We start from the raw sequence: 57671 nt of genomic DNA, 5'->3' as shown, positions 1-57671 counted from the left end.
CCAGCGATGTTCAACATCGGAAGCCAACGCGAGGATTGCGCGGTTTGCGGTGGCCCCGGATCATCCCGCCTGCCGCGAAGGGCGCCGTAGGGTCATGGGAGGTTGGTGACTAGGAGGATCGCCGTGGCGGGTTTTGCGGCCGTCGTGCTGGCGGGCGGCTCGGCCCGGCGGATGGGCGGCTCCGACAAGCCGTCGCTGGTGGTGGCCGGGCGGTCGCTGCGCGACCGGGTCCTGGACGCGGTGGCCGCCGCCGACCCCACGGTGGTGGTCGGCGGACGCACCGACGTGCCGCCCGGCGTGCGTTACACCCGCGAGGACCCACCCGGCGGCGGCCCGGTCGCCGCGGTTGCCGCCGGCTTGGCGGCGGTGGGCCCAGAGCCCCAGGTGGTAGCTCTCGTCGCCGGCGACCTGCCGATGCTCACGACGGCCGCCGTGACCGGTCTGGGTCACGCGCTGTCCACTGCGGACGGTGCTCTGTTCGTCGATGCTGACGGCCGGCGCCAACTGCTCTGCGGAGTGTGGCGGCCGGACAGCCTGCGCCGCCGTCTGACCGCGTTGGCGTCGGCAGGGCACGGCGCCTCGATGCGTGCGTTGATCGAGCCGCTGCGGGTGGTCGAGGTGTCATGGGCCGGGGACGGCCCACCGCCGTGGTTCGACTGTGACACGGAAGAAGACCTCCGTATGGTGCGGGAATGGCTGACAGCGAAAAGAGCGGGATAAAGCTCGACGAGTGGGTGCAGGCCGCGTGCGCCGAGCTGAACATCGCGCCGTCTGACGCCCCGGTGTCGCTGGTACTCAACCTGGCAAGAGACGTCGCCCACAACACGGTGCGCCCGGCGGCACCGGTCACCGCATACCTGCTCGGCCTTGCGGTAGGTCGCGGCGCGAACCCTCGCGATGCCGCCGCGGCCCTGACCGCCCTCGCGACCCAGCAACCCCACCCCGACACCGACGACCGCTGACCATCTGCGTGCTCGCCACTCCGGCCGCGATCTGCCCCGACCGGGCCGACCGCGCGGTGCCGTCACCAGCCGGCCATGCCCGTCGCGACCTGCCCCGCCGGACGACCGACCACCGTGCCGCAGCCGCCCGCCGTGCCGCCACGACCTGCCCCGCCCGACCACCGCGGCGCCACCACGTCGCAGCCGGCGTTATTCCGTCCCGACGTGCCCGACCAGGACGACCACCGCGCCGCCGCCCAACCGCGGCGGGGCCACCGCGCCGTGACAGTGTGCCTGGCCGCGACGAGCACGGCGCGCCGGACTCCGGCCGCCTGCCGTGCCCGTCGCGACGTGCCTGGCCGGGACGACCACCGCGTCGCCTCGTGACCGCGGCCCCGTCGCGACGTGCTCGGCCGGGATCTTGCGGCGCTGGCCGCGCCGTCGGCGGTACCGAGAGCCACCCGTTATTGGTCCCTCCTTTCGCCGCAGCGGACGGCGGTCGCGATCCAGCGGCCCGCTTGGCCGTTGATGCGCTCGGGGCGCATCGCGGAGGGTGGTGCTAGGCCGAGACGCGCCGCGCTGCGTGGGCCGCGAGCGGTCGAAGGAGCTCGTTTGGCGTGCATCCCTACGCGAGCGGTGGCGAGCGAGGGCAGGATGGGGGCGTGGGACGCGTTACCGATCGCCGTGAGGTTGTTCGCATCGATCTCTCGACCGGGAGCACCGCGCGCCGGATGGACTCCCTCTCCGGTGAGGAGCCGCTCGAGATCCGGGTGGGCACCCGCGCCGAGGGGAGGCGGCCGCTCGCGGTCACTATGCGTACCCCCGGTGATGACATCGATCTCGCCATCGGGTTTCTGTTGACCGAAGGGGTCATCCGGGACGCCGACGACGTCGTCACCGCTCAGCTGTGTGCTGGGACGGACACGCCCAACACCTACAACGTGGTCGACGTCGTGTTGGCCGATGGGGTGCCCGCGCCCGATACCGATCCCGCTCGGGCGTTCTACACGACCAGTTCCTGCGGCGTGTGCGGGAAGGCGAGCATCGACGCCATTCGTACCCGCTCGCCTTGGGAGCTTGGCGACTGCTCGCTGACGGTTTCCGCGGCGTCGTTGGCCGGTCTGCCCGATCGGCTCCGGGCAGCTCAGCGGACCTTCGACCGTACCGGTGGGCTGCATGCCGCCGGTCTGTTCACCGCCGACGGTGAGGCGGTGTTGGTGCGCGAGGACGTCGGGCGGCACAACGCCGTCGACAAGGTCATCGGTCGGGCGGTCGCCGAGCGTCTGCTGCCGCTGAGCGAGCACGTGCTGCTCGTCTCCGGGCGGGCCAGTTTCGAGCTCACCCAGAAAGCTTGGATGGCGGGCATTCCGGTGCTCGCGGCCGTGTCGGCGCCGAGCTCGCTTGCCGTCGATCTCGCCCAGGAGGCGGGGATGACGCTGGTCGGCTTCCTGCGTGGCGCCACGATGAACGTCTACTGCGGTGCCCACCGGATCATCCAGCCCGAGCGGGACCAAGCCGTGACGCCGGCGGCAGGCTGACCGTCGCCTGGCGATGTCGGCCGCCGCCAGCAGCAGCGTGACCGCGATCCACGCGCATGCGGCCCAGGGAAACGGCATCCCGCACCGCCCTCAGCTCGCCTGGTCGTGGCCGGGGCCGACGTGCGGACCGATCCAGCGTCGCCGCCGGCGTTGGTCACGTCGGGGCGGCGCCAGGTGGGGCTGCTCCGCGGCGTCGACCATGATCGAGGGTGGCAGGCACTGCTCGAGGATCTCGTCGATCATGCGGGCCAGGGCGTAGTCGGGGTCGACCGCCAACGCCCGCTCGACGGCGATGGTCGCCAATGCTCCGTATCCGGCCCGCCACGCCGCGAAGGCGAGCAGGCTGGCCGGTGCCGCGGCCAGCGGCGGGTCGACCCGGCGCACGACGTCGCTCCACAGGTCGACGTGCCACTCGTCGTCGGTGGTGTGCTCCCATGCGTGATCGCGTGCCGGCAGGTGGACCAGCAGCACGCTCAGCCAGGCCACCTCGTCGTCGGAGAGCGTGCGGCCGACGCGATAGCGCGCCACTGCCTCGTCGACGGCCTCGTCGCCCGCGGCGCGCAACGCCTTCGCCACCCGGGTGTTCGCGTGGACGGCAGCGGCGACCATTCGCGGCGCCATCGACCGGAGCCGGGTCGAACCGATCTCGCCGGCGGCCCGGGCCGCGTCGACCAGTGCTGTCAGGCGCGTGTCGGCCCTGGCCGTCGCCTCGGTCATCGCCGCGCGCGCGGCTCCGGCGACCGGGGCGATCGACGTGGCGACGGATTCCCGGTCGGGCAGCGCGACGCGACCCGCGTAGACGGCTGCGGCGCCCACGCACGTCGTCGTCAGGTCGAACAGCTTGCCCTCCGGCGGGCAGCAGCTCGGGTTGGCGCACACGTAGGACCAGTAGCGACCTTCGTCCACCCGGAGAACGTCGACCACCGTGACGTCGGTGGGGCGCAGCGCGTCGCACACCGCCTCGGCGATCGGAGTGACCGCCGTCGACGGGCCGTACCCGATGATCGCGATCGCGTCGACCGGGTCGCGGAACAGCAGCGACGCCAGGCGGCGGGCGATCTGGCTCGGCGGGACCGCCGCCGGTAGGTCGCCGCGCGCCACGAAACGCACGCGATCGCCCACGATCGCGATGACCACGATGCTCTCGGTCGGATGGAACCCGAGCAGGTAGGGCACCGACGCGATGAGGTCGGCGCAGGAACGCACGGTGATGGGTGGCGCCTCGGTAGCGGTCATGGCGCGAAAGAGTGGTCGATGCCGGTGGGTGATCGCCAGGGTACGAACGGCAACCTGTGGATAACTTCGTGGTGGCACAAGTTATCCACAGGCGCTGGCGAAGATCCCCCGGCGCATGCCTCCGCCCGGGAGACTCAGCCCCGGAAGCGCAGCCCGTGCAGTTGGATCTCGATGTCGTCCACGGTGGACGGCGCCGGGTGCAGGTCAAGGCTGAGCTCGACAGCGGAGAGGAGGTCGAAACCAGCAGCATGAAGCGACTTCATAGCTTCGACGTTGCGCGACTCGGGTCGGATGGTGAGCCGCGCCAGAGAGCGTTTCTTCGCCTCGCCCGTCACGTGCTTCAGCAGTGCCGCGCCTATGCCCGACCCGCGGCGCCGCGCGGCGACGACGATGGGCTCCACCTCGCCGCTGGTGCCCTGCATGAGCAACCCCACGAGCCCGATGACGCCCTCGTTCGGGTCGTCGGCCACCCAGATTCCCGACAGGTCGAGCCTGGTCAGATAGTCCTCGAAGCCGGCGCCAGGGTCCGCGCCCGCCGACCGCCCGTAAAGACCGCTCCGTCGCTCCGCGAGCTCGACCCACAGTGCCCGGGCTGCCGCGTGGTCTCCGGGACGATAGGGGCGGACCACCACATCCGTCATGTCCTCATGCTTACTCTCCGAAGCGACCCGGCGAAACCCGACGCACGACAGGGGTCCAGACTTGGGCGTCATGGACTTGGCCTACCTCCGGTCACATCCGCAACAACTGCCGACGTTCCTCAAGCACCAGCGCATCCGCGAGACGCCGGTGGCGGGTGGCAGCATCTCCGCCGCCGCCCGGTTGACGCTCGACGATGGCGCGTCGCTGTTCGTCAAGACCTGGCCCGAGCAGGCGTCGGCGCCGACGCCCGAAGGGTTTTTCACGTCGGAGGCGGCAGGCATCGATTGGCTGCGGACCCCGGGTGGCCCGCCGCTGCCCGAGGTGCTGGTGGCGCTGCCCGAGATGCTGGCGCTGGAATGGCTCGACGCGGGGTCGCCGACGAAGGCGGCCGCCGAGCGCTTCGGCCGCGAGTTGGCGATCATGCATCGCGTGGGTGCGCCGGCGTTCGGCGCGGGCTGGCCTGGCTACATCGGCGCATTGCCCCAGGACAACACGCTCTCGGCGCAGGCTTGGCCGCAGTGGTTCGCCGCTTCGCGGCTGTTGCCCTATCTGCGGCTCTCAGCGGATGGTGGGGCGCTCTCCGCGGAAGACGTGGCGGCGACGGAGCGGCTGATCGACCAGATCGACGGGTACGGCGGTGCCGAGCCGCCGTCGCGTATCCACGGCGACCTGTGGCCGGGCAACCTCTACTGGGCCGCGGACGGCCGCGCCTGGCTGATCGACCCGGCGGCGCACGGTGGCCACCGGGAGACCGACCTGGCGCAGCTCGCCCTCTGGGGTGGGGCGCCCGAGCTGGCCCGGATCCTCGACGCCTACCAGGAGGAGTGGCCACTCGCCGACGGTTGGCAGCGACGGGTGCCGTTGCATCAACTGCACCTGCTGCTGGTGCACACCGCGCTGTTCGGTTCGGCCTATCGCTCCGCGGTCCGCCAGGCGGTCGACACGTTGCTGCGCTCCTAGGCCAACCCGTGCCGGCCGGCCCAGGCGCCGGCCTTCGCCGATGAGGCCGGCCACCGGCCACCGCGGGTGAGGCCCGGCCACCGGCCACCGCGGGTGAAGCCCGGCCACCGGCCACCGCGCGTGAAGCCCGGCCACCGGCCACCGCAGGTGAAGCCCGGCCGGCGGCCTTCGCGGGCCGGCCGCGCCACGCGGGCACCCGGTCACAAGGTGGGGCCGAGCAGTTAGGCATGGGCCGGCGTCCTCGCACGTGCGCCGAGCCGCAGGCGATCGCAGGAGGGGCCTGCACACTCGTCTCACAGGTCCACCGCACCTGCGATCATGGCTGGTAGGAACGCCTCCCGTCCTCGCAGATCGCCCAGCCGCAGGTCCTCGCCCGGCAGCCGATCCGCCGGTCTCCGCGGTTGGGCCTGGTCACCGGCCTTCGCGAGTGCGTTGGGCGGGGGTTGTGCGGTAATCAAATCCGCGTCTCGCTGCGGCGCAGCGGTCATGTTCGGAGTGATCGCGGCCGCGGCGCCGTCGGATTGGGCGGGTATCTGATCGGCCAGCAGCGACCGTTTTCGATCGTGGGCCTGGGTTGGGTGGGCCGAGCGGGTGGTGGGGCTGGCCATTGCGGGAATCCACGAGATCGACGATTACGCGATACGGTCGAACGGTGACGATATCCGAGGTCCGGGCCACGGAAGGGGTGCTGGCCGACCGCTTCGGGCGGGTAGCTACCGATCTGCGGGTCTCGCTTACGGATCGGTGCAACCTCCGCTGCAGCTACTGCATGCCCGCTGAGGGGCTGGCGTGGCTGCCGCGGGAAGAGTTGTTGAGCGACGCCGAGATTGTGCGGTTGGTGCGGGTCGCGGTGGAGCGGCTCGGTGTGACTGATGTCCGGTTCACCGGTGGCGAGCCGTTGATTCGGCCCGGGCTTGTCGACATCGTCGGGGCCTGTGCGGAGCTGCGGCCCCGGCCGAAGATGTCTGTCACCACCAACGGGATCGGGCTCGATCGGCTGGCGGGCGCCCTCAAGAGTGCCGGGCTTGATCGGGTCAACGTTTCGTTGGACACGCTGGATCCGGCGCGGTTCAAAACGCTGACCCGGCGTGATCGGCATGCCGCGGTGATTTCCGGGCTCAAGGCGGCGGCCGCCGCTGGGCTCGTGCCCGTGAAAATCAACTCCGTGCTGATGCGTGGGATCAATGACGACGAGGCGCCGGAGTTGGTGCGGTTCGCGTTGGCGCACGGCTACGAGCTGCGGTTCATCGAGCAGATGCCGCTCGACGCGCAGCACAGCTGGGATCGCGCGACGATGGTGACGGCCGACGAGATTCTCGAGTCGTTGAAGGCGAGTTACACGCTGTTGCCCGACCCGGTCGAGCGTGGCGGGGCGCCGGCCGAGACGTGGGTGGTCGACGGCTACACCGCCAGTGACGGTGGGCCCGCGCGGGTCGGGGTGATCGGCAGCGTGACGCGGCCGTTCTGCGGTGACTGCGACCGCACCCGGCTCACCGCTGACGGGCAGGTCCGCAACTGTCTGTTCGCGACCGACGAATCAGACCTGCGTGGCGCGCTGCGCGCCGGCGCTACCGACGACGAGCTGGCCAAGCGCTGGCAGGCCGCGATGTGGGTCAAGCGACCCGGCCACGGCATCGACGACCCGTCGTTCCTCCAGCCGGCCCGCCCGATGTCCGCCATCGGCGGCTAGCGACCTGAAACCACCGTGGGCGGCACCGGATAGGCTGATCGGCATGGGTAATGCCGTTGGCGGGGCGGCGTCCGGGGTCGTGACCGTGCGGTTTTTCGCCGGGGCCCGGGCGGCTGCCGGTGTCTCGGAGACCAGCGTGGTCGCCGGGCTGACGCAGGACGACTTCGTCGCCGAGCTGGTAGGGCGACACGGTGAGCGGCTCGCCACCGTGCTCAAGGTCGCCAGCTTCCTGGTCAACGGTGTCGCCTGGCGGGACGGTCACCGGCCGTTGCCCGCCGGCGCCGAGGTTGACGTCCTTCCGCCCTTCGCGGGTGGGTAAGTGGGCATCGTTCTCTTCGTCGGCTTCGCGTTCGCCGTCATCGGTCTGATCCACTTCTATCTCTGGAAACGGCTCGTCAAGGACACGACCCGACCCGGGAAGTGGCGCCGGGTCGGCGCCCTAGCCACGCTCGTGCTCGGGCTGCTCGTGCCGGCCACGCTGATCGGCACCCGCCTTGGTGTCACCGCACTGGCGTGGCCCGGGTACCTGTGGATCGCGCTGATGTTCTACCTGCTCGTCGTGCTGGCCCTGCTCGAGATCCCGATGCTGGTCACCCGCATCGTGCTGCGCAACCGCGCCACCGCGACAGTTCAGGCGGCCGAGCAGGCGGCGGCGGTCAAGACCGAGAACACCAGCACCCTCACGGAACCGCCGCGCGACGAACCCAACGGCATCGACCGCCGGCTGCTGCTCGCCCGCGGTGCCGCCATCTTCGCCGGGCTCACCGCTACCGGCATCACCGCGTACGGCACCCGCACCGCCCTGAGCGCACCCCGAATCGACCGCGTCCAGATCAACCTCGCCAAGCTGCCGCGCAGCATGGACGGGTTCCGCATCGCCACCGTCTCCGACATCCACCTCGGCCCCCTCGCCGGCCGCGCACACGCCCAGCGCGTCGTCGACGTCATCAACCGGACCCAGGCCGACCTCGTCGCCGTCGTCGGTGACCTGGTCGACGGCTCCGTCGAGGAGCTCGGCGCCGCCGCCGCACCGCTGCGGGACATCCAGTCGCGCCACGGCGCGTTCTTCGTGACCGGCAACCACGAGTACTACTCCGGCGCCGAGGAGTGGCTGGCCGAGGTGGAACGGCTGGGCATCCGCACCCTGCGCAACCAGCGCCAGCTCATCACCGCGCCCGGTGGAGCGATCGACCTCGCCGGCGTCAACGACGTCGACGGGGAAGGCTCCAGCACCGGCGGGCCGGACATCGCGGGCACGTTGCGCGACCGCGATCGGAGCATCCCCGTCGTGCTGCTCGCCCACCAGCCGGTCCAGGTGCACGAAGCCGCCGAGCACGGCGTCGACCTGCAGCTTTCCGGGCACACGCACGGCGGTCAGATGGTCCCGTTCAACTACCTGGTGCGGCTCGAACAGCCCGTCATCCGCGGTTACGCCCAGTTCGGCGACACCCAGCTCTACGTCACCAACGGCGCGGGATTCTGGGGCCCTCCGGTACGCGTCGGCGCGCCGCCGCAAGTCACCCTTGTGGAGCTTCGCACCCGTTAGCGCTGTGCGACACGCCGCACCACGGTGGACGGTCACCCCGTTCGGCGGCGGGGCGTGGCACTATGCGGCGTGCCTCCGTACGCCGCCGCACCCTTCGTCGCGGATCTGCACATCCACTCCAAGTACTCACGCGCCTGCAGTCGCGACCTAACCCTCCCCAACCTCGCACTCTGGGCGCGCCGCAAGGGCGTCACCCTCCTCGGCACCGGCGACTTCACCCACCCGGCCTGGTACGACCACCTGAGGGAAAACCTCCAACCGGCCGAACCCGGACTCTTCCGACTCAGCCGCGACGCCGAGCAGGCCGCCACGAAACAGCTCCCGCCGAGGCTGGCAGCGACCGAGGAACAGATCCGGTTCACCCTCTCCGTCGAGATCTCCACGATCTACAAGCGGGACGACCGCACCCGCAAGGTGCACCACCTGATCTACCTGCCCGACCTCGAGGCCGTGGCCCGGTTCAACGCCGCGCTCGGCCGCGTCGGCAACCTCGCCTCCGACGGGCGCCCGATCCTCGGCCTCGACTCCCGCGACCTCCTCGAGATCACGCTGGAGGCGAGCCCGGACGGCTACCTCGTCCCGGCCCACATCTGGACCCCCTGGTTCTCCGCCCTCGGCAGCAAGTCCGGCTTCGACGCGATCGCCGACTGCTACGCCGACCTGGCCGACCACATCTTCGCCGTCGAGACCGGCCTGTCCTCCGACCCCGCGATGAACTGGCGCGTATCCAGCCTCGACCGCTACCAACTGGTCTCCAACTCGGACGCCCACTCGCCGCCGGCCCTCGCCCGCGAAGCGACCGTCCTGGACACGGACCTCGACTACTTCGCCGTGCGCGAAGCCCTCAGAACCGGCGACGGCCTGGCCGGCACGCTGGAGTTCTTCCCCGAGGAGGGCAAGTACCACGCCGACGGCCACCGCCTCTGCGGCGTCAACTGGGAACCGGCGCAGACCCGCCAGGCCGGCGGCCTGTGCCCGCAATGCCACAAACCCTTGACCATCGGCGTCCTCAGTCGAGTCGAAGACCTCGCCGACCGACATGACGGAGAAATCCGCAAAAATCGGAAGCCGACCCAGCACCTCCTCGCCCTAGCCGAGATCCTCGGCGAGATAAACGGCGTCGGTCCGAGATCCAAAACCGTGGAAGGCAAGCTCAACACCCTCGTCGCCAACCTGGGCCCCGAGCTGACCGTCCTCCGCGACACCCCGCTCGACGACATCAAGAAGACGGGCGGCGACCACCTCGAAGAGGCCATCCGCCGCCTCCGCCGCGGCGAGGTCCACCGCACACCCGGCTACGACGGCGCCTACGGCATCATCCGCGTCTTCGACAAGGACGAGCTGCCCAGCAGCACCCCACAGGCCGACACCCTCTTCGACGTGCCGAAGCAGACGAAGAAGAAAGCCACGCCACGGGACCGCCCCTCCGAGGGCTCAGCCCGCCGCGGCCCGGTCAAGCGCGTCGAACCCCCGATCCCGCCACCACCGCAGGTTTCACCCCACGAGCCGTTCGAGCCCATGCTCGCCGGCATGGAGGAGGTCGGCACCGGCCTGCTCGACCGCCTCGACGCCATGCAGCGCGTCGCCGCCTCCGCACCCGGCGGCCCCATGCTGATCGTCGCCGGCCCCGGCACCGGCAAGACCCGCACGCTCACCCACCGCATCGCGTACCTCTGCGCCGAGCTCGGCGTCTTCGCCGAGCACTGCCTCGCGATCACGTTCACGAGGCGGGCCGCCGAAGAGCTGCGCACCAGACTGGACGGCCTGCTCGGCCCGGTCGCCCAGGACGTCACCGTCGCGACCTTCCACTCCCTCGGCCTGACCATCCTGCGCGAGAACGCGGCCGCCGCCGGCCTGCCGAAAGACTTCCGGATCGCCGACGACACCGAGCGCGAGGCCGCCCGCAAGGAGGCCGGCGACGACGACGCGACCTACGTCAAGCTGCTCCGCGGCCAGGACCTGGTCGACCTCGACGAGCTGGTCACGCTCCCGCTGCAGCTCCTGCGCAAGGACCCGGACCTGGTCGACCGCTACCAGGGCCGCTGGCGGTGGATCTTCGTCGACGAGTACCAGGACGTCGACGACACGCAGTACGAGCTGCTGCGCCTGCTCTGCCCGCCCGACGGCAACCTCTGCGCGATCGGCGACCCGGACCAGGCGATCTACTCGTTCCGCGGCGCCGACGTCGGCTACTTCCTGCGCTTCGGGGAGGACTTCACCGACGCGCGCCTCGTGCGGCTGACCCGCAACTACCGCTCGTCCGCGCCGATCCTGGCCGCCGCCGTGCAGGCGATCGCGCCCTCGTCGCTGGTCCGCGGCCGCCGCCTCGACCCGGCCCGGCTCGACCCCGAGGCGCCCCTGGTCGGCCGCTACCCCGCCACGACGGCCACGGACGAGGCCGACTTCGTCGCCCGTACCATCGACGACCTGGTCGGTGGCCTCTCCCACCGCTCCCTCGACTCGGGCCGGATCAGCGGCAACGCGGCCGGGGTCTCGTTCTCCGACGTCGCCGTCCTCTACCGCACCGACCAGCAGGCGGCCCCGATCCTCGAGGCGCTGTCGCGGGCCGGCATCCCGGTGCAGAAGCGCTCGCACAACCGGCTCCGCGACCGCGCCGGCGTTGCGGCAATCGCCCGTGAGCTGCGGCTCGCGAACACCGACACCCCACAGACCGAACTGCCCGCACGCGTACGCCGAGCCGGCCAACTGCTGGCCGAACGGTTCGCGACACCCACGCTGGACAGCACCGGCAACGCCCCGAGCCCGGCCGATGTCTGGTCGGCCGTCGAGGTGTTGACCCCGCTGGCCCAGCGTTGCGGCAACGACCTCGAGCAGTTCCTCGCGCAACTCGCCACCGGTGCCGAGGTGGACGCCCTCGACCCCCGCGCCGAGGCCGTCACGCTGCTCACCCTGCACGCCGCCAAGGGCCTCGAGTTCCCCGTGGTCTTCCTGGTCGGCTGCGAGGACGGCCTGCTGCCGCTGCGGATGTTCGACCGGAACACGGACGACGACGTCGCGGAGGAGCGCCGGCTGTTCTTCGTCGGGGTGACCCGCGCGCAGGACCGCCTCTACATATCGCACGCACAGCGCCGGTTCCGGCTCGGCTCCGAGCGGGACACCGGCCCGACGCCGTTCCTCGACGCGATCGACGCCGGCCTCTTCGAGCGGCTCGGCGCGACCGAGGAACGCCGACCCAAGGACCGGCAACTGCGCCTGATCTGAACCGCGTCATCGGCCAGGGGTACGTTTGGCGCGGTTCCGGGAGGTGAGCACCACCCGGTCAGACGCTACGGTGACCAGAGCCACCGATGAAGACTCCCTCGGCCAGGAGGAAACGTCCATGTCGAACTACGGACCGCCGAGCGGTGGGCCGCACCACGGCCAGCCGCAGGAGCCCTGGCAGGGCCGTCCGTCGAACGACCCGTACGGGCAGCCGTCGGACCCATGGGGTGGCCAGGACCCGTGGGGTGGCCAGCCGCAGTCCAGCCCACCCGGCGGACCCGGCTCACCCACCTACACCAACCCGGGCTACGGGCAGAACGACCCGGGCTACGGCCAACCCGACTACGGCCAGCCGAACTACGGCCAAGGCGGCGGCCAGCCCGGCTACGGCGGCCAACCCACCTACGGTGGCCAGCCAGGCTACGGCGGCCAGCCCAACTACGGCGCCCAGCAGGACTACGGCCAGCCGAACTACGGACAGTCGACACAGCAGTACGACCAGAACTTCCCGCAGTACGGCACCGAGCCCGCCTGGACCACGCCGCAGGAGCCGCCGCGCAAGAAGCGCAGCCCCATCGTCGCCCTGGTGGTCGTCCTCGCCGTGCTGGTCTGCGGCGGCGGCGCGGCCGCGGTCTACTTCGTCGGCCGCCCGGACGAGACCGACCAGGTCTCCACCCAGAGCACGACCGACCCGTCGGCCGGTCCGACGCAGGCGGCACAGGAGTCCGCGACGCCGAAGCCCGAGTCGTCCGCGGACGCCCGCTTCGTCAAGAAGGGCCAGTGCGTCAAGAACGTCGGCTCGGCGGAGGACCCGAAGCTCGAGATCGCCAAGTGCGCCGCGAAGACCTACCAGGTGCTGGCCCGCTTCGACGCGGCGACCACCGGGCAGGCCGACGCGGAGAAGAAGTGCAAGGACGTCGAGGGCTACACCGACTGGTACTTCTTCGACAGCCCGCTCGACCTCAACGACTACGTGCTCTGCCTCAAGCTCCGCAACACCTAGTCGAACCTAGCGTCGTCTAGCACAAACCAAAGAAAGCGCTAGACGAAGCCAGACCGCGACACGCCGTACCCACATCTACGCGTTTCTAGGGTCTTTGCTAGATCGACCGATACGGTCATCGACATGGATCCGGTGCGCAACCCCTACGCACCCGGTGCCGGCCAGCGGCCACCGGAGCTGGCCGGGCGCGACCGCGAGCTCGACGTCTTCGACGTGGTGCTCGAACGGGTCGCCCGCGGCCGCCCCGAGCGCAGCCTGGTGCTCACCGGCCTGCGCGGGGTCGGCAAGACGGTGCTGCTCAACTCCCTGCGCTCCCAGGCGATCGGCCGGCTCTGGGGCACCGGCAAGATCGAGGCAAGGCCCGACCAGTCGCTGCGCCGCCCGGTCGCGGCCGCGCTGCACATGGCCGTGCGGGAGCTCGCACCCCGGCACCGCGCGCCGGACCGGATCGACGAGTTCCTCGGCGTGCTCAAGGCGTTCGCCCTGCGGGCCAACCAGGCCAACGCCAAGCTGCGCGACCGCTGGCAGCCCGGCATCGACGTGCCCGCGAAGGCCGGGCGGGCCGACTCCGGCGACATCGAGATCGACCTGGTCGAGCTGTTCACCGACGCCGCGGCCGTGGCCACCGACGTGGGCACCGGGGTCGCGCTGTTCATCGACGAGATGCAGGACGTGCCGCCCGACGACGTCTCGGCCCTGTGCGCGGCGTGCCACGAGCTTTCCCAGCTCGGCGCGCCGTTGATCGTGGTCGGCGCCGGCCTGCCGCACCTGCCCGCGGTGCTGTCCGCGGCCAAGTCCTACTCGGAGCGACTGTTCCGCTACCAGCGGATCGACCGGCTCGACCGGATCGCGGCCGACCAGGCGCTCGGCGCCCCGGCGGCGCGGGAGGACGTCGAGTACGAGCCGAAGGCGCTCGACCTGCTCTATGACAAGTCGGGCGGATACCCCTACTTCGTCCAGGCTTACGGCAAGGCGACCTGGGACCACGCCCCGCGTACCCCCATCACCGCTGACGACGTCCGGGTCGCCGCACCCGAGGCCGAGGCCGAGTTGGCGGTCGGCTTCTTCGGGTCGAGGTTCGAGCGCGCGACGCCGGCCGAACGCGAGTACATGCGTGCGATGGCGAGCCTGGCCGCGAGCGGCACCGACGACATGGACATCGCGGTGGCCACCGCCGAGGTGGCACAGGCACTCGGCCGCAAGCCCGCCAGCCTGTCACCGGCCCGCGACGCCCTGATCAAGAAGGGCCTGATCTACTCCGGCGAACGCGGCACCGTCGCCTTCACGGTCCCCCACTTCGGACGGTATCTGCGCACCCAGCCCTAGCGTTTGGGGGATACGGCGGCTCCCGACAGGGTATGAGTTAAGCCATGAGTCCCGTACGCACGGTCGCGCGCCTGTTTCTCAGCACGATCTTCGTCGTCAGCGGCGCCCGCTCGGTCGCCCGGCCGACGGTGCATGTGGCCAAGGCCCAGAAGGTGTCCGAGAAGGTCGGGCCGCTGTTCGAGAAGGCGAACAAGAGCCTGCCTTCCGACGCCGAGACGCTCGTGCGGTTCAACGGTGCGGCGCAGGTCGCGGCCGGTCTCATGCTCGCGACGGGTCGGTTCACCCGGCCCGCCGCGCTGGTGCTCGCCGGCACGCTGGTGCCGACGACGCTGGCCGGGCATCCCTTCTGGACGATCAAGGACCCGATCGAGCGACGCCACCAGGAGACGCACTTCATGAAGAACCTCGGGTTGTTCGGCGGGCTGCTGATGGCCGCGGCCGACAACCAGGGTCGTCCGGGTCTGGCCTGGCGGGCGAGCCACTATGCGGGACACGGCCGGCACGCTCTCGAGCACGGCCGGCACAACCTGGAGCATGGTCTGCACTCCGTCGAGCACAGCGGGCAGTCCCTGCGCCGAGCAGCCAAGACGGCCAAGCGGGAAGCGAAGATCGCCTATCGGGCCGCGGCCGCTGGACGACGCCTGCCAAGCTGAACCTAAGCTGTGAATCAGACAGGAACTACCTGAAACGCATGAACCAGTCGCCCTGCGTTAACGTGGACGAAATGTCGCGAACTAGTGTGGGATCGGACACGGTCAGATAACGCGACGGGTGGCGTAACACGGGCCCCTTTAGGCTCGATGACGGACCTGGACGGCACGTTACAAAGGGTACGGGGGTGGCCACGCCATGCCGGCGACCGTCGGGAGACGGATGGACCGCCTCGTCCAACCCAGCAGCCCTGTCCGTGGTGGGATCTTCAGTCGGAACGTCGTGCGCCTCGGCATCCTCGCCGGCGCTTTTGTCACGGCCTGGTACGCCATCGGTGCGTTCGGCAGGCCGTACAACTTCTTCGACATGAAGATCTACCACGGTGCGGTTGTCTGGTGGGCGAGCGGACATGATCTCTACGCGTATTCCGCGCCGGACACCGGGTTAGGTTTCACCTACCCGCCGTTCGCGGGAGTGCTCATGCTCCCGATGTCGAAGGTGCCGTTCGGCGGGGCCGCCTGGATCAACGTGGTCGCCAGCCTGATCGCGCTCGCGGTCGTGATGTGGGCGCTGATGGGCCCGATCGCCCGCCGCTACGGCTGGTCACGCTGGTTCGCCGTCGGCCTCACGGTGGCCGCCGCCGCGGCGACCGAGCCGGTCCGCGAGACGCTCGGCTACGGCCAGATCAACCTCCTGCTGTTCCTGCTGATCATGGCCGACCTGGTCGCGCTGCGCTGGCGCGCCCGCACCAGCGCCGGCTTCCTGCCGACCGGCGGCTCGCTGGTCCGGTTCATCCGCGGTGGCTCGTGGGCCGGCGTCGGCATCGGCCTGGCCGCGTCGATCAAGCTGACCCCGGCGCTGTTCGTCGTCTACCTGATCGTCACCAAGCAGTGGCGGGCGGCGTTCACGGCGATGGCCACGGCCGTCGGCGTCAGCGCGGCGACGTTCATGGTCGCCGGCAAGGACTCCGCCGCGTACTTCCTGCGGGTGATCTGGGAGACCGAACGCGTCGGCGCCGCCGACATGACGCCCAACCAGTCGCTGGCCGGCGTACTCGCGCGGCTCTACGACACGACCGAGGCGCCGACCCTGCTGTGGATGTCGTTCGCCCTGCTGGTCTTCGCCCTCGGCCTGTCCCGCGCCGCGCGCGCCCACGCCGACGGCGACGAGCTCACCGCGTTCGTCCTGGTCGGACTCACCGCCAACGTGATCAGCCCGATCTCGTGGAGCCACCACCTGGTCTTCGTGATCCCGGCGATCCTGGTGCTGGCCGACGCCGCGATGCGCCGCCGCGACGCCAGCCGCGGCCTGGAGAGCGGCCGCCGCCTGACCAGGCGCGGCCTGACACCCAGCGCCGGCATGGGCGGCCTGGCACCGCTGCGCACACCCATCTGGTTCCCCGCGCTGACCGGCCTCCGCCACGCCAGCGCCGCGGTCGCGGTCTACCTGCTCTTCGTGATCTCACCGATCTGGCCCTACGAGCACCAACTGCCCGAGTTCTCCCACTACGAGGACGGCCTCTGGGGCGCCCTCATGGAAAACTCGCTGGCGCTCGCCCTGATCATCCTGGTCGCCACCCTGCCGTGGCGGCCCGGCGCGGAGCCGGCCTTCTATCCGGAACGCTTCCGCATCGACCGCCGTGCGATCCGCCAGCAGCAGCAACAGATCCACCAGCGGTAAAAGAGGCTTGCCCGGGCCCGTCGGGGGCGCGACCGTCGCTCCCGCCGGGCACCGCTCGCTTCGCTTCGCTGCCAGGCCCGCGGTGGTCAGACCGCCCCTATGGACAGTTGACCCATTCCTCGGTGCCGTCGGTGAAGACCTGGCGCTTCCAGATCGGCAGGCGGGCCTTGGCCTCGTCGACCAGCCGGCCGCAGGCCGCGAACGCGGCACCGCGGTGTGCGGTGCTGACCGCGGCCACCAGGGCCACGTCACCGATCTTCAGTGCGCCGACCCGGTGTGACACCGCAACCGCGTACACCTCGGGATCCTTGGCGATCTCGGCAGCGACCTCGCGCAGCACGTCGAGCGCCGTGGGATGTCCCTCGTAGTCGAGCGAGACCACCGGCCGGCCGCCGTCGTGGTCGCGGACCACGCCCTGGAACGAGACGACCGCGCCGGCCCGCGGGTCGGCCACCGCCGCCTCGTGCGCGGCCAGGTCGAGCGGCTCCGCCGTCACGTTGACGATCACGGTCGTTCTCCCGGGAGTAGCGGCAACGGTACGAACGGTACCCGCGCGCCCGGCTCGCCGGACGTGCCCGGCACGATCACCGCGAAGCCGTGCGCCTGGGCCAGCCCGCGCAGCATCGCCGAACCGACGTGCCGCATCGGCCGGGCCGTGCCCGCGGCGGCGTCCACGTGCACGAGCGCCAGGTGCGTGAAGTCGCCACGCCCCGGCACCGGCTCGGCCAGTTCCACCGTGCCCAGCGCCGGCAGGGCCCGCCCGCGCAGGCCGGCCAGCAACGGCTCGACCAGCGACGCGAGGGCGACCAGTGCCGACTGTGGATTGCCCGGCAGACCCGCGATGAACCGCGCCCGGCCGTCGTCGCCGACCACCCGGGCGACCAGCATCGGGAAGCCGGGCCGCACCGCGACGGTGTTGACCAGGTATTCGGCGCCCAGCTCGGCGAGCGCCGGGTGCAGGTGGTCGACCGGGCCGTGCATGGTGCCGCCGGTGGTGCAGACCAGGTCGGCGCCGGCCAGCGCCGAGCGGATCGCCGCCACGTGTGCTTCTAGGGTGTCCTCGACCGGCCCGACGGCACCGGGCGCGAGCTGGCACCCGAGCCGCCGAAGCAGGGCCGGGACGTTCGGACCGAGCGCGTCCCGGACCCGGCCGTCGCCCGGCGGACCCTGGGTGAGCAGCTCGTCGCCGAAGACCCGCAGCGCGGCGCGGGGTCGCGGGTGCACGCGCAGCGTGTCGTAGCCGCAGGAGGCGGCGAGCCCGAGCACGCCCGGGTCGACCGGCGTGCCGGCCGGGACGAGCAGCTCACCCAGCTCGGCCTCCTCGCCGGGCCGGCGCCACTCGATGGTCTCCCGCAGCCGGCCGGTGATCCGGCCGTCGCCGGTGTGCCGCGACTCCTCGACCCGGAGCACGCCCTCGGCGCCGGGCGGCAGCATCCCGCCGGTGGCGATCTCGACCGCGGTGCTGTCGCCGGTCAGCGGTGCGGGGGAGTGTCCCGCCAGCACTTTGCCGACCACGGTCCACGGCGCGTCGCCACGGACGGCGAAGCCGTCCACACTCGACGTCGGGAAGGCCGGCAGCGTGGTCAGCGTGACCAGGTCCTGCGCGAGGGTCAGCCCGTCGGCCTCCTCGACCGGCAGCTCGACGGGTGCCAGCGCGGCCGCGCGGCCCGCCTCGTACATCTGGTTGCGGGCCTCGCCCCACGCGGTCGGCGCGGTGGTCGCGACGGTCTCGGCGGTCACCCTGCGAGCCTATCGCCGCGTGGGCCGCTCAGAGGTTGGGCACCGGATGATCCCCGCCGCGGAGCTGGTCGACCGCGTGGATCAGGATCGGGCCGAGCACGGCGAGGCCGTCGCGGGCGCCGCCCTTCGAACCGGGCAGGTTGATCACGAGGGTGCGGCCGGCGACACCAGCGACACCGCGGGACAGCGCGGCGGCCGGGATCTTCTCGCGGCTGTGCGCCCGGATCGCCTCGGCGATGCCCGGCACCTCGTAGTCGAGCAGCACCTTGGTCATCTCGGGCGTCTGGTCGGTCGGCGTGATGCCGGTGCCGCCGCTGGTCACCACCACCTCGATGCCCTCGGCGATGGACATCCGCAGGGCCTGGGCGACCGGCTCGCCGTCGGGCACCACGATCGGCTCGCCGACCTCGCACCCGATCTGCCGGAGGCCCTCGACCAGGATCGGCCCACTGGTGTCCTCGTAAACCCCGGCGGCCGCCCGGTTCGACGCGACGATGACGCGGGCGCGTATCACTGCTCGTCCTCCCTGCTCCACAGGCCGGTCTTGCCGCCTTCCTTGCGCAACACCCGCACGTCGCTGATGGACGCGGCCGGGTCGACGGCCTTGACCATGTCGACGAGCGCCAGCCCGGCGGCGGCGACCGCGGTCAACGCCTCCATCTCGACCCCGGTGCGGTCGGTGGTGCGGGTGACCGCGGTGATCTCGACGGTGGTCTCGCCGAGCGTGAAGTCGACGGTGACGCCGGTCAACGCGATCGGATGGCAGAGCGGCACGATGTCGGGCGTCTTCTTGGCGCCCATGATGCCGGCGATCCGGGCCACCGCGAGAGCGTCGCCCTTGGGCAGGCCGTCGCGGCGCAGCAGGTCGATCACCTCGGCCGTGGTGCGGAGCTGGCCGGCAGCGGTGGCGCGCCGAGCGGAGACGTCCTTGGCGGAGACGTCGACCATGCGGGCCGCTCCGCTCTCGTCGACGTGCGTCAGGTTGGTCTCACCCACGCTTCGAGCCTATCGGGGCCCACCGACACCGTGCGGTACCGACGCTTTCCCGCTCAGTTATATCGATCTCGTACTATCGCACAAATTTTGTCCGCCGGCCGCACGGTTTGCTAATGCACGCTGAATGCATTTGCCGCCGGTCCGGAAGGAGCATAGACCGTTAACCGATCGGCTACGCAGCGTGTCAGATTGACGGTCAGCCCAGTGGAATTGCTCCCGAGTTATGGAGATTGGTCCAAGTATGCAGATGCGGAGCGTTGACATAAGTCACGCGACCGGGGGTGGTTCCTTACCTCATCTGGGTCGAGAATGTTCATTGCCCGCGCGCCCACACAATCACCGAGCCGGCGGTGGAGTTCGATTTCCTCGAACACTCCCGACCGAATCGTACAAACCGCACCGCGTCCAACGCGCTACGCATTCACGACGGGACGCATCGTGACAAAAGGGCACCCAATTAGCGAATGCTGCTCATATTGACATATCCCGGTTCAAATCCCGCCGATCTCAACCTACAGTTGTGCCATCGCCGGAACAAGCCGGCAAAGCACAGGCGGGAGCGGGACATGCCCAAGACTCACGAGTGGGACTGACGACAAGCAGCAAAGAGGTCACGTTCCGGTATGCTGACGTCACTCTTGGGTGGCGCTCTGATGAGGGACGATTGACCGACAGATCAAATCCCCACCACAACGCGACCGATCGGCAGCTGCGGCTGCTAGTCGGTCTCGTGGTGTTTGTGGCGTCGATACCCATCGGTGCCTCCGCCTATGCCATCGCCTCCGGCCGGTCGCACGACACGTCGATCCTCGTCGTCATCGGATTGATCGCCGCGGTGATCGCCTCCAACCGCGCCAAGGTGAACGTGCGGTTGCGGTCCAACAAGTGGGGCCAGTCCTGGACCGACATCGTCGTCCTGGTCGGACTGACCATCGCCCCGCCGCCCTGGGTGGTGCTCTGCACCGTGGTCGGTGTCGCGATCGGCCGCCTGCTCGCCCGCGTCAGCCCAATCAAGATCGCTTTCGGTGCGGCCAAGGACACGGTCTGGGCATCTGTCGGTGCGGGCGTTCTCTACGCCTATGGCGCCGATTTCCGTGGTGGTGCTCCAGAGTTCCACGCCGCCGCTCTGGTGCTCGCCTTCATCGCACTGACTGTTGTCGACGAATTAATCGCCAATCCGGTAATCGCACTCGGCACGCGTACGCCACTTCGGCAGTTCTTTCTCCGCTATCTCGACATTCGTGTCGGTTTCGGCGCCGCGCGCCTGGTGGTGGCGGTGTTCGTGGTCTGGCTCCTGTCCGTCAACCGCGACGCTCAACTCCTTCTTGTCGCACCACTGCTGATCCTGACCCTGCATCTCTGGTATTCGGGCCGGATCCGCAAACGCGACGAACGCATCTCCTGGCAACGGCTGGCCACCTCGGCCGAGGCACTCAACGACGTCGACCTGGGGCGGGTGCTGGAAGTCGCCGTCAAATGGGCACCTGAGCTCTTCTCCGCCGACGGCGCCGAGGTGGAACTGTTCGACGGCGATCCACCCCGTCTCGTCCGCGGCACCGGCGGCAAGATCGACACCAACAACGACGACACACGGCGGACCGACGCATTCGTGATCACAACCGTTCTCGAGGGCCGCGCCGACAAACGGCCGGTCGGCGAGTTCCGCCTTCATTTCCGCGGCGCGGTGACGCTCAACGAGATGGAGAACTACAAGCTCCGGACGTTCGCGTCCGCGCTCAACACGGCGATACACAACGCGTCTGCTTACTCCGAACTCCAGCGGGTGGCGGTCGTGCACGCGCACGACGCGGCGCACGACGCGCTCACCGGCTTGGCCAACCGCCGGCAACTGCTAGACGAGGGCCAGAAGAAGATCGCCCAGGGGCACGCCGACGGTGTGATCGCCCTGCTGCTGCTCGACCTCAACCACTTCAAAGAGGTCAACGACACGCTCGGCCACGCGGCCGGTGACGACGTGCTCAAGCAGGTGGCCGACCGGCTCAAGGCGGCCGCCCGCGACGGCGACCTGGTCTCCCGGCTCGGCGGTGACGAGTTCGCGGTGCTGCTGACCGGCCTGCCGGCACCGGCGGTCGCCGCGCACCGGGCCGAACGGCTGGTCGCCGCCCTGCGCGAGCCGATCGAGGTCGAGGGCATGCGGATCAGCGTCGAGGCCAGCGGCGGCATCGCGACCGCGCCGAGCAGCGGCGGCATCGCCGAGTTGCTCCGCCGCGCCGACGTCGCCATGTACCAGGCCAAGCGGTCCGGTGGACGGATCGCGACCTACTCGCACGCCCGCGACACCGCCGACATCGGCCGGTTCGCGATCACGGGCAGCATGTCCAGTGCGGTCGCCGACGGCACGCTGACCGTCGACTTCCAGCCGATCGTCGACCTGGTCAGCGGCGAGGTCCGCGCGGCGGAGGCGCTGGCCCGCTGGCACCACCCCGACCACGGCACCGTCGATCCCCTGCGGTTCCTCGAGACGGTCGAGCGCAGCGGCCTGCTGCCGGCATTCGCCGAGGCCGTCCTCGACCAGGCGCTGCTGGCCTGCGTCTCCTGGCGGGAGGCCGGCTTCGACCTGCCGGTCGCGGTCAACGTCGCGCCGCGCAGCCTGCTCGACCCGCGGTTCCCGGGCTCCGTGATGACCCGGCTGCGCACCCACGACCTGCCGCCCGACCGGCTCATCCTGGAGCTGACCGAGACGTTGACGATCAGCCAGCTCGAGGTGGTCGACCAGGTGCTCGGCCGGCTGCGCGACGAGGGTGTCCGGCTGGCGCTCGACGACTTCGGCACCGGCTACTCGTCGTTGTCGGTGCTATCCCGGATACCGGTACACGAGCTGAAGATCGACAGTCAGTTCGTCACCGCGATGGAGACCTCCCCGGAGGCCGGCGCGGTCATCCGGTCCACCGTCGACCTCGGGCGCAGCCTCGACCTCGCCGTGGTCGCGGAGGGCGTCGACAGTGAGCCGCAGCGACGCGCGCTGTGGGAGCTCGGCTGCGCCGCAGGCCAGGGCCAGCTGTTCGCCCGGCCGATGAGCGCCGCGCGGCTGCTGGTGTCGCTGCACCGGGGCTCCGGCGGCCGGCCCGGCACGCTCGCGCCGGCACTGCACGACGAGGGCGCGGTCATCCGACTCAGCCCGCACCGGCGGGCGGCGCCGCGACAGCGCGGCGAGCGTTTGCCACACTTGGGCGGATGATCACCTGGTCCCGGCTCGACCGTGCGGCCGGCGGCCTGGCCTTCGACCTCGGGTTGTACGCCGTCTCGGCGGGATTCGCCGCGATCACCGCGGTCACCTCGACGCTGTTGCCGCACCGGGCGTGGGGCGCGGTCGCCGCCTGGGGGTACGCCGCCGCCGCGATCGCCGTGCTCGTGCAGTGGCTCGCCGGCAACCGCGACCCGCGGCTGCGCGCCGCGATCACCGGCGTCGTCTGGATCGCCACAGCCTGGTTGCCGATGCTGATCCAGAGCGTCGAGCGGGCCGGCGGGCGCACCGACCGCGCACAGGAGGAAGTGCTGGTCGTCGAGGACGGCGGGAGTCGCCTGCTGCACCACGCGACGCCGTACCTCTCCGACGACACGATCGCCCGCCTCCCGGCCGACGAACGGTTGCTCGGCTATCTGCCGTACCAACCCGGTATGTCGCTCTTCGGGCTGCCGCGGGCCGTGGCGGGCGACTCCTGGGTGACCGACGCCCGGGTCTGGTTCCTGCTGGCCACGACCGTTGCGCTGGCGCTGGCCGTGGCGTTGGTGCGCGGTCCGCGGGTGTTGCGTGCCGTGCAGCTGACAACGGTGCTGCCGGTTTGCGCGTTGACCGTCGCGACCGGCGGTGACGATCTGCCGGTCCTGGCGTTGTGCCTGCTCTCGCTCGCGTTGTGCGCCCGTTCGCGGTGGGGGTGGGCCGGGGTCGCCGCCGGCCTGGCCGCCGCGCTCAAGCTGTTCGCGCTCCCGATCGTGGCGGTGCTGTTGATCCACGCCCTGACCCGGCGACGGCTGGGGCGGTTCGCGATCGGGGCGGTCGCGTTGCCGGTGCTGGCGATCCTGCCGCCGCTGGTGCGCGATCCGGGTGCGCTGTTCGACAACGTGATCGGGTTCCCGCTCGGGCACGGTGTGGTCACCAGTCCGGCGGCGTCGCCGTTCCCCGGTCACTTGATCGCCTCCGGGTTGCCGGGCGGGCGGTTGATCGCCGCGGGCCTACTCGGGCTGGCCGGTGTCGCGATCGCGGTGTGGCTCGTGCGGCGGCCGCCGCGGACCGCTTACGCGGCAGCCCTTTTCTGCGGGTACGGGCTGCTCGCCGCGATCCTGCTGATGCCGTCGACGCGGTTCGGGTACCTGCTCTACCCGGTGGCGTTGTTGGCCTGGGCGCCGGCGCTGGCGCTGGGCGGGTCCGCCGAGGCACGCGATCGGGTGGAAGAGGGGACGGGCGGGCGCGCGACGGCGTACACCTGAATGGGTGGGGTCTTCTTATCCCAACCGGGCAGCGGCGGGCGCGGCGCTCGCTGACGCGTTGGCCGGCTACGCGGGCCGGCCCGACGTCGTCGTGCTCGGCCTGGTCCGCGGCGGCATGCCGGTCGCGGCGGCCGTGGCCCGGCGGCTCGGCGTCGCGCTGGACGCCCTGGTCATCCGCAAGCTGGGCGTGCCGTGGGCGCCGGAGGTCGCGTTCGGTGCGCTGGGCCCCGGCGGTGTCGTGGTGCGCAACGACGACGTGACCGCGCGGCTGGAGCAGGGCGAGATGGACGGGGTGCTCGAGCGGGAGACCGCCGAGCTGGCCCGGCGTTCGGCTCACTACCGGGGTGGGCGCCCGCCGCTGGCGTTGGCCGGCAAGGTCGCGGTGCTGGTCGACGACGGGCTGGCGACCGGCGCGTCGGCCCGGGCAGCGGTGGCGGTGGCCCGCGCGCTGGCCGCCGACCGGGTCGTGCTCGCCGTGCCGGTCGGCTCCGGGCGTGCGCTGGATGTGTTGGTGCCACTGGTCGACGAGCTCGTCTGCCCGATGCGGCCACCGTCGTTCGGCGCGGTCAGCGAGTTCTACGACGACTTCCACCAGGTGACCGACCGCGAAGTGGCCGAGGCGCTCGATGTGCGTCCACCCGGTACCGTCTAGTGATGCAGATGACCTGTCCGAAGTGTCGTGGCGAGATGCGTACCTACGAACGCAGTGGCGTGACCATCGACCAGTGCGGCGAGTGTCGTGGGATCTTCCTCGACCGCGGCGAGCTGGAGAAGCTCTTCGAGGCCGAGGCCAACTGGAACCGTCAGCATGGCGGCGCTCCGGCGCCGGGCCAGCCAACGCCGGCCGGATACGCGCCCCCGCCGCCGCCCCCGCCGGGTGGGCACGGGCAACCCGGCTACGCGCAGCCGAGCCACGTGCCGCCGCCGCCCCCGCCGGCGCACTACCCGCCGCAGCCGGCCTACGGCGGGCATGGTGGGCACTACGGCTACCACGGCCACTACCGCAACAAGCGTCACAAGGGCTTCCTGGGCGAGCTCTTCGACTGAGTTCTTGATGCGCGGGGGTCGGTGGCCGTTTGTCGGCTGCCGGCCCCCTCTTCGCATGAGATCGTCTAGATATGACGGCTCCCGCCCTTGCCGCCGCATATGACGCGATCACCGCGACGGTGCTCGGTTTGACCGACGACGACCTGGTGCGGGGCACGCGGTGTCGGGGCTGGGTGGTCGCCGACGTGCTGCACCATCTGCTCGACGACGCGCGGCGTGCGCTGGTGACGTTCGCCAGCACCGTGCCGGGTCCGTCCGATGTGGATCATGTGAGCTACTGGTCGGCGTACCCGGGCAGCTCGGATCCGGTTGCCAGCCGGCACAACGCCTGGTTGACGCGGCGCGCGGCGAGCGCCTTCGACCGACCGTCGGCGATCGTGGCGGTGTGGGCGGAGACGGCGCCGGCGGCCGCGCGGGCAGCCGCGGATGCCGACGCCGCCTCGTTCGTGGCGACGCAGGGCCACGTGCTTTCAGTGCCGGACTTCGTCGCGACGCTGGTCACCGAGGCGGTCGTGCACCACCTGGACCTCAGCGTGTCGCTGCCGGCCGCGGCCGCGCCGCCGGCGGTCGCGCTGGACGTCGCCGTGTCCACGATGGATGGTCTGCTGAGCGACGAGGTCGTGCGGCCGATGAGCTGGTCGCCGACGGAATACCTGCTGAAGGCCAGCGGCCGCGAACCGCTGACGCCGCGGGACCGGGTGGCACTCGGCGAGGCGGCGGGCTGGTTTCCGCTGCTTTCCTAGATGGCCATGTCGACGAAGCGGGAGAGGTGGAGCTGGGCCGCGACCGTCACGGTGTCGGTCGGCCCGTTCCGGTGCTTGGCCACGATGAAGTCGGCCTCACCGGCCCGCGGCGACTCCTTGTCGTAGTAGTCGTCGCGGTGCAGCAGGATCACGACGTCGGCGTCCTGCTCGATCGAGCCCGACTCGCGCAGGTCGGAGAGTTGGGGCCGCTTGTCGGTGCGCTGCTCGGGGCCACGGTTGAGCTGACTCACGGCGATGACCGGGCACTCGACCTCTTTGGCCAGCAGCTTGAGGCCACGGGACAGCTCGGCGACCTCCTGCTGGCGGCTCTCGGTGCGCTTCGGTGAGCTCATGAGTTGGAGGTAGTCGACCACGATCATCTTGAGGTCGTGGCGCTGCTTGAGCCGGCGGGCCTTGGCCCGGATCTCCATGAGGTTCATGTTGGGCGTGTCGTCGACGAACAGCGGCGCCTCGCTGATCTCGCCCATCCGGCGGGCCAGCTTGGTCCAGTCGTCGTCGGAGAGCTGCCCGGAGCGCAGCACGTGGAGGGGCACCCGGGCCTCGGCGGACAAAAGCCGCATGACAATCTCCACTTTGCTCATTTCGAGCGAGAAGATCGCACTCGCGCAGTTGTGGCGAATAGCGGCATTTCTGGCGAAGTCCATGCTCGCCGTGCTCTTGCCGAGACCCGGTCGGCCGGCGACGATCACGAGCTGGCCGGGGTGCAGGCCGTTGAGCAGGCGGTCGAGGTCGGTGAAGCCGGTCGGCACGCCGGTCATCACGCCGCCCTGCGCACCGACGGCCTCGATCTCGTCGAGGGTCGGCTGCAGCATGTCGGCGAGGATCGCGAAGTCTTCGCTGACCCGCTTCTCGGTGACGTCGTAGATCGCCTGCTGGGCCAGGTCGACCACGTCGTCGACGTCGCGGCCGCCGCCCGCGGCGGAGCCGTAGCCGAGCTGGACGATCCGGGTGCCGGCCTCGACCAGGCGGCGCAGCACGGCGCGCTCGGCGACGATGCGGGCGTAGTAGCCGGCGTTGGCCGCGGTCGGCACGCTGGCCATCAGGGTCTGCAGGTAGGGCGCGCCGCCGATGCGCATCAGGTCGCCGTCGTCGGCGAGCTTCGCGGCCACGGTCACGCCGTCCGCGGGCTCGCCTCGGCCGTACAGGTCGAGGATCGCGTCGAAGACGGTCGCGTGGATGGGGCGGTAGAAGTCGCCGGTCTTGAGGATCTCGACGACGTCGGCGATCGCGTCCTTGGAGAGCAGCATGCCGCCCAGGACGCTCTGCTCGGCGGCGACGTCCTGCGGCGGCGTCTTGTCGTAGCCACCGCCGTCGCGCTGTTGCGGGGGCGGGGGGTCCTGCGGCGGGCCGGACGGGCGGCCACCGCGCACGTCGTCGGTGATCGACACGGGAGCCCCCTCTCGTACGGTTGTACTATAACCGAAACATGATCGGTTTTCCCCCGACACGACTGGGGGATGCCGCGTCGGTTCCACCTCGAACCGAACGGCAACGATATGAGCCCGTGCCGTGTCAGGGCAAAAAGACACGTGGATGAACCTTTGGACAACCTGTGGAAAGCAGGCCAGAGGGTGTGTGGAGACCTGTGCACAGCCTGTGTACGACCACTGTGAACGGCCCGGCAAGGTGCGTCTGACGTGCGGTTCCTCAATCCCCAATGTGTGGACGAAAGAAATATGCGGTATCCAGGACAGGCCACGGCTGCCTGGGTCGACTACCATCTACGCGTCCGTTGCTTGTCTTTGACGCACCGGGCGATTGCGATCCGATACAGGAAGGTCACGCTCGAGCCGTGGACTATCGGGATTGGGCGCGCGGTGACGACAACCCAGTGTCGTCGCCTCGGTCTCGTTCGTCCCGATCCGAGGAGCGGCCGCGCCGCACAGGCACCCGCCGCGGCGTCCGACCGACGGCGGCCGAGCCCAACCCTGATGCGGTGTCCCAGTGGGATCCGCTGGGCGCGTCCGGCGGCGAGTTGGCGGCGATCACGCAGCTCGAGGACACGGCATCGTTCAAGCTGCCGAAGGACCTGTTCGAGGGCGGCCCACCCGACGCCGACGACGGCGACATGGTGATCGTGCCGACGGGTGGCAGCTGGCGTGGCTCGCGCGACGAGCCCCCGACACGCAGCCGCCGGCGACGTGATGACGACGCGGACGACGAGATCGAGCTGTCCAGCGGTGGCCGGCGCCGGCGTGACGTCTCCGACTCCCGCGCGGCGCGCGTTCGGGCCGACGACGTCGAGTTGTCCAGTGGTGGTCGACGTCGGCGGGATATTTCGGATTCGCGTGCCGCAGGCGATTGGGCTGACGACGTCGAGCTGACCAGCGGCGGGCGACGCCGTCGGGACGTCGCGGGTTCGCGGGCGGTCGACGACGACATCGAGCTATCCAGCGGCGGACGGCGCCGACGCGAGGCTGGCGACTCCAGGGCCGGCCGGTTCGACGACGCCGGCGACATCGAGCTGACCAGCGGCGGAGGACGCCGCCGCAGTGCGAGTGACTCCCGAGCGGACAGATTCGACGACGACAGCGACATCGAGCTCACGAACGGCGGACGGCGTCGCCGCGACGGCGGCGGCCGGGCGATCGAGGGCGAGATCGAACTAGCCGGCGGCGGACGACGGCGCCTTGACGCCAGCGACTCGCGGGCCGGCAGGTTTGACGAGACCGGCGACGTCGAGCTGTCGAGCGGCGGCCGGCGCCGGCGGGATGTGACCGATTCCCGCGCCGGCCGGGCCATCGAAGGCGAGATCGAACTAGCCAGCGGCGGACGACGGCGCCTTGACGCCAGCGACTCGCGGGCCGGCAGGTTTGACGAGACCGGCGACGTCGAGCTGTCGAGCGGCGGCCGGCGCCGGCGGGATGTCACCGATTCCCGCGCCGCGCGCGACTGGAGCGATGGCTCCACGGACATCGAGCTGTCGAGCGGCGGCCGCCGGCGCCTCGACGCCGGCGATTCTCGTGCCAGGCGGTGGGACGACGGGGACACCGACGTCGAGCAGACCAGCGGCGGGCGCCGGCGGCGTGCGGCCGACGGCGTCGAGCCGGCCGGTCGAGGCCGGCGCCGGACCGACGACGGTGAGGCCGACACCGGGCGCCGGAGCTGGCGCGACGAGGCGACGGACACGGAGCTGCCGAGCATCGGGTACGCGGCGTCCGCACCGGTCGAGCCGTCGCCTGGCGGCCGTCGGGCGCGTACCGACGACGAACCGCTGAGCCGCGGCCGGCGCCGGAGGCATGGCGCGGCCGACGAGACTGGATCGCGCGGCTGGCAGGCCGAGCCGACCGAGACCGAACTGCCCGACCTTTCCCGGCCGAGCGACACCGGCACGATGCGGGTGCCGCTGCGCGGGCGGTCCAGCCGGCACGCGGAGGACGCCGACGAACCGAGCCAGACCTGGCACGGCGAGTCCGCCGGTCGCGGCCGCCGCGGGCGGCACGGCGAGACCGACACCACTGACGGCAGCCGGCGAGGGTGGTCGGACGGGTCTACCGACCCGGAGACGACCGGCACGCGGCTCAGCCGGCGGGCCGCCGAGGACGAGGCGCCACCGGCCCGGGGCCGCCGGCGGCACGGCGAGCCCGACCCGATCGAGTCGACGGGCCACGGCCGCACCTGGAGCGAACGGGCCGACGACCGCCCACGCGGCCGCAGCCGGCACGCTGAGGCCGACCCGGTCGACCCGCCCAGCCGGAGCCGCCGCGCCCGGCAGGACGAGACCGACGCCGACCCGCGTGGCTGGCGGGACGAGGCCGAGCAGACCGGGCACGGTCGCCGGGCCGCCGAGCGCGACCCGCGCGGCCGAGGCCGCGATGAGGACCCCGCCGCCCGTGGTTGGCGGGGCGAGGGGGCACGCGGCGACGTACCCACGCAGCGACGCCGTGCCCGCGATGACGGCGACCCGCCCGCGGGCGGCGACGCGTCCGACCCCCGCCGCGGTTCCTGGGCCGGCGAGCCGGACTCGGACCGGTGGCGCCACCCGGACATGACCGGGGAGTGGTCGCGCCGGGCCATGGCGCCCATCGAGCCCGATCAGGAGCGGCCCGACGACCAGCGGACCAGGGACGACCGCCCCGGACCCGACGACGGACGACACGGCCGCTCGAGGGCGACCCGCGACGCGGCCGGCACGGAAACCGGTGACTGGCGCGCCGGGGGGCGCGCGCGCCGGGACTCCGGGCACCGCCCGAGCGACGACGGTGTGGACACCGGCTCGTGGGAGCGGATGACGGACACGGGCCAGTACGACAGCACGACCTCGACCGGCGAGTGGGACCGGCTGGTCGGCAGCATCGACGACGAGGCCGAGGAGAAGTTCGAGGCCTTCTGGTCGGGCCACCGCCTGGCCGGCGACGACCCGCGCTGGGTGGAGACGCCGGCGACGGCACCCCGCTCGCCCGCCATAGGCCTGCCTGAGCCGCGCCGCCCGGAACCGGACGGCTACGACGACGGCGGCCCGCGCCGCGGCCGGTCGCAGTCCGAGGCCGACCGCGCGGAAGCAATGGCCCGCGCGGCGGTGCCGCCTGCTCTGGACGCCACCGACCCGGGCTGGGGAGCCCCGGCCCGCGCCGCACGCCAGGCTCCGGCGCCACCCAGGCAGGCGCAGCCGCAGCCGCAGCGCCGCCCGATGCGCTGGCAGCAGGAGGAATTCGAACAGCTGGACACGGACAACGGCGGCTTCCTGGCGGCGGTGCTGTACGCGGCCGCCTGGTACGCCGTACCCGTGCTGGCCTTTGGCATCTGGCTCATGACCTTGCCCGCCGTCGCCGTGGACGACTGCGTCAGCGACGTCACCGGCGGCGGCTGCGACTCGCCCCGTGCGCAGGCCTTGGAGGGCCTGCTCTCGGGGGTGCCGCACTTCGGCGTCGCGCTGGGCATCAGCCTGATCGCCGCGGTCGCCCTGCGCTGGCTGGGCCACAGCTGGCGCGCGGGCAGCGTCGGCCTCGCGGCCGCGGTCGTCGGCGGCGGCCTGGCCGCGGTCCTCAACAGCGTCCTCACCGGCCAACCACTCGGCTAAGGCCGAGATCGGGCCCGCGGCTCGTCTTGGAATCGACCTCGCCGCCCACACGCCGCGGGTCACGCCACCGACCGCCCCACACCGCGAACCGAACGCGACTCGCGCCGACTGCCTGGCACCCGACGCACGAACGGCCCCGCACCGCTTGCGCGGTCACGAAGCGCGAACCGCGCCCACCCGCTTGAACGGTCACGACGCACGAACCGCGCCGACCCACTGCGCGACCGCGATACACGAAGGGCGCCGCCCGCCTGTGCCTTCGCGATACACGAACCGCGCCGCTCGGCTGCGCGACCGCGACACACGCACCGCGCCCACCCACCTGCGCGACCGCGAACCACAAACCACGCCCACCCACCTGCGCGGTCGCGGCACGCGAGCCGCGTTGCACGCCTGCGCGATCGCGATACACGAACCGGGTCCGCGGGCACGGAGCATGAACCGCGCCCACCCACCTGCGCGATCGCGATACACGAAGGGCGCCGCACCGCTTGCGCGGTGGCGACGCCCTTGTGTGGTGGTGCTTATTACTTGCTGCGGTTGACGTTCACGTCGAACGTGGCGGTCACCTCGGGGTGAAGCTTGACCTTCACCGGGTAGCTGCCGGTCGACTTGATGTGACCCGGCAGCTCGAGGCGGCGCCGGTCCAGCGACGGGCCGCCCGCGGCCTTGACCGCGTCGACGATTTCCGCCGGGGTGACCGAGCCGAACAGGCGGCCGCCGTCGCCGGCGCGGACCTGCAGGGAGACCTTGAGGCTCTGGAGCTGGGTCTTCACCTCGTTGGCGTGGCCGAGGTCGCGGATCTCACGAGCCCCGCGGGCCCGCTTGATGTTGGTGACCTCTTTCTCCGCACCCTTGCTCCAGCGGATGCCGAAGCCCTGGGGGAGGAGGTAGTTGCGGCCGTAGCCGTCCTTGACGTCCACCACGTCGCCGGGCGTGCCGAGGCCGGACACCTCCTGGGTCAGGATGACCTTCATGTCGGTGCCTCCTCTCAGCGAGCCGTGGCGGTGTAGGGGAGGAGCGCCATCTCGCGCGCGTTCTTGACAGCACGCGCGATCTGACGCTGCTGCTGGGACGTCACACCCGTGACCCGGCGGGCGCGGATCTTGCCCCGGTCGGAGATGAACTTGCGCAGCAGCGCGGTGTCTTTGTAATCGATGTAGGTGATCCCCTCCTTGTCGAGCGGGTTCACCTTCTTCTTCGGCTTGCGCAGCGCGGCAGCCTTAGCCATTGCTCGTGCTCCTGGTGATTTAGAACGGGGGCTCGTCATCGGAGTAGCTGTTCGATCGGCCCGAACCACTCGAGGCGCCTGCCGGCTGGGCTGTCGCCCAGGGGTCGTCGAAGTTGTTGCCTCCGCCGCCTCCCTGGCCGCCGCCACCGCCGGAACCGGAGCCGAAGCCGCCACCACCGCCGCCAGAGCGGGACATCTTCTGCACCTTCGCCGTGGCGTAGCGCAGCGATGGGCCGATCTCGTCGACCTCGAGCTCGATGACGGTGCGCTTCTCGCCCTCGCGGGTCTCGTAGGACCGCTGCTTGAGCCGGCCCGAGACGATGACCCGGGAGCCCCGCTGCAGCGACTCGGCGACGTTTTCAGCCGCCTGCCGCCACACGGTGCAAGAGAGGAAGAGTGGCTCGCCGTCTTTCCACTCGTTGGTCTGGCGATCCATGATCCGCGGGGTCGATGCCACGCGGAACTTGGCGACCGCCGCGCCAGACGGAGTGAAGCGCAACTCGGGGTCGTCGGTCAGGTTCCCGATGACCGTGATGGTGGTGTCTCCTGCTGCCATGACCGTCTCCTCGTGCACTCATCGAGTCACTGCCGTACAGGCTGCCAGAGCCGTACGACAGAGTTTGTGAGGCTTGGTTCGGACTGGCCTGGACGCTTTAACGCGTCTCGGGCCGGATGACCTTGGTGCGCAGCACGGACTCGTTGAGTCGCAGCTGACGGTCCAGCTCAGCCACCGCCGCGGGCTCCGCCTGCAGATCGATGACGGCGTAGATGCCCTCGGCCTTCTTGTTGATCTCGAACGAGAGGCGCCGGCGGCCCCACACGTCGAGCTTCTCCACCGAGCCGCCCGCGGTCCGAATCACGTTCAGGTACGTGTCGAGCGACGGGGCGACGGTGCGCTCCTCGAGACTGGGGTCGAGGATCACCATGACTTCGTAATGACGCAAGACGTGCTCACCTCCTGTGGGCTAAGCGGCCGCGGTCCTTCCGCGGCAGGAGGTCGTGCGTCGTTGCCCAGGCACCCTGCCGGTGCGGACAACCCCACCACAATACCGGAGAGCCCCTGCGTACGAGTCATACGGGTCGTCCGGACGTGCTAAGGGCCCCTTCGCTGAGGAAGGGGCCCTTTCGCAGAGCCGCGGAGCGCCTTGAATCCGCATTCTTTGGGTGGGACCTGGGGAGGAACGACCACACCGACGAGGTTGGACGCAGGCGCCCCGCGGAGCCTTGTGACTGATATTTAGTTTACGCGGCTCGGGTCCGACTTGCACGTTGAGCGATAATCGCCCTAATTGCCCCAGCCGATACGCCGACGACGCAGACTGTCGCGATCAACGCCAGCAGCCCCGTCGGCGCGCTGTCACTGACCGGGTCGACCGAGGCCAGCGGCTCGGCCGCCGCGCCGGCGATCGTGGTCGCGCCGTCGACCCCCGTACCCCCGTCGGGGTTGACGAAGCTGTCCACCGCGAGCGCTGCCGCGTCCGGGTCGGCCTGTTCGTCCGAGTTCGCCGGGTCGGCGCCCGGGTCCGCCGCGCCGGGCGTGGCGGCGGCATCCGGGTTGTCGCCGGCCGGCCGTTCCGGAGACTGCCGATCGCCGCCCGCCGCGGTCGGGTTGTCGGCGTTGTCAGCCGAGCCGCCGCTGTTGCCAGTGTTGTTGCCAGTTCCGCTGCCGCCGCCCCCGCGCGGAGCGGTCGGCGGGTTGGCCGGCGTGTCGTTGCCGGTCGCGGCGGGCGGCGGCGGCGCGAGCACCTCGACCCGCACGGCCTTCTCGTCCGCGAGCACGCAGTCCGGCTTGAGCGCGAGCTCCACCGGGCCGCGGTGGAAGAGCACGTCCGCGGTCGCGCCGGACGCCACCTCACCGCGGGTCGCGCCGTCGAGCAGGAGCTTCGCCTTGCGGCCCGTCTTGTTGACCACGCGCAGCGTGCTCTCCGCGGGCACGGTCACCGAGGCGGCGCTCGGCTTGGCGCCGCAGGCCACCCCGAGCAGCCCGTCGCCGGTGAAGACGACCTGGCTGTTGGTCTCCGCCGGCTCCGCGGCGAGGGCGGCGCCCCCGATGGCCAGCGGTGCCGCGACAAAAAAGGCGGCGAGCGCGGACGCACCGGTACGGCGTCGGATGGCGTGCAACGTTCACAACTCCCGTGGTCGGCCGGTACTCGGAGGCTCCTGCTGGTTCAGCGGCCTCCTGCTGGTCTATCCCGCTAACGAGGCGGAAGCCGGGACGGTGACGCGGGCCACTGGGCGATTTGCGAGGAATTCCGGAAGCGGGCGCCAGTGCGCGGTTGTCGTACCCGCGACGTAGGCTCGCCCCCATGCGCATCGGAGCTCACGTTGACTCGACGGACCCGTTGGCGGCCGCGGCAGCCCGCGAGGCCGACGCGGTGCAGTTCTTCCTCACCGACCCGCAGGGCTACAAGTCGCCGAAGCCACGCGCCGACGCCGAGGCGCTCAAGGCGTCCGAGGTGGACATCTACATCCACGCGCCCTACCTGATCAACGTCGCCACGCTCAACAACAAGATCCGGATCCCGAGCCGCAAGCTGCTGCTGGCCCACGCGGCCGGTGCCGCCGACATCGGCGCCAAGGCGGTGATCGTCCACGGCGGACACGTGGGCGCGGTCGACGAGTTGGCCACCGGCTTCGACAACTGGCGGAAAACTTTCGCGTACGCGCAGGAGAACGGTGGTTTCGCCACTCCCGTGCTGATCGAGAACACCGCGGGCGGCGACCACGCCTGCGCCCGCAAGCTCGACATGCTGGCGCGACTATGGGACGCGGTCGGCGACTACGAGGTCGGTTTCTGCCTCGACACCTGCCACGCCCACGCCGGCGGCGAAGACCTGCTCGGCCTGGTCGACCGGGTCAAGGCCATCACCGGCCGCATCGACCTGATCCACTGCAACGACTCCAAGGACCCGTTCGACTCGGGCCGGGATCGACACGACAACCTAGGTTCCGGGATGATCGACCCCGAGCTGCTCATCGCGGTCGTACGCGCGGCCGGCGCCCCGGTCATCGTCGAAACACCCGACGAGGCCGACGGCCAAGCGACCGACATCGCGTTTCTACGCGGCAAGGTGTGACGTTAGGCGCCATTAGGGGGTGTCTCGTGGATCCGGGCGGCATGCCGGCGAGGTCCAGTCGGCGTCCGGGCACACGCGGAGATCGTGCGCCGCGTGGGGCCGGTCGTCGTGCCAGCCCGGCGGAATGCCACCCTGACCCACAAGACAGCCTCTGAAGGGTGTCTCGGTTGGGCGAGGGGACCGCGATGCGGCGGTGCCGTCACCGGCGAGACCCGGCCACGGTCGGTCGAGAGAAAGAGCGGCATGAACTCGGAACAACCGCCGATGTCCGCACGACGTGCGGCACCCGGACCCGAGCCCACCCGCAGGCCCTCCATCGCCAGCGAGGAGGAACCCGACGAGCCCTACGTGGGCGAGTCGGACACCACCGAGCCCGCGGTGCCCCCGAGCAGAGCGCCATCAGCCGCCGCCGCCGGCACCAACGGTCAGGCCGGCGGCCTGACGACCGCCGACGAAGCCGTCGTCGTGACCGGCGCCGACGAGTCGACGCCTGCGAGCGCAGCTCTTTCCCCCGTCGGGCGGGATCTTGATGCGACGCAGCGCTCGGCCGCTGGGCCGCTGCCAGGCGCCGGCGCGCCGGCCGACTCGGCGGTTTTGGCCGCAGCGGTCGCGGCGGCGGGAGCCGCGCAGGGGAGCGGCGAAGCGTCCACCTCCGAAGCAGAAGTCGGTGCGGGGGAGGCACCCAAGGACGGCACAGCGCCAGCCGACGAAGCCGCCCGCATGCCCAGCCACCCGGGCGCGTCCCCCGATGCAGGGGTCGCCACGGGGCTGGCGGGCGGCAGCGCAGCAGGGGCGCATACCGAGACCTCCGGCAGGCCCAGCCACCCAGACGCGACCTCCGAAGCAGAGGCCGCCGCAGGTCAGGCGCCCGGCAGCCGAGCAGACGCGACCTCCGAAGCACAGGCCGCCGCAGGTCAGGCGCCCGGCAGCCGAGCAGACGCGACCTCCGAAGCAGAGGTCGCAGCGCGGGCCGCGCGCGGAGGCCCCACCGGGGCTGATGGCGAGACCTCCGGCGCGCCGATTCACGCGGGCGTGAGCTCCGAAGTGGATGCCCCGGCGCGTGCGAGCGGAGCGAGCACAGCTGCGGCGAGCACGATCTCCGCCGGCGCGATCGCGGCGGCTGGTGCAGCCAGCGGCGCTGCGGCGGCGGCTGGTGGGCGAAGCCGGCGCGCGCCGCGGAAGCGCTCGGCGGGCGCGGCGGCGGACGATGTCGCGGCGAACGCGGCTGGCATATCCGATCGGCCGGTCATCGGTCAGGCTGACGCGGACAGTGTTCCGGTTGCCGATGGGGCGGAGTCGGGCGAGGCGCAGGCCACGGCAGGCGCAACGGAAACGACCGCCAAGACCAGCGCGCCGAAGGCCCGGAGCCGGGCTCGCCGCGGCAGTTCGGGCACGGATACTGGCGGGACGCCGCCCGGGAATGAACATGGCGACCTGGTCGCTGCCCGCAGCGGTGAGGCCGAGGCTGCGGACGGCATCCGCGAGCCCGCTGAGGCAGCCGCGGGCAGTCGGCGGGCCGACGCCGGCACGGCGGGCACAGACGACGCAGGCTCGTCGCCCGAGCCGCGTGAAATGTCGCGAGCAGCCGCCGCTCCGCAACCACGCAGCGGCGATGTCGAGGACGGCAGCGCGGCAGCTCGGGGCGACAGCGAACCGACGGCGGCCAACACGGCGACAACCGGTGCGGGCGAAGCTGCGGTTCCGACACGGACCACAGGTGAAGCCGACGCGCGGTCGAGCCGGGAAGGCGAAACTGCGCAGCAGGAGACCCCTGCCAAGGCCAGACCCCGCCGGCGTTGGTGGCCATTTCGGCGTTCGGCGACGGTCAGCACCGCGGCGGTCGGCGGGGCCGCGATTCAGGCGGCGGGCCAGCCCGGTGCCGGCGCGGTAGTCGAAGGTTCGCCGGCGGCGGCCGTCGAGGACAAGACCGGACGCCACGCGGTCAAGCCGGAAGCCGTAGCCCCCGACCGCGACGCCGATCATCGCGGTCGGCACGCCGCCGAGACGTCCGATGCCGGCATGCGTAAGCAAGACGAAGAGAAGACCATCCCTGAAGCCGACGCCCCGGCCAAAACCGCCGCCACGGCGAGCGACCCGGGCGACGAGAATTCAGCGACCAGCGAAGACGGCCACGCCGAGGCTAAGACCACTGACACCGCGACCAGCACAGACGGCCAGGCCCACGCCAAGACGACCGATGCGGCAAGCGGGGACGGCGGCAAGACCGCCGACGCGGCGAGTCAGGCCGGTGACAAGAGCACAGTGGCCAGCGGGGACGGCGACGCGCCGGCTAAGGCCGGTGCCGGTGTTGCTACCGCCGTTGCGGAGAAGGACGGCGAAGGGGCCGATAAGGAACCTGACCGGTGGGCGGAGTTCGCTGGGCGGGCGGAGCCGCCGCCGAACGTGGCCGTGCGGGTCGGGCGGCGGGTCGGGCGGTTCCTCCGGCACGAGTGGACCCTGGCCGCGCTGATCTCCATGGCCGCGGCGGTGGTGATGACCTGGCCGACGCTGCGCTATCCGCGGCACACCATCCCGCAGGACATCTGGGATCCGACCCTGCAAGCCTGGCAGATGTCGTGGTCCGGCCACAGCCTGCTGACCGACCCCGGGCGGATCTGGCACTCCAACGCCTTCTACCCGGAGCTGTGGAGCTTCGCCTTCTCGGACTCGCTGCTCGGCTACGCACCGCTCGGCATGATCGGTGAGGGGCCCGTCGCGGCGATCGTGCGGTACAACATCGTGTTCGTGCTCGCCCACGCGCTCGCCGTGTTCGGTGCCTACGTGCTCGTGCGCCAGCTCGGCGGCGGGCGCACCGGCAGCGCGGTCGCGGCGGCCGGCTACACCTTCGCGCCCTGGCTGCTCGCGCAGGCCGGGCACCTGCACATCATCTCCAACGGTGGCATCCCACTCGCGCTCGCGATGCTCGCCCGAGGGCACGGCTACTCGTTCAAGAACGGCTATCGCCCCGAACGCCGGCATGCCGGGTGGGCGCTGGCCGGGTGGTTGGTCGCCGCGTGGCAGCTCAGCCTCGGTTTCGGGATCGGGCTCGCCTTCGCGTACGTGCTGGCCCTGCTCTGTGTCGGCGCGCTGATCGGTTGGCGCATCCAGCGCATCTGGTTCTGGGCGGTGCGCCGGCCCTTCGGTTGGAAGCTGTTCTTCGCCGATCTCGGCGGTGCCGCGGTCTTCGCCGCCGTGGGTGGCCTGCTCTCGATCCCCTACTTCGAGGTCGCGGCCGATCACCCGTACGCCCGGCGTGGGGTCGAGGAGATCGGCCTCTACTCACCGCCGCTGCGTGGCTTCTTCACCGCGCCGCAGGAGTCGTGGTTGTGGGGTGGGCTGCACCAGCCGCTGCGCGACTCGCTCGGCTGGGCGCCCGAGATGACCCTGTTGCCCGGCTTCGCGCTGATCGGCCTGGCCCTCGCCGGCTTGTTCTTCAGCATCTGGACCATCCGGCAGCGCGTGCTGCTCCTGCTCGGCATCGCGGTCACGACGATCTTCGCGATGGGCAGCGAGTTCCTGGACGGCAAGTACACCTACATCCCGCTGCTCGAGCACGCGCCCGGCTGGGACGGCATCCGTACGCCCGGCCGGCTCATGCTCTGGGTGACGCTGATGCTCGGCATCCTGGCCGCCGGCGCGGTGTGCGCGTTCGTCGAGCGGGTCAAGGACATCTCAGCCAACCGGATCCCGCCATGGCCCAGCCCCTGGCTGCGCCTGGTCACGCTGATCCCGCTGGCGCTCGTCCTCGTCGAGGGCATCAACACCACCCCGCACCCGATCGTCCCGGCCCAGCCGGCCGCGATGCGTACCGTCGAGGGTCCGCTCCTGGTGTTGCCCAGCGACCAGTTGCACGACGAGAACGTGATGCTCTGGTCGACGACCAACTACCAGGACATCGTCAACGGCGGCAGCGGCTTCGTGCCGCAGAAGCTCGACGAGGTCCGCCGGGTGACGGCGACGTTCCCGGACCAGCCGAGCATCGACTACCTGCGCCAACTCGGCGTGCGCAACGTCATCGTGGTCCGCGACCAGGTCCAGGAGGGCTCGCCGCTGCGGACCGCGATCGACCTGCCGGTCGACTCCCTCGGCATCACCCGCCAGGACGTCGGCAACGCGGTGGTCTACGGGCTCTGACGACCAGAACGGGCGGCAGCGACTCGACTGCCGCCCGCGGTGAACCCCAGCGGTCAGGCCCGGACGGGCACCCGCTCCGGTTCGTGAAGAACGTCGGGATCAGGGGCGCCGTCGAAATCCCCGCCATCAGGGTCGTCGGCGTACGTCTCACGGACCGGGTCCAGCTCCGGCCGCAGGATGTCGCGGACGACGAAGTAGCACATCGCCACCACGCCGGCCAGGCGCAGCGTCGCGGCCAGCACGAACACGCCCTCCGGGAAGACCTGCTTGCCCTCGGCGCCGAGCAGCTCGCCGTAGAAGGCCAGGAAGTACGCGACCTCCGCGAGCTGCCACACCAGGAACGCTCCCCAGCGCGGGCGGGCGAGCACGGCCAGGGGGAGCAGCCACAGCACGTACTGCTGCGACCAGACCTTGCTGAAGATCAGGAACGCCGCCACGACCAGGAAGGCCAGCGACGCCAGGCGTGGGCGGCGCGGCGCGTAGACGCCGAGCGCCGCGATGCCGATGCAGGCGAGACCGAACAGGAGGTATGTCAAGAGGTTGAGCGTCGAGACGTGGTCACTCAGCCACTGGAACGGCCCGGCCGAGTTCGGGGACCACTTGTTGTCCAGGTAGCGGCCGATGTACCAGAACGTGCCCCAGTCGATCGGCCTGGTGCTGTTGAGGTCGAAGAACCGCTTCCAGCTCTCGGTGAACAGCAGCGCGACCGGGATGTTGACGGCCAGCACCGTGGCGATGCCCGTGCCCAGCGTGGTCATCGCCGCGCGCCAGCGCTTGGTGCGGAACGCCAGCACCAGGATCGGGCCGAGGATGAACAGCGGCCAGAGCTTCGCCGCGCAGCCGAGCCCGAGCAGGACGCCGGCCGCGACCGGTCTGTGCCGGGCCCAGGCGAGCATGCCGAACACCGCGAGCCCGATGGCCAGCAGATCCCAGTTGACGGTCGCGGTGACCAGCAACGCCGGGGACAGGGCGAACATCGCGGCGTCCCAGGGGCGTCTCTTGCGCAGGGCCAGCAGCGCGCCGACCGCGCCGACCGCGATCGCACCGAGCACGAGGGCGTTGAGGTTGTAGAACCACTGCCCCTGGTTGATCTCCGGGTTGTCCTTGCCGAGCTCGTGGACAGGCAGCCCGAGTGCGCCCATGAACGCACCGGTCAGCACCGGATACTCGACCGGATGGTCGGCGTAAGGGACCTTGCCCTCGTTGAGGCCCTCGGCGTAGTAGAGCGCCAGCACGTCGGTGTAGCAGAACTGCTTGTACTGCTGGAAGTCCCGCCACGCTCCGTCCTGACACGGTGACTTCTGCACCCAGTGCAGCGCCAGGGTCAGGCAGACCAACGCCAGCACGATCCGGGAAGCGGTCCAGAAGCCGCCGCCGGAGCGCGCACCGCCCGCCCGGTCCACGGCGTGCTCGCCGACCGGCCCGCCGATCACCTCGGAGAGCCCGCGGACGAACCCGTCGGAGCGCGACGGCTGGTCGACCGGCTCTGCGTCCTCACGCATCAGGTTTGCACCCACGAAAACGCATCTTTCCGCATGCCACCCGTTGTGCCCCATCCGGAACGCCGATTTTGTCGCATCGGATGGTACGCGAGCGCCCGCTCGCCCGGGCGGGAGCCGAAGCGCTCACCGCCCGGGACGGAACCTCGGCCGAGGGTCAGCCGCCTGGTGGTGGTATGACCGTGAACGGGTTCGTATCCTGCGTCGTCGTCGGGGCGGTGTTGTCACGGCGTCCAGGGCCGTTGCCATTGCCACCGCCGGCGTTGCCGCCCGGGCCGCCGGGGAGGTTGCAGTCCTCGCCGGGGAAGCACAGCGGGGAGTCCTGCTTCTTGCCGTTGCCCGCCTCGGGGTCGCCGATGTGGGTGCCCGGCGGGAACTTCAGCTCCTCGGTGCCCTTGAGGGCGTCGTTCATGAACCGCTTCCAGATGTCCTTCGGCAGGCTCGAACCCTGGATCTTGTCGCCGTTCTTGTCGCGGATCGCCTTTTCCTTGCCGACGTTGCCGACCCAGATCGCGGTCGCGAGTTGCGGGGTCGCGCCGAGCATCCAGGCGTGCGCGTTGTCGGAGCTCTTCTCGTTGAGCTCCCAGGTGCCGGTCTTGCCGGTCGCCTTCCGGCCGCCGTCAAGCCCGCCGGAGATCTCCTGCAGCACGTCGTTGACGTCGTCGGCGACCTCCTGCCGGATGGTCTGCCGCGGCTTCAGCTGCTCGCCGCCGACCTTCTTCCACGCACCCGTGGCGTCCTTCTGCTCCACCGAGATGACGAAGTGCGCCTTGTTGTAGAGGCCGCGGTTGGTGATCGTCGCCAGGCCGTTGGCGTGGTCGAGCACGGTGATCGGGTACGCGCCGTAGCCGACGACGTAGTAGAACGGGTCGCTCTTGCCGATCTTGGTGCTCTTGCTGTTGAGGTCGTACGGCTTGACCGGGTTGTTCGTCCACATGGTGGTGACGCCGGCCCGACGGGCCATGTCGATCACCTTGTCGGCGCCGATCTGGTCCGTGATGTGGTAGAAGGGCACGTTGTACGACGAGATGGTCGACTGGCGCAACGTGCAGCTCTGCCCACACGGAGGGTTCCGCCCCGCGTTGATGACCTTGATCTCGGTGCCGGGCACCTCGTAGTCCCGCGCGTCCCACCGGGAGTCGAGCGAGATGTTCGAGTCCAGCGCCGCCGCGAGCGTGTAGATCTTGAACGACGAACCAGGCGCGTGACCACCGGTGAGCGCGCCGCCCTCGATGTTCTTGCCGGCGAAGTCGTGACCAGTGCCGTTGTCGCCGCCGTAGTACGCCTCCACCCGGCCGTTCGCCGGATTGACCGCGACGCCTGCCGCCATCAGGTTGCTGGGTTGCCCGGCGAGCTCCGAGCCCTTGGACTTCCGCTGGATCGCGGCTTCCAGCTCTTTCTGCCGGGTGTAGTTGATGGTCGTCCTGATCTTGAAGCCGCCATCCTTGATCAGGCGCGCGCAGTTCGCCGCGTCGCAGCCCGGGATGTTCATGCCGATCATCTCGTCGCGGACGTAGTTGATCACGTTGCCCAGCGGGGTGTTGACGCCGCAGTCGGTGAAGCAGGCGTTGTCCTTCGGGAGCGCGTTGACCTTCGGGTACTCCGCCGGCTTCTTGTCAGCGGTGAGCCAGGTCTTCTCCACCATTCCCTGGAGTACGTAGCCCCAGCGCTCCTTGGCCGCGTCGAGGTTGTAGCCCGGGTCGTAGCCCTTGTGCGTCGACGACGGCTGCGGCTGCTTGATCACGGCGGCCAGCACCGCGCCCTCGGCGACGCTCAGCTTGCTCACCGTCTTGCCGAAGTACGCGTACGACGCGGCCTCGATCCCGTAGGCACCCCGACCGAAGTAGATCGTGTTGAGGTACATCTCCATGATCTGGTCTTTGGAGTACTCGTCGTTCAGCTTCGACGCCATGACCGCCTCGCGCACCTTGCGGGCGTAGGTCGCGCCCTCCAGGCCGTCGATGGCGTTACGCGCGTACTGCTGCGTGATCGTCGAGGCACCCTGCCGCTCGCCGCCGGTGAAGTTGTTCCATGCGGCGCGCGCGATGCCGACGTAGTCGACGCCGTCGTGCTCGTAGAACTTGCGGTCCTCGGCCGACGCCACCGCGCGCTGGACGAACTCGGGGATCTGCTTGATCGAGACGAACGTGCGGTTGACCTCGCCCAGCTTCGCGATCTGGGTCTTGCCGTCCGCGGCGTAGATCGTGCTCGCCAGCGGCAAGTTGATCTTCTCTGGCACGACGACGTTCGTGGTGTAGTACGTGCCTCCCACCAGACCGGCGCCGGCCAGGATGACCAGCACCGCGAAGCCGGCTATGGCCCAGTTGATCATCTTGCGGCGGCGGCTGCGCTCGGGCCGCTTGCCGCGACCCCGCCCGCCGGGAGCGCCGGGACCACCAGGGCCACCGGGACCGGTGCCGCCGGGCCCACCCGGGCCGGAAACCGAAGCACGACCGACCCGCGCCCGACCACCGGCCGCCGCGCTCCCGACGGAGGCACTGCCGACGGAGGCGCTGCCAACGGACGCGCTGCCGACGGAGGCACTGCCGACCGAGGCGCGACCCGCGGACGACGACCCGGGCACCGAGGCCGAGGCGCGACCGACGGTCGCCCGGCCCGCCGACGACGGCGGAACAGCCGCGGAACCGGCCGGGGAGGAAGGCACGGAGGCCGACGCGCGTGGCACCGACGCCCGCCCGCCCGAGGCCGAGCCCCGAGCCGCGGGCGCCTGCCCGCCGTCGGACCAGCCGCCCAGACCGTCGCCGCTCTGCCAGTGGCCGTCGTCGCCTGACCCTCGTCCGCTGTTGCCACTGTTGCCCGTGGGGCGGGCGTGGCCGCGCGCAGAACCGGAGTCGTCGTACGAGTTCATTTGTCACACCCTGCCGGTCGCGGTGGTGCGCGTCCGCGCTGCCACCGGGTTGCCGTGAGTTGGACCACGTCGTGCGGTCCTCCGGTTACGTCGTTCCGCCGCCGACATATCCGAAAAAACCGGACTTATCTGGTTAACGATTCGCCCTTCCCTCAAAGACCTAGCGTCTGGGGGGCGAATCGTTGTCACCGTCGCGCCTCTCGCCTTCGCGCGCCAGTCTGCACCTCGGGCGCGGCCAAACCGTCGCGACCGAGCAGATACTGCTCGACCAGGTGGTTCCAGGAGCAGCCCGCACAGATCTCCACTACGTAGACCTGGAACTCACGGAGAGTCATCGCGAGCACCGGCAGCTCGGCCAGTGTGCGCGCCTGTCCCGCCGACTGCTTGAGTTCATCGCCGTAAATGTAGTGGACGTGCGTGAGGTTTTCTCGCCGACAAATCGGACAGCGCTCATCAGTCGGCTCACCGTGGAACCGAGCGGCGCTTTTCAGGTACGGCGAGGCGTCGCAGACCTCGTAGGTCCCGACGCGGCCCGAATAGACGTCACGCAGGACCGCTCGCTTCTGTAGCGAGTAGTCGACGACCTGGCGCTGCGTGCGCATGCGCAAGAGGGTACGCGGTCAAGACGACAGAGGCGACAACCGCTACAGAGCGTGATTCCCCGGCAGCAAATCAGGGGGTTTGCGCGCGCCGTCCACGTGTCTTACCGTGGGCGAAGCGATGTATCGCCGCGATACATCGAGGGCGCGAAGGAGGTCGGTGTTGCTCGAGTTCGCGATCCTCGGGCTCCTCCACGAGTCGCCGATGCACGGGTACGAGCTGCGCAAGGAACTCGCCGCGAAGCTCGGGTCGATCCGCGCCGCGATCAGCTACGGCTCGCTCTACCCGACGTTGCGCCGGCTCCAGTCGGCCGGCTACCTCACCGAAGCCGGCGAGGCGGCGCCGACCACCCCCGAGGTGCCCGCGCTGACCAGCAAGCGCGGCCGCGTGGTCTACAAGATCACGGCGGAGGGCAAGGAACGCTTCGCCGACCTGATCGCGCAGGCCGGTCCCGAGACCTACGACGACGCCGGTTTCGGGATCCACTTCGCTTTCTTCGCGCGCACCGACCAGGCCACCCGCCTCCGGATCCTCGAAGGCCGCCGGCGCAAGGTCGAAGAGCGGCGCGAAAGCATGCGCGACGTGCTCGCCCGGGCGGGCGAGCGCCTCGACGCGTACACCCTCGAACTGCAGCGTCATGGTTTGGACGCCTGTGAGCGCGAGGTGCGCTGGCTGGAGGAGCTGATCGTCAACGAGCGCTCCGGCCGGCAGCCCGAAGGTCGCAAGGCCGACGGCTCAGCAGAAACCAGCCCGCACGTCCAGGACGAGCGGCCGTAACAAGAAGGAGGCAAACGCGATGGGCTCCGTCCGCGTCGCCATCGTCGGTGTGGGTAACTGCGCCTCGTCCCTGGTCCAGGGCGTGGAGTACTACCGGAACGCCGACCCCAACGACCGCGTCCCGGGTCTCATGCACGTCACCTTCGGCGACTACCACGTCTCCGACGTGGAGTTCGTCGCGGCGTTCGACGTGGACGCCAAGAAGGTCGGCATGGACCTCGCGGAGGCGATCGTCGCCAGCGAGAACAACACCATCAAGCTCTGTGACGTGCCGCCGACCGGCGTCCTCGTCCAGCGTGGTCCGACGTTCGACGGTCTCGGGCAGTACTACCGCGAGATCATCGAAGAGTCGGACGCCCCGGCGGTCGACGTCGCACAGGCGCTGCGTGACGCCCGCGTCGACGTGGTGGTCGCCTACCTGCCGGTGGGCTCCGAGCAGGCCGACAAGTTCTACGCGCAGGCCGCCATCGACGCCGGTTGCGCGTTCGTCAACGCCCTGCCGGTGTTCATCGCGTCCGACCCGGTCTGGGCGCAGAAGTTCACCGACGCCGGCCTGCCAATCGTCGGCGACGACATCAAGAGCCAGGTCGGTGCGACCATCGTCCACCGTGCCCTGGCCAAGCTGTTCGAGGACCGCGGTGTCGAGCTGCTGCGCACCTACCAGCTCAACTTCGGCGGCAACATGGACTTCATGAACATGCTGGAACGCACCCGCCTGGTCTCGAAGAAGATCTCGAAGACCCAGTCGGTGACGTCCCAGGTGCCGCACGAGATGGCCAAGAGCGACGTGCACATCGGCCCGTCGGACCACGTGCCGTGGCTCGACGACCGCAAGTGGGCCTACATCCGGCTCGAGGGCCGGTCGTTCGGCGACACCCCGCTCAACGCAGAGCTCAAGCTCGAGGTCTGGGACTCGCCGAACTCCGCGGGCGTCATCATCGACGCGCTGCGGGCAGCGAAGATCGCCCTCGACCGGGGCATCGGTGGCCCGATCCTGTCGGCCTCGAGCTACTTCATGAAGTCGCCGCCGGAGCAGTACGCCGACCACGACGCGCACAACGCCGTCGAGGCGTTCATCCGCGGCGAGATCGAGCGCTGACCGACGCACCACGCCGGTAGGGGCGGTGATCCGAACAGGGTCGCCGCCCCTTGGCGTGTCAGGTGACGGCCCAGTCGCGCTGGAAGGCCACCCGCGCCTCCAGCTCGAGCAGGAAGCTCTTGCGCGGCAGCCCGCCGCCGAAGCCGACCAGCTTGCCGCCGGCGCCGACGATGCGGTGACAGGGCACGATCACCGCGATCGGGTTGCGGTTGCAGGCGACACCGACCGCGCGCGCACCGCCCGGATCGCCGACCGCCGCCGCCACCTCGCCGTAGGTCTCGGTGCGCCCGTAGGGGATGGTCGTCATCCGGTGCCAGACCGCCCGCTCGAACTCGGAGCCGCGACGGACCGACAGGGGTAGGTCGAAGTCGGTGAGGTCACCGGCGAAGTAGGCCGACAGCTGCTCGGCCGCCGCCGCGAGCGCACCCGACGGTGGGGCGACCTCGACGCCCTCGACCGCCTCGAACCGCAGCCCGCACACGCCTGTCTCGTCGGCCGCCAGCGACAGCGGCCCGATCGGTGAGTCGACGACACTCCAACGCATAAGAACCATTCAACCTCGGGGGTACGACATTTCACCGCCGGCGGTAGCCGACCACCAACCGGCCGTCGTCCTGGGTCAGCGAGTCGCCCCCGCACTCGATCCGGAAGGACCGGGCGCCCACCGGGTCGACGAACCCGGCCCGCGGCCCGTTCGCCGCGTCGTTGATGAAGAGCTGGCTGCTCGCGTCGTTGCCGGCCGGGCTGACGGAGATCGAGCCGCCACCAGTGGCGAGTGAGTAACGGAACCGCACCGGCCCGGCAACCTCCAGCCGGATCGGCCGCCCGTCGGGTGCCTCGGCCGTGAACGTGACGCCGGAGCCGTAGTCGGTCTCGCCTGTGCCGTTCGCGCGCAGCCGTAACACCGTGCCCGTGCCGCCGCCGAAGGTCACTGTCTGGCGCAGGTCATCGAGTTCGACGACCTCGCGGTAGCTGACCACGTCCCACTCGCCGACGGGGCACGGGTCCGCCGCCCGTCGCCCGGCCCGGCTCGCCTGCACCACGACGATCGCCCCGAGCAGGAGGAACAGCACCACCGACAGCACCACGATCGGCGCCCGGTGCGAGCGCGGTGTGGCGCCGGGATTCGGCTGCATAACGGCGACCGTAGCGACCCCGGCCGCTCCCTGTCATTCGGGGCCGACGATGCCTTCCGCCCGGGCCCAGCGCAGCAGCTCCGCCTCGGCCTGGTCGCGGTCCAGGGGGCCGTGCTCGAGTCGCAGCTCCTTGAGGTGGCGCCAGGCCCGCCCGACGACCGGACCCGGCGGCACGCCGAGCAGCTCCATGATCGCGTTGCCGTCGAGGTCGGGCCGGACCCGGGCGAGGTCCTCCTCCTCCGCGATCCGGGCGATCCGCACCTCCAGCGCGTCGTAGTCGGCGGCGAGCTGCGCCGCCTTGCGCCGGTTGCGGGTGGTCACGTCCGAGCGGGTCAGCTTGTGCAGCCGGGACAGCAACGGGCCGGCATCGGTGACGTACCGGCGCACCGCCGAGTCCGTCCACTCACCCCGCCCGTAGCCGTAGAACCGCAGGTGCAGCGCGACCAGCTCGACGACGTCGGCGGTGACGTCCTTCGGGTACCGCATCGCCTTCATCCGCTGCTTGGTCATCCGCGCGCCGACCACCTCGTGGTGGTGGAAGCTGACCCGGCCGTCGGGGGAGACGGCCTTGGTCGCCGGCTTGCCGACGTCGTGCATCAGGGCGGCCATCCGGAGCACGAAGTCGGGCCCGCTGTCGCCCTCGAGGCGCACGGCGTTGGCGACCACGATCAGCGTGTGCTCGTAGACGTCCTTGTGCTGTGCGTGCTCGTCGATCTCCAGCTTGAGCCCGGACAGCTCCGGCATGAACCGGTCGGCGAGCCCGGTGTCGACCAGCAGCCGCAGGCCGGCCACCGGGTCGGCGCCGGAGAGCAGCTTGGTGAACTCGTCGCGGATCCGCTCCGCGGTGATCCGGTCGAGGTCGGCGGCCATCGCGACCATCGCCGCGCGTACACCTGGATCGACCGCGAACCGGAGCTGGGCGGCGAACCGGGCCGCCCGGAGCATCCGCAGCGGGTCGTCGCCGAACGACTCCTCCGGCGACGCCGGCGTGCGTAGCCGCTTGTCGGCCAGGTCCGCCAGGCCGCCGTACGCGTCGGTGAAGACATGGTCCGGCAGGCTGACCGCCATCGCGTTGACGGTGAAGTCGCGCCGGCGCAGATCCTCGGCGAGGCTCGTGCCCCACTGGACCACCGGGTTGCGGCTGACCCCGTCGTAGACGTCGGCCCGGAACGTGGTGATCTCCAGGCGCAGGCCGTCGCGCTGCGCCCCGATCGTGCCGAACTCCCGGCCGGTCTCCCAGGTGGCCTCCGCCCAGCCCTTGAGCACGGCAAGCGTCTGCTCGGGGTGAGCGTCGGTGGCGAAGTCGAGGTCGTCGCCGAGCCGCCCGAGCAGCGCGTCGCGCACGGAGCCGCCGACGAGGTGCAGCTCGTGGCCGGCCTTGGCAAACCGGCGACCCAGCTCGTCGGCGACCGGCGAGACGCGGATGAGTTCCGCCACGGCGGTCTCCTGAGCCTGGGTGAGGCGGCGGGTAGAGGATGTTCCGGACATGGGACCGCCAGCCTATCTTTCTGTACGGCGTCGCCGACGCCGCGGGGCTGTGTTCGCCAGGTTAGGGTCGGGCGTACGTCGTTTCCCTCGTCTGGAGGTCCCGTGAGCAGCGGCCTTTACCGGAGCGCGCACGCCGCGCACGGCGGCGAGGGCATCGTCCGGGCTGATCCGGTCGACATACCGCCGCCGGCGGGTCCGCCGGCGATCGAGCAACCATCTTCCGACGGCGGGAGCGCCGCCGGCAACAGCGCCATCATGGCGGTCGGCAGCCTGGTCAGCAGGGGTACGGGCTTTCTTCGCACCCTGGTGATCTCGGCCGCGCTGGGCACCGCGGTCGGCGACGCGTACACGACAGCTCAGATCCTGCCCGGCATGGTGTTCGAGTTTCTCCTGGGCGGCGTGCTGACCAGCGTGCTGATCCCGGTGCTGGTCCGCCGGCGGGACACCGACCACGACCGGGGCGAGCTCTACACCCAGCGGCTGCTGAGCCTGGCCGTGGTGGCCCTGTTCGTGGCGACCGTGCTCGCCGTGCTGGCCGCACCGCTGCTCACCCTGCTCTACATCGACGGCGACACGTCGGGCGACACCCGCAACCTGATCAACCTGCTGGCCCTGCTGATGCTGCCGATGATCTTCTTCAGCGGGCTGTCGGCACTGATGAGCGCGATCCTCAACGTGCGCGGCCACTTCGCCGCACCGATGTTCACGCCCATCCTCAACAACATCATCGTGATCGCCTCGTTCGGGCTTTTCATCGCCGTGTACGGCGCCCGCGAGGACCTGGCCTCGGGCGACATGAGCGCCACGATGATCCTGCTGGTCGGCGGCGGCACCCTGCTCGGCATCATCGTCCAGGTCGCCGGGCTGGTCCCGGTGCTGCGCAAGGTGGGCTTCCACTACCGGTGGCGCGGCCAGTGGCGCGAGCTGGGCTTGCGCGAGCTGGGCCAGCTCGGCGGCTGGATGTTCTGTTACGTCGCGGTCAGCCAACTCGGCCTGATCGTGGTCATCAAGCTGGCCAACGCGGCGAGCGCCAAGGGCGACCCCGGCCCGCTGATCTACAACAACGTCTTCCTGCTGGTGATGACCGCGCACGGGATCATCGCGGTCTCGATCATCACCGCGCTGCTGCCCCGGATGAGCGCGGCGGCGGCCGAGGGGCGCTATCACGACTTCGCGGACGACGTTTCACGTGGAACGCGGACGGTCACCGCGGTGCTCGCGCCGATCGCGGTCTGTTACGCCGTGCTCTCGTACCCCCTCTCGGTGATCCTGTTCCACTACGGGGCGTTCACGTCGGACAACGCGACGGACACGGGAGTGGTGCTGGCCACCGGTGCCCTCGCGCTCGTGCCGTTCGCGATCAGCCAGCTGTTCACGTTCGCCTTCTACGCCCTGCCCGACACCCGGACGCCGGCGCTGGTCAACATTCCGGTGGTCGCGCTGCGGGTGCTCGTACAGGTGGGGCTGTTCCTGGTGTTGTCCACCTCGACCGTCGCGGCCGGCCTGATGTTCGGCAACGCAGTCTCTTACGTGGCCGCCGCGGTGGTGTTCGCGATGCTGCTGCGCCGCCGGATCGGCCCGATCGGGGCCGGGCGGATCATGGCGACGTTCGGCAAGGTGCTGGTCGCGGCCGTCGGCGCGGCGCTGGTGGGCTACCTGGTGCTCGCCCTGCTGCCGGACGACGACTCCGCCGACCGGATGATCGCCCTGGCCCGGCTCGTGGTCGGCGGGGGCGCGATCTGCCTGAGCTACCTCGGGTTGGCGATGGCGCTGCGGATCACCGAGGTGACCAGTGTGGTCGGTATGGTCCGGCGGCGGCTGGGATTCGCCCGCTAGCGGCTTGGTCGGGCGGTTCCGAACCTGGTCAACGGCTCGCATCGCGACTCGCCGAATAGCAAATCGTACGTTTTTCGGGTTCTCAGCATGTCGCTGCAAAGGCTGATTTGATGCCATTCGCAGTGCTCAGGGCACACGGTGAGTCCTCGATGACGGGTGAACGTGGCCTGTGGAGGTGTGGTCGGTCCCAGGTAAGGTCGCTCCCGACAGATGCGCCGAGCCCCTACGCTATTGAGGTGGCGCCGCCCCTTCGGTTCACACGGGGCGCAGCGCGCTGCCCCGGGGTGACTGCGAGACGGCGAGCGAGTCAGCATGGCGAGCGAGAAGAGCACCGAAGGAGGACCGGTGACCCAGGTCGGCGAGGGCCAGGAGGCCGAGGAGGCCACCACACCGCCCGTGCTGACCGTCGGGGCACCGCATGTCGGGGAGGTGCTCGCGGACCGCTATGAGCTGGCCGAGCACATCAACGACGACGCCGCCGGCCGCCAGGTCTGGCAGGGCGTCGACGTGGTGCTGCGGCGGCCGGTGGCGGTCGTGCTGCGTTACCCGGGCGGCGACTCCGCGCAGGAGATGCTCCAGGCCGCGGTGACCGCCAGCCGGGTCATCCACCCCAACCTCGCCGGCGTCTACGACGCGATCGACGAGGAGTCCCGCGCATATGTCGTGCGCGAGTGGATCGACGGCGAGGCCCTGCGGGAGTTGGTGGTCGAGGGGCCACTCGACGCCGAGCGGGCCACCTCCATCGCACACGCCGTGGCCAGCGCGGTGGCCGCCGTGCACGCCACCGGCATGGTGCACGGCAACGTCCACCCGGGCACGGTGATGGTCGCCGACGACAGCCGGGTCGTGCTGGCCGACGCGCGCGCGACCGAGGGCGACACACCCGACACCGACGTCCGCGCGATCGGCGGCATCCTCTACTTCGCCCTGACCGGGCACTGGCCGCACGCCGAGGTCGGCCCGTCGTCGCTGCCCGACGCGGTGCGCGACGGCTCCGGCGCGATCGCGGCGCCCCGGATGGTCCGCGCCGGCGTGCCGGCGTACCTCGACGACCTGACCATGGACCTGCTCGACGAGCGCCTCGCGCTGCCGTCGGCGGACGTGCTGGCCGCCGAGCTCGACCGGCTCGACGTGGCGGCCGAAGAGCCGTTCATCGTCGACGCCGGCCCCCTGCGCTTTTCCGCGATCGAGGAGGGCCTGCCCGAGCAGCCGCCGGCGACCCGCCGCAAGCTGATCATCGGGGTGGCCAGCCTGCTGGTCATCGCCACCGTCGGCCTGCTGCTCGGCATCAGCGTGCTGGCCGACCGCGGCGACTCCAACGACGCGGCCCCGGGGCCGGGTGGCGCCGCGGCCACCACGACCGAGCAGCCGACCGGTGGCACCACCGCGCCGGCCGCGCCGAAGGCCGTGCCCCTCACCCGTGACCAGGTCCGCATCGTCGACCCCGACGGCGACCGCACCGAGCTCGGTGACGCGGCGCTGATGGTCGACGGCAAGCGGGACACCGCCTGGGAGAGCGACACCTACAAGAACCTGCCGTTCGGCGACAAGTCCGGCATGGGCGTGCTGATCAAGTTCGCCGAGCCCACCGACGTCACCTCGGTGCAGGTCAACCTGTCCGCGACCGGCGCGTCGGCCGAGCTGTTCACCGGTCAGGGCGACAGCGGCAACACCAGCGCGGGTGACAAGAAGATCCTCACCGACTACAAGACCCGCATCGGCGAGCCGATCGAGAACCACGAGGCGACGACGCTGACGTTCGGCGGATTCCCGCCGGACCAGAAGCACCAGTACCTGCTGATCTGGTTCACCAAGCTCCCGCAGACCTCCGAGGGCAAGCTCCGCCTGGAGATCCAGGAGATCGCGGTACAGGCCGAGGGGTGATTCCGGCCCGCGGGGCATAGCGCGGCGACGATAAGGTGCAGCCGTGACCGCCGGCCGGCGCGACCCCGACTCCCTCGACGTGCCAGACGACGAGGCGTTGCTGCGCGCCCACGTCGCGGGTGACCAGGACGCGTTCGCCGAGCTGTTCCGCCGGCACCGCGACCGGCTGTGGGCGGTGGCGATGCGCACCCTTGGCGATCGCGAGGACGCGGCCGACGCCCTGCAGGAGGCGCTGCTCTCGGCGCACCGGGCGGCACCACGGTTCCGCGGTGACTCGGCGGTCACCACCTGGCTGCACCGGATCGTCGTCAACTGTTGCCTCGACCGGATCCGGCGGCGCCAGGCCCACCCGACCGTGCCGCTCCCGGACGGCAACGCCGACCCCGACCGGCCGACCGGCGTCGAGCCCGCGGCCCCGGTCACCGACCATGACACGGCGCTGGTGGTGCGGCAGGCACTGGCCCGGCTGCCCGAGGACCAACGGGCGGCGCTGGTGCTGGTCGACGTCCAGGGCTATCCGGTCGCCGAGGCGGCCGTGCTGCTCGGTGTCGCCGAAGGGACCGTGAAGAGCCGGTGCTCGCGGGGGCGCGCGCGGATGGCGCTGCTGCTCGGCCACCTGCGGCCGGGCACAGGCGGTGCCGGCGTGCCGTCCGCCACCGCACGGAACCGGCCGCCCGGCGGTGACGTCCGATCAGTGACCGACAGCAGCGGAGAGGGGGTGTCATGAGCGAGGTCGACTTCGACCTGCTGGCCGACTACGTCGGCGGCGCGCTCGCGGGCACCCCTGACGAGTCGCGGGTGGCCGCGCTGGTCGTGTCCGATCCGGTCTGGGGCGCGGAGCACGCGGCGTTGGTCACCGCGCTCGCGGCGACCGCCGACGATCTGACCAGCTTCGCGTCGGCTACTGCCGAACCCATGCCTGATGAGGTTGCCGCGCGGCTGCTGGCGGCGCTGCCGGCCTCTTCGGGGGTTGCTGGGGCGCCTGACGTCGGCCCCGCCCGTGACAACCGGGCGCCCCGTGCGCGCCGGCCCGAGGGTGGCAGCCCGCCCGGCCGGCCTCGCGCGACGGCGGCGGCGCGGCGGCGGGCGCGCTGGATCACCTGGGCGGCGCCGGCGGTGGTGGCGGTGCTGGTCGCGGCGTTCGGAGGTTTGTGGATCAGTCAGTCGGCCCGCGACAACGCGACGGTCGCCGAGTCCGCGGCCGGGGGCGCTGCGGATTCGGCCGCGGTGCCCGAGGCGCTGACCGTTCCGAAGTTCAGCACCGGGACCGACTATGACAGTTCCACGGTTGCCTCCGGCTTCGCCGGCCTAATGCAGGCCTACTCGACGCCGGGGACCCACAAGTCGGCGGCGGCGACGCAGGCCGGTGGTGACGACCAGTTCCGCAGCCAGGCGCTCAGCCCGGAGCTGGCCCGGCTCGGCATGGCGGCGGCGCTGGCGATCTGCGTCGACGCGATCGCTCGCGAGCACGGCCAGGGGCCGATCAACGTCACGGCCGCGGACTTCGCCTCGTACCAAGGCCGCCCTGCCTTGATCGTGTTCTTCACCGACGCGGCCAGTGCCCGCTGGGGCTGGGCGGTCGGCCCGGATTGCGGACCGGGCGGCACGGACGAGCTGTTCCGTTCCCGAGTAGGGTGACAAGTGACGCCTCCGGACAGACCGGACGCGCGGCGTGAGGTTGTCCACGCACGGGAATCCTTGCCTCGTACCATGACGTTCTTCCAGGTGCGAGGAACGCCATAACTTCGGGAGACGGCAGTGGACGAAGTCCGCAACTTGATCATCATCGGCTCCGGTCCGGCCGGTTACACGGCCGCGGTGTACGCCGCCCGAGCCAACCTGAACCCCCTGGTGATCGAGGGTGTGCAGTCGGGTGGTGCCCTGATGACCACCACCGAGGTGGAAAACTTCCCGGGCTTCCCGGACGGCATCCTGGGTCCTGAGCTCATGGACGCGATGCGCAAGCAGGCCGAGCGCTTCGGCGCCGAGTTCCTGACCGACGACGTGACCCGGGTCGAGCTGGTCGACAGCGGGCAGCTCGGCTCCGGCGTGACCCAGGCGGTCTACGTCGGCGAGACGGTCTACCGCGCCAAGGCGGTCATCCTCGCCACCGGCTCCGCCTGGCGGCCGCTCAACGTGCCGGGCGAGCAGGAATACCTGGGTCACGGCGTCTCGTCGTGTGCCACCTGTGACGGCTTCTTCTTCCGCGGCCAGGACATCGTGGTCGTCGGCGGCGGTGACTCCGCGATGGAGGAGGCGAGCTTCCTCACCCGCTTCGCCGCCAACGTGACGATCATCCACCGCCGCGACGAGTTCCGCGCGAGCAAGATCATGGCGCAGCGGGCGCTGACCAACCCGAAGATCAAGGTCGAGTGGAACTCGGTCGTGACCGAGATCCTCGGCGACGACGGCAAGGTCACCGGCGTGAAGCTGCACAACGTGCACAACGGCACGGCCAAGGAGCTGGCGGTCGCGGGGGTGTTCGTGGCGATCGGCCACGACCCGCGCAGCGAGCTGTTCCGCGGCCAGATCGACATGGACGACGACGGCTACGTCAAGGTGGCGTCGCCGACCACGCACACCACCCTGCCGGGCGTGTTCGCGGCGGGCGACCTGGTCGACCACACCTACCGGCAGGCAATCACGGCCGCCGGCACCGGGACCTCCGCAGCGCTCGACGCCGAACGGTTCATCGCCGCCCTGGAAGTCTGATTTTCCGCCGGCGTGAGTCCGGACACGACATGCCGCCGGGCGTTCCCGGAAACTACATACTTGTTTCAGCAATCGTTGGCCCGGAGGAGGATTTCAGGTGGGAGCGACCAAGTCGGTGACGGACGCCAACTTCGTCAACGACGTTCTGCAGGCGGACACGCCCGTACTCGTCGACTTCTGGGCCGAATGGTGCGCGCCCTGCCGCAAGGTCGAGCCGCTGCTCGAGGAGATCGCCAACGAGATGGGCGACAAGGTCCGGATCGTCAAGCTCAACATCGACGAAAACCCGGAGACCGCGCGCGCTTACCGCGTGATGTCGGTGCCGACACTCACCGTGTTCAAGGGCGGCGAGCCCGTGCAGTCCGTGGCCGGCGCCCGACCCAAGGGTGACCTGGTCAAGCTCATCGAGGCCGCGTTCTGACCTTCAGTTCCTCGACCCGCCCCCGCATCGCCGCGATGCGGGGGCGGCGTCGTCTCACGATCCTTCCGGCCCTGGCCAGGCGGCCACGATAGGCTCCGGAAGCGCGGCTTGCGTCACCCGGAGGAGGTAGTCCGTGCGTGTTGTCCGACGTGGAGACCGTGGTCCCGCGGTCACCGAGATCCGTGGCATCCTCGTCGGCCTCGGGCTGATCCCGGGCGCGCACGCCACCACGCCGGGCTCGGAGTTCGAGTCGAGCGACTTCGACGAGGTGACCGAGCAGGCGGTGCGGGCGTTCCAGCAGAGCCGCGGCCTCAGCAGCGACGGCGCGGTCGGTGCGGAGACCTGGCGGGCCCTGGTCGCGGCGCGCTGGCGCCTCGGCTCCCGGACGCTCTACCAGGCCATCCCCGACCCGCTGACCGGCGAGGACGTGCGGACGCTGCAGGAACGACTGCTCGAGATGGGGTACGACGTCGGGCGCGCGGACAGTGTCTACGGCGCCCGTACCGCCCGGGCGGTGGCCCAGTTCCAGCGTGAGGTCGGGCTGGCGCCCGACGGGGCCTGCGGCCCACAGACGATGCACGCCCTGCGCCGGCTGGGCCGCAAGGTGACCGGCGGCCGCCCGCAGTGGCTGCGCGAGTCGGACGCGTTCCGGCACTCGGGCCCCAACCTGGTCGGCAAGACGGTGATCGTCGACCCGGGTCACGGCGGCCCGGACCCGGGCGTGGTGGTGCCGTCGGGCGCGCTGCGGTGGACCGAGGCGGAGCTGGCCTTCGACATGGCGGCGCGGCTGGAGGGCCGACTCGCCGCCGCCGGGATGCGGGTGCATCTGACCCGCGGGCCGGCTCCCGCCGGTGAGCTGACCGACCTCGAGCGGGCGCAGCTCGCGAACGAGCTCGGCGGTGATCTATTCATCTCGCTGCACATCGACGGCCACGCGAACCCGTCGGCGGACGGGGTGGCGACGTACCACTACGGCACCAACCACGGCGCGGCTTCGACGGTGGGCGAGCGGTTGGCGGGCCTGGTCCAGCGGGAGATCGTGGCACGGACGGGGTTGCGCAACTGCCAGACCCACGCGAAGACGTGGGAACTGCTGCGCCTGACCAAAATGCCGGCGGTGCGGGTCGAGGTCGGCTATCTGACGTCGCCGATCGACCGGGAGAAGCTGGTGGATCCGCGCTTCCGGGACACGGTGGTGGAGGCGGTGGTGGCCGCTGTGCAGCGGATGTACTACCCGATCGACCAGGACGTCCCGACCGGCTCGATCGACGTACGCGAACTCCGCGCCGCGATCGCCGCCGCCCACGCGACGGCCTGACGCTCGGCCCGGCAGGTCCGCTCACCCGGCCGACTGATTCGCTGGCTCGGCGTCCGAGCCGACCGCCTGTTGCGGCAACACCTGCACTCGGCGCGCGTTGCCTGTTGCGGCAACCCCTCACCCGCGCGTCGTGGACTGTTGCGGCAACACGCCAGTTCGCAGGACGGTGCGTCGCAGCGCCGGCCGATCCGCTGACGGCCGTCTGAGATCGCTCGGGGCCAACCGCGCGCGCTGGCTCAGGGTCTGCTTCGCCCGCACCCGTTGCGGCAACACCCGGACCTCACGCTGACGACCGGTTGCGGCAACACGCCCATCTCGCGGCCCGACCGTTGCGGCAAACACTCCACCTCCCGGTCCCGACCGTTGCGGCAACAGCGGCATCTCGCCGTCCCGACCGTTACGGCAACACCTGCACCTCCCCGTCCCGGCTGGTTGCGGCAACACCCGCAACCGTCTGGGAGTCCGGGGTCACGACGCGCGGGCGACTGTCGGCAGCGCTCGATCACGGGGGACGCCCCCCATCGGCCGCATGGTGCGGCCCGCCGGCCTGGGCGATCGCGCAGAGCGGCGCTGTCAGCCAGGGTTGGGTTTGGTTGTGTTGCGCGGGCGTCGCAGCGAAGCGGAGCGAGCGGTGCCCGGCGGGAGCGACGGTCGTGCGCCCGGCGGACCCGGGACCGCCTCTTGATCTTCGGGTTTCGCTTGGGTCAGCCGTTGCTTGTGCGGGTCGCCGGGCGGACCGGGCGGAGGATGCTTTCCGGGCTCATCGAGCCGAGCAGCTTTTCCAACGCGTATTCGACGTCGGACTTCCACGACAAGGCCGTGCGCAGCTCCAGGCGCAACCGGGGATAACGCGGATGCGGACGAACGGTCTTGAAGCCGACGGAAAGGAAGAAATCGGCCGGAGCGAGGCAACCAGGCTCGTCGGGGGCGTCGCCGAACTTCGCGTCGCCGAAGGCCTCGATTGCTTTGATGCCGCGTTTGATGAGGTCGCGCGCCACGCCTTGGACCAGCATGCGGCCCAGGCCGCCGCCGGCGAAGGCGGTGACCACGTGGGCGTTCATCAGGAGGGCGGCGTCTGCCGAGACCGGGGAGGTCGGGAAGGCCATCGAGCGGGGGACGTAAGCCGGCGGGGCGAACAT

Annotated in this window: 49 protein-coding genes and 2 pseudogenes (1 of these 51 only partly in view); 31 read left to right on the top strand and 20 right to left on the bottom strand. The window is 70.9% G+C overall.

Annotation, left to right across the window (positions count from 1 at the left end):
* Window positions 1–123 precede the first annotated feature (123 nt).
* The 3 genes from mobA to fdhD all read left to right on the top strand — a co-directional run bounded on the left by mobA (window position 124) and on the right by fdhD (window position 2479).
* Window positions 124–720 carry a molybdenum cofactor guanylyltransferase gene (gene mobA, locus Air01nite_RS12020; protein WP_203702084.1) on the top strand — a complete coding sequence of 199 codons (597 nt, stop codon included), beginning with the start codon at window positions 124–126 and terminating at the stop codon, window positions 718–720.
* The gene (locus Air01nite_RS12015) at window positions 693–962 is read left to right on the top strand and encodes a DUF6457 domain-containing protein (RefSeq protein ID WP_203702083.1); all 270 of its coding nucleotides are present in this window, start codon (window positions 693–695) and stop codon (window positions 960–962) included. Before mobA ends, Air01nite_RS12015 begins: the two co-directional genes overlap by 28 nt.
* A gap of 641 nt (window positions 963–1603) precedes the next feature.
* Complete coding sequence (gene fdhD / locus Air01nite_RS12010) at window positions 1604–2479, top strand: formate dehydrogenase accessory sulfurtransferase FdhD (RefSeq protein ID WP_203702120.1); 876 nt, start codon at window positions 1604–1606, stop codon at window positions 2477–2479.
* 90 nt (window positions 2480–2569) lie between these two features.
* On the opposite strand, the gene Air01nite_RS12005 is transcribed toward fdhD, so the two are convergent.
* A complete protein-coding gene (locus Air01nite_RS12005; RefSeq protein WP_203702082.1) occupies window positions 2570–3715 on the bottom strand; it encodes a DUF4192 domain-containing protein in 1146 nt (381 codons plus the stop codon).
* Window positions 3716–3849: 134 nt separating this feature from the next.
* The gene (locus tag Air01nite_RS12000) at window positions 3850–4356 is read right to left on the bottom strand and encodes a GNAT family N-acetyltransferase (RefSeq protein WP_203702081.1); all 507 of its coding nucleotides are present in this window, start codon (window positions 4354–4356) and stop codon (window positions 3850–3852) included.
* 70 nt (window positions 4357–4426) lie between these two features.
* Between Air01nite_RS12000 and Air01nite_RS11995 the strand changes: the two genes are divergently transcribed.
* Window positions 4427–5317: a fructosamine kinase family protein gene (locus tag Air01nite_RS11995; protein WP_203702080.1), complete on the top strand. Its 891-nt coding sequence runs from the start codon at window positions 4427–4429 to the stop codon at window positions 5315–5317.
* A gap of 293 nt (window positions 5318–5610) precedes the next feature.
* On the opposite strand, the gene Air01nite_RS11990 is transcribed toward Air01nite_RS11995, so the two are convergent.
* Window positions 5611–5925 (bottom strand): hypothetical protein, encoded by a 315-nt coding sequence (locus Air01nite_RS11990; RefSeq protein ID WP_203702079.1) that lies wholly within the window; start codon window positions 5923–5925, stop codon window positions 5611–5613.
* Between the two features lie 50 nt (window positions 5926–5975).
* On the opposite strand from Air01nite_RS11990, the gene moaA reads away from it, so the two are divergent.
* The 9 genes and pseudogenes from moaA to Air01nite_RS11950 all read left to right on the top strand — a co-directional run bounded on the left by moaA (window position 5976) and on the right by Air01nite_RS11950 (window position 16435).
* Window positions 5976–7007, top strand: coding sequence for a GTP 3',8-cyclase MoaA (gene moaA, locus Air01nite_RS11985; RefSeq protein ID WP_203702119.1), 1032 nt, complete (start codon window positions 5976–5978; stop codon window positions 7005–7007).
* Between the two features lie 43 nt (window positions 7008–7050).
* Window positions 7051–7326 carry a MoaD/ThiS family protein gene (locus Air01nite_RS11980; protein ID WP_203702078.1) on the top strand — a complete coding sequence of 92 codons (276 nt, stop codon included), beginning with the start codon at window positions 7051–7053 and terminating at the stop codon, window positions 7324–7326.
* Entirely contained in the window at window positions 7327–8553 is a 1227-nt protein-coding gene (locus Air01nite_RS11975; RefSeq protein WP_203702077.1) for a metallophosphoesterase, read from the top strand. It abuts the gene before it with no gap.
* Between the two features lie 69 nt (window positions 8554–8622).
* Window positions 8623–9939 (top strand): annotated as a pseudogene (locus Air01nite_RS41890) (endonuclease Q family protein); the annotation flags it as partial.
* A gap of 99 nt (window positions 9940–10038) precedes the next feature.
* Window positions 10039–11775, top strand: a pseudogene (locus Air01nite_RS41885) (ATP-dependent helicase); the annotation flags it as partial.
* A gap of 118 nt (window positions 11776–11893) precedes the next feature.
* Window positions 11894–12778 (top strand): LppU/SCO3897 family protein, encoded by an 885-nt coding sequence (locus Air01nite_RS11965; RefSeq protein ID WP_203702075.1) that lies wholly within the window; start codon window positions 11894–11896, stop codon window positions 12776–12778.
* 123 nt (window positions 12779–12901) lie between these two features.
* Complete coding sequence (locus tag Air01nite_RS11960) at window positions 12902–14104, top strand: ATP-binding protein (RefSeq protein WP_203702074.1); 1203 nt, start codon at window positions 12902–12904, stop codon at window positions 14102–14104.
* Between the two features lie 44 nt (window positions 14105–14148).
* Window positions 14149–14757 (top strand): DoxX family protein, encoded by a 609-nt coding sequence (locus Air01nite_RS11955; RefSeq protein ID WP_203702073.1) that lies wholly within the window; start codon window positions 14149–14151, stop codon window positions 14755–14757.
* A 196-nt stretch (window positions 14758–14953) separates the two neighbouring features.
* Window positions 14954–16435, top strand: coding sequence for a glycosyltransferase 87 family protein (locus Air01nite_RS11950; protein ID WP_203702072.1), 1482 nt, complete (start codon window positions 14954–14956; stop codon window positions 16433–16435).
* Window positions 16436–16532: 97 nt separating this feature from the next.
* On the opposite strand, the gene Air01nite_RS11945 is transcribed toward Air01nite_RS11950, so the two are convergent.
* From Air01nite_RS11945 to moaC, 4 genes are all read right to left on the bottom strand, one after another.
* Complete coding sequence (locus tag Air01nite_RS11945) at window positions 16533–16943, bottom strand: molybdenum cofactor biosynthesis protein MoaE (protein WP_203702071.1); 411 nt, start codon at window positions 16941–16943, stop codon at window positions 16533–16535.
* Window positions 16940–18115: a molybdopterin molybdotransferase MoeA gene (locus Air01nite_RS11940; RefSeq protein ID WP_203702118.1), complete on the bottom strand. Its 1176-nt coding sequence runs from the start codon at window positions 18113–18115 to the stop codon at window positions 16940–16942. Before Air01nite_RS11940 ends, Air01nite_RS11945 begins: the two co-directional genes overlap by 4 nt.
* Window positions 18116–18203: 88 nt before the next feature.
* The gene (locus Air01nite_RS11935) at window positions 18204–18689 is read right to left on the bottom strand and encodes a MogA/MoaB family molybdenum cofactor biosynthesis protein (protein ID WP_203702070.1); all 486 of its coding nucleotides are present in this window, start codon (window positions 18687–18689) and stop codon (window positions 18204–18206) included.
* Entirely contained in the window at window positions 18686–19171 is a 486-nt protein-coding gene (moaC, locus tag Air01nite_RS11930) for a cyclic pyranopterin monophosphate synthase MoaC (protein WP_275408194.1), read from the bottom strand. The genes Air01nite_RS11935 and moaC overlap by 4 nt, the downstream gene beginning before the upstream one ends.
* 664 nt (window positions 19172–19835) lie before the next feature.
* Between moaC and Air01nite_RS11925 the strand changes: the two genes are divergently transcribed.
* The 5 genes from Air01nite_RS11925 to Air01nite_RS11905 all read left to right on the top strand — a co-directional run bounded on the left by Air01nite_RS11925 (window position 19836) and on the right by Air01nite_RS11905 (window position 25410).
* Window positions 19836–22370 (top strand): putative bifunctional diguanylate cyclase/phosphodiesterase, encoded by a 2535-nt coding sequence (locus Air01nite_RS11925; RefSeq protein ID WP_203702069.1) that lies wholly within the window; start codon window positions 19836–19838, stop codon window positions 22368–22370.
* Window positions 22367–23620 carry a glycosyltransferase 87 family protein gene (locus Air01nite_RS11920; protein ID WP_203702068.1) on the top strand — a complete coding sequence of 418 codons (1254 nt, stop codon included), beginning with the start codon at window positions 22367–22369 and terminating at the stop codon, window positions 23618–23620. The genes Air01nite_RS11925 and Air01nite_RS11920 overlap by 4 nt, the downstream gene beginning before the upstream one ends.
* Before the next feature lie 4 nt (window positions 23621–23624).
* Window positions 23625–24272, top strand: a complete 648-nt coding sequence (locus Air01nite_RS11915) for a phosphoribosyltransferase (RefSeq protein ID WP_203702067.1) — start codon at window positions 23625–23627, stop codon at window positions 24270–24272.
* On the top strand, window positions 24272–24667 hold the full coding sequence (locus Air01nite_RS11910) for a TFIIB-type zinc ribbon-containing protein (RefSeq protein ID WP_203702066.1): 396 nt from the start codon (window positions 24272–24274) through the stop codon (window positions 24665–24667). The genes Air01nite_RS11915 and Air01nite_RS11910 overlap by 1 nt, the downstream gene beginning before the upstream one ends.
* Before the next feature lie 71 nt (window positions 24668–24738).
* Complete coding sequence (locus Air01nite_RS11905; protein WP_203702065.1) at window positions 24739–25410, top strand: maleylpyruvate isomerase N-terminal domain-containing protein; 672 nt, start codon at window positions 24739–24741, stop codon at window positions 25408–25410.
* Here the strand turns inward: Air01nite_RS11905 and dnaB are convergent.
* On the bottom strand, window positions 25407–26813 hold the full coding sequence (dnaB, locus tag Air01nite_RS11900) for a replicative DNA helicase (protein ID WP_373310385.1): 1407 nt from the start codon (window positions 26811–26813) through the stop codon (window positions 25407–25409). The two genes, Air01nite_RS11905 and dnaB, sit on opposite strands and share 4 nt — an antisense overlap.
* 554 nt (window positions 26814–27367) lie before the next feature.
* On the opposite strand from dnaB, the gene Air01nite_RS11895 reads away from it, so the two are divergent.
* Entirely contained in the window at window positions 27368–30451 is a 3084-nt protein-coding gene (locus Air01nite_RS11895; protein WP_203702063.1) for a hypothetical protein, read from the top strand.
* A 527-nt stretch (window positions 30452–30978) separates the two neighbouring features.
* Here the strand turns inward: Air01nite_RS11895 and rplI are convergent.
* The 5 genes from rplI to Air01nite_RS11870 all read right to left on the bottom strand — a co-directional run bounded on the left by rplI (window position 30979) and on the right by Air01nite_RS11870 (window position 33803).
* Window positions 30979–31428, bottom strand: a complete 450-nt coding sequence (gene rplI / locus Air01nite_RS11890) for a 50S ribosomal protein L9 (RefSeq protein ID WP_203702062.1) — start codon at window positions 31426–31428, stop codon at window positions 30979–30981.
* 14 nt (window positions 31429–31442) lie between these two features.
* Complete coding sequence (gene rpsR, locus Air01nite_RS11885) at window positions 31443–31682, bottom strand: 30S ribosomal protein S18 (RefSeq protein WP_089250287.1); 240 nt, start codon at window positions 31680–31682, stop codon at window positions 31443–31445.
* 19 nt (window positions 31683–31701) lie between these two features.
* Entirely contained in the window at window positions 31702–32256 is a 555-nt protein-coding gene (locus tag Air01nite_RS11880) for a single-stranded DNA-binding protein (protein WP_203702061.1), read from the bottom strand.
* 79 nt (window positions 32257–32335) lie between these two features.
* Window positions 32336–32626 carry a 30S ribosomal protein S6 gene (rpsF, locus tag Air01nite_RS11875; protein ID WP_089250289.1) on the bottom strand — a complete coding sequence of 97 codons (291 nt, stop codon included), beginning with the start codon at window positions 32624–32626 and terminating at the stop codon, window positions 32336–32338.
* Window positions 32627–32924: 298 nt separating this feature from the next.
* Window positions 32925–33803: a hypothetical protein gene (locus Air01nite_RS11870; protein ID WP_203702060.1), complete on the bottom strand. Its 879-nt coding sequence runs from the start codon at window positions 33801–33803 to the stop codon at window positions 32925–32927.
* Window positions 33804–33988: 185 nt separating this feature from the next.
* Between Air01nite_RS11870 and Air01nite_RS11865 the strand changes: the two genes are divergently transcribed.
* Together Air01nite_RS11865 and Air01nite_RS11860 are read left to right on the top strand one after the other, a co-directional pair.
* Window positions 33989–34759: a deoxyribonuclease IV gene (locus tag Air01nite_RS11865; RefSeq protein ID WP_203702059.1), complete on the top strand. Its 771-nt coding sequence runs from the start codon at window positions 33989–33991 to the stop codon at window positions 34757–34759.
* Between the two features lie 2019 nt (window positions 34760–36778).
* On the top strand, window positions 36779–38893 hold the full coding sequence (locus tag Air01nite_RS11860; RefSeq protein WP_203702058.1) for a putative glycosyltransferase family protein: 2115 nt from the start codon (window positions 36779–36781) through the stop codon (window positions 38891–38893).
* A gap of 53 nt (window positions 38894–38946) precedes the next feature.
* On the opposite strand, the gene Air01nite_RS11855 is transcribed toward Air01nite_RS11860, so the two are convergent.
* Both Air01nite_RS11855 and Air01nite_RS11850 read right to left on the bottom strand, forming a co-directional pair.
* On the bottom strand, window positions 38947–40395 hold the full coding sequence (locus tag Air01nite_RS11855; RefSeq protein ID WP_203702057.1) for a glycosyltransferase family 87 protein: 1449 nt from the start codon (window positions 40393–40395) through the stop codon (window positions 38947–38949).
* Window positions 40396–40549: 154 nt separating this feature from the next.
* Complete coding sequence (locus Air01nite_RS11850) at window positions 40550–42724, bottom strand: transglycosylase domain-containing protein (protein WP_203702056.1); 2175 nt, start codon at window positions 42722–42724, stop codon at window positions 40550–40552.
* A gap of 82 nt (window positions 42725–42806) precedes the next feature.
* Here Air01nite_RS11850 and Air01nite_RS11845 point away from each other — a divergent pair, with 82 nt between their 5' ends.
* A complete protein-coding gene (locus Air01nite_RS11845) occupies window positions 42807–43319 on the top strand; it encodes a hypothetical protein (RefSeq protein WP_203702055.1) in 513 nt (170 codons plus the stop codon).
* Window positions 43320–43446: 127 nt separating this feature from the next.
* Here Air01nite_RS11845 and Air01nite_RS11840 read toward each other — a convergent pair whose 3' ends face one another.
* Window positions 43447–43863 (bottom strand): DUF5318 domain-containing protein, encoded by a 417-nt coding sequence (locus tag Air01nite_RS11840; protein ID WP_203702054.1) that lies wholly within the window; start codon window positions 43861–43863, stop codon window positions 43447–43449.
* 160 nt (window positions 43864–44023) lie between these two features.
* On the opposite strand from Air01nite_RS11840, the gene Air01nite_RS11835 reads away from it, so the two are divergent.
* Complete coding sequence (locus Air01nite_RS11835; protein WP_203702116.1) at window positions 44024–44638, top strand: PadR family transcriptional regulator; 615 nt, start codon at window positions 44024–44026, stop codon at window positions 44636–44638.
* A 19-nt stretch (window positions 44639–44657) separates the two neighbouring features.
* The gene (locus Air01nite_RS11830) at window positions 44658–45737 is read left to right on the top strand and encodes an inositol-3-phosphate synthase (RefSeq protein ID WP_203702053.1); all 1080 of its coding nucleotides are present in this window, start codon (window positions 44658–44660) and stop codon (window positions 45735–45737) included.
* Between the two features lie 58 nt (window positions 45738–45795).
* Here Air01nite_RS11830 and Air01nite_RS11825 read toward each other — a convergent pair whose 3' ends face one another.
* The 3 genes from Air01nite_RS11825 to Air01nite_RS11815 are packed head-to-tail and all read right to left on the bottom strand — an operon-like array spanning window position 45796 to window position 48361.
* Window positions 45796–46281 carry a methylated-DNA--[protein]-cysteine S-methyltransferase gene (locus Air01nite_RS11825; protein WP_203702052.1) on the bottom strand — a complete coding sequence of 162 codons (486 nt, stop codon included), beginning with the start codon at window positions 46279–46281 and terminating at the stop codon, window positions 45796–45798.
* Between the two features lie 31 nt (window positions 46282–46312).
* Window positions 46313–46873 (bottom strand): hypothetical protein, encoded by a 561-nt coding sequence (locus tag Air01nite_RS11820; protein WP_203702051.1) that lies wholly within the window; start codon window positions 46871–46873, stop codon window positions 46313–46315.
* Between the two features lie 33 nt (window positions 46874–46906).
* Window positions 46907–48361: a CCA tRNA nucleotidyltransferase gene (locus tag Air01nite_RS11815; RefSeq protein WP_203702050.1), complete on the bottom strand. Its 1455-nt coding sequence runs from the start codon at window positions 48359–48361 to the stop codon at window positions 46907–46909.
* Between the two features lie 102 nt (window positions 48362–48463).
* Between Air01nite_RS11815 and murJ the strand changes: the two genes are divergently transcribed.
* From murJ to Air01nite_RS11780, 7 genes are all read left to right on the top strand, one after another.
* A complete protein-coding gene (murJ, locus tag Air01nite_RS11810) occupies window positions 48464–50197 on the top strand; it encodes a murein biosynthesis integral membrane protein MurJ (RefSeq protein WP_239090657.1) in 1734 nt (577 codons plus the stop codon).
* Between the two features lie 312 nt (window positions 50198–50509).
* Window positions 50510–52081, top strand: coding sequence for a protein kinase family protein (locus tag Air01nite_RS11805; RefSeq protein WP_203702049.1), 1572 nt, complete (start codon window positions 50510–50512; stop codon window positions 52079–52081).
* Between the two features lie 43 nt (window positions 52082–52124).
* Entirely contained in the window at window positions 52125–52808 is a 684-nt protein-coding gene (gene sigM, locus Air01nite_RS11800) for an RNA polymerase sigma factor SigM (RefSeq protein WP_203702048.1), read from the top strand.
* Complete coding sequence (locus Air01nite_RS11795) at window positions 52805–53719, top strand: RsmA family anti-sigma factor (RefSeq protein ID WP_203702047.1); 915 nt, start codon at window positions 52805–52807, stop codon at window positions 53717–53719. The genes sigM and Air01nite_RS11795 overlap by 4 nt, the downstream gene beginning before the upstream one ends.
* A gap of 120 nt (window positions 53720–53839) precedes the next feature.
* Window positions 53840–54793 (top strand): thioredoxin-disulfide reductase, encoded by a 954-nt coding sequence (gene trxB, locus Air01nite_RS11790; protein WP_203702046.1) that lies wholly within the window; start codon window positions 53840–53842, stop codon window positions 54791–54793.
* A gap of 97 nt (window positions 54794–54890) precedes the next feature.
* Window positions 54891–55214 carry a thioredoxin gene (gene trxA / locus Air01nite_RS11785; protein WP_203702045.1) on the top strand — a complete coding sequence of 108 codons (324 nt, stop codon included), beginning with the start codon at window positions 54891–54893 and terminating at the stop codon, window positions 55212–55214.
* A 133-nt stretch (window positions 55215–55347) separates the two neighbouring features.
* Window positions 55348–56532 carry an N-acetylmuramoyl-L-alanine amidase gene (locus Air01nite_RS11780; RefSeq protein WP_203702044.1) on the top strand — a complete coding sequence of 395 codons (1185 nt, stop codon included), beginning with the start codon at window positions 55348–55350 and terminating at the stop codon, window positions 56530–56532.
* Window positions 56533–57236: 704 nt separating this feature from the next.
* Here the strand turns inward: Air01nite_RS11780 and Air01nite_RS11775 are convergent.
* Window positions 57237–57671: the 3' portion of a GNAT family N-acetyltransferase gene (locus tag Air01nite_RS11775; protein ID WP_203702043.1), read on the bottom strand. It continues 222 nt past the right edge of the window; 435 of the gene's 657 nt are visible here — the last part of the coding sequence; its start codon lies off the right edge, out of view; it ends in the stop codon at window positions 57237–57239.

This window comes from Asanoa iriomotensis, assembly GCF_016862515.1.
Taxonomy (GTDB): Bacteria; Actinomycetota; Actinomycetes; order Mycobacteriales; family Micromonosporaceae; genus Asanoa; species Asanoa iriomotensis.
This window is presented reverse-complemented; position numbering and strand designations above follow the sequence as displayed.

Coding starts and splice junctions, on each gene's coding strand:
- Air01nite_RS11855 (WP_203702057.1), bottom strand. CDS start 40,395: ATGCGTGAGGACGCAGAGCCGGTCGACCAGCCGTCGCGCTCCGACGGG.
- rpsR (WP_089250287.1), bottom strand. CDS start 31,682: ATGGCTAAGGCTGCCGCGCTGCGCAAGCCGAAGAAGAAGGTGAACCCG.
- Air01nite_RS11965 (WP_203702075.1), top strand. CDS start 11,894: ATGTCGAACTACGGACCGCCGAGCGGTGGGCCGCACCACGGCCAGCCG.
- Air01nite_RS11840 (WP_203702054.1), bottom strand. CDS start 43,863: ATGCGCACGCAGCGCCAGGTCGTCGACTACTCGCTACAGAAGCGAGCG.
- Air01nite_RS12005 (WP_203702082.1), bottom strand. CDS start 3,715: ATGACCGCTACCGAGGCGCCACCCATCACCGTGCGTTCCTGCGCCGAC.
- Air01nite_RS11995 (WP_203702080.1), top strand. CDS start 4,427: ATGGACTTGGCCTACCTCCGGTCACATCCGCAACAACTGCCGACGTTC.
- Air01nite_RS11905 (WP_203702065.1), top strand. CDS start 24,739: ATGACGGCTCCCGCCCTTGCCGCCGCATATGACGCGATCACCGCGACG.
- Air01nite_RS11940 (WP_203702118.1), bottom strand. CDS start 18,115: ATGTACGAGGCGGGCCGCGCGGCCGCGCTGGCACCCGTCGAGCTGCCG.
- Air01nite_RS11950 (WP_203702072.1), top strand. CDS start 14,954: ATGCCGGCGACCGTCGGGAGACGGATGGACCGCCTCGTCCAACCCAGC.
- Air01nite_RS11825 (WP_203702052.1), bottom strand. CDS start 46,281: ATGCGTTGGAGTGTCGTCGACTCACCGATCGGGCCGCTGTCGCTGGCG.
- Air01nite_RS11795 (WP_203702047.1), top strand. CDS start 52,805: ATGAGCGAGGTCGACTTCGACCTGCTGGCCGACTACGTCGGCGGCGCG.
- Air01nite_RS11815 (WP_203702050.1), bottom strand. CDS start 48,361: ATGTCCGGAACATCCTCTACCCGCCGCCTCACCCAGGCTCAGGAGACC.
- Air01nite_RS11820 (WP_203702051.1), bottom strand. CDS start 46,873: ATGCAGCCGAATCCCGGCGCCACACCGCGCTCGCACCGGGCGCCGATC.
- Air01nite_RS11805 (WP_203702049.1), top strand. CDS start 50,510: ATGGCGAGCGAGAAGAGCACCGAAGGAGGACCGGTGACCCAGGTCGGC.
- Air01nite_RS11990 (WP_203702079.1), bottom strand. CDS start 5,925: ATGGCCAGCCCCACCACCCGCTCGGCCCACCCAACCCAGGCCCACGAT.
- Air01nite_RS12000 (WP_203702081.1), bottom strand. CDS start 4,356: ATGACGGATGTGGTGGTCCGCCCCTATCGTCCCGGAGACCACGCGGCA.
- Air01nite_RS11920 (WP_203702068.1), top strand. CDS start 22,367: ATGATCACCTGGTCCCGGCTCGACCGTGCGGCCGGCGGCCTGGCCTTC.
- Air01nite_RS11980 (WP_203702078.1), top strand. CDS start 7,051: ATGGGTAATGCCGTTGGCGGGGCGGCGTCCGGGGTCGTGACCGTGCGG.
- Air01nite_RS11955 (WP_203702073.1), top strand. CDS start 14,149: ATGAGTCCCGTACGCACGGTCGCGCGCCTGTTTCTCAGCACGATCTTC.
- Air01nite_RS11960 (WP_203702074.1), top strand. CDS start 12,902: ATGGATCCGGTGCGCAACCCCTACGCACCCGGTGCCGGCCAGCGGCCA.
- Air01nite_RS12015 (WP_203702083.1), top strand. CDS start 693: ATGGCTGACAGCGAAAAGAGCGGGATAAAGCTCGACGAGTGGGTGCAG.
- Air01nite_RS11830 (WP_203702053.1), top strand. CDS start 44,658: ATGGGCTCCGTCCGCGTCGCCATCGTCGGTGTGGGTAACTGCGCCTCG.
- Air01nite_RS11865 (WP_203702059.1), top strand. CDS start 33,989: ATGCGCATCGGAGCTCACGTTGACTCGACGGACCCGTTGGCGGCCGCG.
- Air01nite_RS11860 (WP_203702058.1), top strand. CDS start 36,779: ATGCGTAAGCAAGACGAAGAGAAGACCATCCCTGAAGCCGACGCCCCG.
- rplI (WP_203702062.1), bottom strand. CDS start 31,428: ATGAAGGTCATCCTGACCCAGGAGGTGTCCGGCCTCGGCACGCCCGGC.
- Air01nite_RS11850 (WP_203702056.1), bottom strand. CDS start 42,724: ATGATCAACTGGGCCATAGCCGGCTTCGCGGTGCTGGTCATCCTGGCC.